Annotated in this window: 52 protein-coding genes and 5 tRNA genes (1 of these 57 cut by a window edge); 34 read left to right on the top strand and 23 right to left on the bottom strand. The window is 66.5% G+C overall.

Annotated features, from left to right (window positions below):
• Nucleotides 1-1,520 carry the 5' portion of a polysaccharide biosynthesis protein gene (locus tag ACI1V7_RS26520; RefSeq protein ID WP_404535316.1) on the bottom strand. It extends 373 nt beyond the left edge of the window, so the window shows 1,520 of its 1,893 coding nt (coding positions 1-1,520); its start codon is at nucleotides 1,518-1,520; the stop codon falls past the left edge of the window.
• 48 nt (nucleotides 1,521-1,568) lie between these two features.
• Between ACI1V7_RS26520 and ACI1V7_RS26515 the strand changes: the two genes are divergently transcribed.
• Entirely contained in the window at nucleotides 1,569-1,745 is a 177-nt protein-coding gene (locus ACI1V7_RS26515) for a hypothetical protein (protein WP_404535314.1), read from the top strand.
• A 264-nt stretch (nucleotides 1,746-2,009) separates the two neighbouring features.
• On the opposite strand, the gene ACI1V7_RS26510 is transcribed toward ACI1V7_RS26515, so the two are convergent.
• Complete coding sequence (locus ACI1V7_RS26510) at nucleotides 2,010-3,002, bottom strand: N-acetylmuramoyl-L-alanine amidase-like domain-containing protein (RefSeq protein WP_404535312.1); 993 nt, start codon at nucleotides 3,000-3,002, stop codon at nucleotides 2,010-2,012.
• Between the two features lie 229 nt (nucleotides 3,003-3,231).
• Between ACI1V7_RS26510 and ACI1V7_RS26505 the strand changes: the two genes are divergently transcribed.
• The 7 genes from ACI1V7_RS26505 to ACI1V7_RS26475 all read left to right on the top strand — a co-directional run bounded on the left by ACI1V7_RS26505 (nucleotide 3,232) and on the right by ACI1V7_RS26475 (nucleotide 10,078).
• The gene (locus ACI1V7_RS26505; protein ID WP_404535310.1) at nucleotides 3,232-6,207 is read left to right on the top strand and encodes a TonB-dependent receptor; all 2,976 of its coding nucleotides are present in this window, start codon (nucleotides 3,232-3,234) and stop codon (nucleotides 6,205-6,207) included.
• 307 nt (nucleotides 6,208-6,514) lie between these two features.
• On the top strand, nucleotides 6,515-6,682 hold the full coding sequence (locus tag ACI1V7_RS26500) for a hypothetical protein (protein WP_404535308.1): 168 nt from the start codon (nucleotides 6,515-6,517) through the stop codon (nucleotides 6,680-6,682).
• Nucleotides 6,683-6,713: 31 nt separating this feature from the next.
• Nucleotides 6,714-6,896 carry a hypothetical protein gene (locus ACI1V7_RS26495; RefSeq protein WP_404535306.1) on the top strand — a complete coding sequence of 61 codons (183 nt, stop codon included), beginning with the start codon at nucleotides 6,714-6,716 and terminating at the stop codon, nucleotides 6,894-6,896.
• 217 nt (nucleotides 6,897-7,113) lie between these two features.
• Nucleotides 7,114-7,479: a LiaF transmembrane domain-containing protein gene (locus ACI1V7_RS26490; RefSeq protein WP_404535304.1), complete on the top strand. Its 366-nt coding sequence runs from the start codon at nucleotides 7,114-7,116 to the stop codon at nucleotides 7,477-7,479.
• Entirely contained in the window at nucleotides 7,472-8,218 is a 747-nt protein-coding gene (locus ACI1V7_RS26485) for a LiaI-LiaF-like domain-containing protein (protein WP_404535302.1), read from the top strand. Before ACI1V7_RS26490 ends, ACI1V7_RS26485 begins: the two co-directional genes overlap by 8 nt.
• Before the next feature lie 24 nt (nucleotides 8,219-8,242).
• Nucleotides 8,243-9,334 (top strand): sensor histidine kinase, encoded by a 1,092-nt coding sequence (locus ACI1V7_RS26480; protein ID WP_404535300.1) that lies wholly within the window; start codon nucleotides 8,243-8,245, stop codon nucleotides 9,332-9,334.
• Complete coding sequence (locus ACI1V7_RS26475; protein ID WP_404535297.1) at nucleotides 9,335-10,078, top strand: LytR/AlgR family response regulator transcription factor; 744 nt, start codon at nucleotides 9,335-9,337, stop codon at nucleotides 10,076-10,078.
• Here ACI1V7_RS26475 and ACI1V7_RS26470 read toward each other — a convergent pair.
• The 3 genes from ACI1V7_RS26470 to ACI1V7_RS26460 form a co-directional block, all read right to left on the bottom strand.
• Nucleotides 10,059-12,371 (bottom strand): ATP-dependent DNA helicase, encoded by a 2,313-nt coding sequence (locus ACI1V7_RS26470; protein ID WP_404535294.1) that lies wholly within the window; start codon nucleotides 12,369-12,371, stop codon nucleotides 10,059-10,061. The two genes, ACI1V7_RS26475 and ACI1V7_RS26470, sit on opposite strands and share 20 nt — an antisense overlap.
• On the bottom strand, nucleotides 12,368-14,032 hold the full coding sequence (locus ACI1V7_RS26465) for a VRR-NUC domain-containing protein (RefSeq protein ID WP_404535292.1): 1,665 nt from the start codon (nucleotides 14,030-14,032) through the stop codon (nucleotides 12,368-12,370). The genes ACI1V7_RS26470 and ACI1V7_RS26465 overlap by 4 nt, the downstream gene beginning before the upstream one ends.
• 175 nt (nucleotides 14,033-14,207) lie before the next feature.
• Nucleotides 14,208-15,074, bottom strand: a complete 867-nt coding sequence (locus tag ACI1V7_RS26460; RefSeq protein ID WP_404535290.1) for a hypothetical protein — start codon at nucleotides 15,072-15,074, stop codon at nucleotides 14,208-14,210.
• A gap of 56 nt (nucleotides 15,075-15,130) precedes the next feature.
• On the opposite strand from ACI1V7_RS26460, the gene ACI1V7_RS26455 reads away from it, so the two are divergent.
• The 4 genes from ACI1V7_RS26455 (at nucleotide 15,131) to ACI1V7_RS26440 (ending at nucleotide 21,631) form a co-directional block, all read left to right on the top strand.
• A complete protein-coding gene (locus ACI1V7_RS26455) occupies nucleotides 15,131-15,970 on the top strand; it encodes a M15 family metallopeptidase (protein ID WP_404535288.1) in 840 nt (279 codons plus the stop codon).
• A 107-nt stretch (nucleotides 15,971-16,077) separates the two neighbouring features.
• On the top strand, nucleotides 16,078-19,878 hold the full coding sequence (tssM, locus tag ACI1V7_RS26450; protein WP_404535286.1) for a type VI secretion system membrane subunit TssM: 3,801 nt from the start codon (nucleotides 16,078-16,080) through the stop codon (nucleotides 19,876-19,878).
• Nucleotides 19,875-20,843, top strand: coding sequence for a type VI secretion system-associated protein TagF (tagF, locus tag ACI1V7_RS26445; protein WP_404535283.1), 969 nt, complete (start codon nucleotides 19,875-19,877; stop codon nucleotides 20,841-20,843). Before tssM ends, tagF begins: the two co-directional genes overlap by 4 nt.
• Before the next feature lie 2 nt (nucleotides 20,844-20,845).
• Entirely contained in the window at nucleotides 20,846-21,631 is a 786-nt protein-coding gene (locus tag ACI1V7_RS26440) for an OmpA family protein (protein ID WP_404535375.1), read from the top strand.
• A 96-nt stretch (nucleotides 21,632-21,727) separates the two neighbouring features.
• Here the strand turns inward: ACI1V7_RS26440 and icmH are convergent, their stop codons facing one another.
• Genes icmH through tssJ form a run of 3 tightly spaced genes read right to left on the bottom strand, consistent with a single transcriptional unit; the run spans nucleotide 21,728 to nucleotide 24,456 of the window.
• Nucleotides 21,728-22,480, bottom strand: coding sequence for a type IVB secretion system protein IcmH/DotU (gene icmH, locus ACI1V7_RS26435; RefSeq protein WP_404535281.1), 753 nt, complete (start codon nucleotides 22,478-22,480; stop codon nucleotides 21,728-21,730).
• Complete coding sequence (gene tssK / locus ACI1V7_RS26430; protein WP_404535279.1) at nucleotides 22,477-23,835, bottom strand: type VI secretion system baseplate subunit TssK; 1,359 nt, start codon at nucleotides 23,833-23,835, stop codon at nucleotides 22,477-22,479. The genes icmH and tssK overlap by 4 nt, the downstream gene beginning before the upstream one ends.
• A 54-nt stretch (nucleotides 23,836-23,889) precedes the next feature.
• Nucleotides 23,890-24,456 carry a type VI secretion system lipoprotein TssJ gene (gene tssJ, locus ACI1V7_RS26425; protein WP_404535277.1) on the bottom strand — a complete coding sequence of 189 codons (567 nt, stop codon included), beginning with the start codon at nucleotides 24,454-24,456 and terminating at the stop codon, nucleotides 23,890-23,892.
• Nucleotides 24,457-24,647: 191 nt separating this feature from the next.
• Between tssJ and ACI1V7_RS26420 the strand changes: the two genes are divergently transcribed.
• The 7 genes from ACI1V7_RS26420 to tssA all read left to right on the top strand — a co-directional run bounded on the left by ACI1V7_RS26420 (nucleotide 24,648) and on the right by tssA (nucleotide 32,070).
• Complete coding sequence (locus ACI1V7_RS26420; RefSeq protein ID WP_404535275.1) at nucleotides 24,648-25,232, top strand: tetratricopeptide repeat protein; 585 nt, start codon at nucleotides 24,648-24,650, stop codon at nucleotides 25,230-25,232.
• 33 nt (nucleotides 25,233-25,265) lie between these two features.
• On the top strand, nucleotides 25,266-25,775 hold the full coding sequence (gene tssB, locus ACI1V7_RS26415; RefSeq protein WP_404535273.1) for a type VI secretion system contractile sheath small subunit: 510 nt from the start codon (nucleotides 25,266-25,268) through the stop codon (nucleotides 25,773-25,775).
• On the top strand, nucleotides 25,775-27,265 hold the full coding sequence (gene tssC, locus ACI1V7_RS26410) for a type VI secretion system contractile sheath large subunit (protein WP_404535272.1): 1,491 nt from the start codon (nucleotides 25,775-25,777) through the stop codon (nucleotides 27,263-27,265). The genes tssB and tssC overlap by 1 nt, the downstream gene beginning before the upstream one ends.
• Nucleotides 27,266-27,292: 27 nt before the next feature.
• Nucleotides 27,293-27,784 carry an Hcp family type VI secretion system effector gene (locus ACI1V7_RS26405; protein ID WP_404535269.1) on the top strand — a complete coding sequence of 164 codons (492 nt, stop codon included), beginning with the start codon at nucleotides 27,293-27,295 and terminating at the stop codon, nucleotides 27,782-27,784.
• 99 nt (nucleotides 27,785-27,883) lie between these two features.
• Nucleotides 27,884-28,363 carry a type VI secretion system baseplate subunit TssE gene (gene tssE, locus ACI1V7_RS26400; protein WP_404535266.1) on the top strand — a complete coding sequence of 160 codons (480 nt, stop codon included), beginning with the start codon at nucleotides 27,884-27,886 and terminating at the stop codon, nucleotides 28,361-28,363.
• A gap of 34 nt (nucleotides 28,364-28,397) precedes the next feature.
• Nucleotides 28,398-31,064: a type VI secretion system ATPase TssH gene (tssH, locus tag ACI1V7_RS26395; RefSeq protein WP_404535263.1), complete on the top strand. Its 2,667-nt coding sequence runs from the start codon at nucleotides 28,398-28,400 to the stop codon at nucleotides 31,062-31,064.
• A gap of 10 nt (nucleotides 31,065-31,074) precedes the next feature.
• Complete coding sequence (tssA, locus tag ACI1V7_RS26390; protein ID WP_404535262.1) at nucleotides 31,075-32,070, top strand: type VI secretion system protein TssA; 996 nt, start codon at nucleotides 31,075-31,077, stop codon at nucleotides 32,068-32,070.
• A gap of 108 nt (nucleotides 32,071-32,178) precedes the next feature.
• On the opposite strand, the gene ACI1V7_RS26385 is transcribed toward tssA, so the two are convergent.
• Together ACI1V7_RS26385 and ACI1V7_RS26380 are read right to left on the bottom strand one after the other, a co-directional pair.
• Entirely contained in the window at nucleotides 32,179-32,733 is a 555-nt protein-coding gene (locus ACI1V7_RS26385; RefSeq protein WP_404535259.1) for a phasin family protein, read from the bottom strand.
• A 100-nt stretch (nucleotides 32,734-32,833) separates the two neighbouring features.
• A complete protein-coding gene (locus ACI1V7_RS26380; protein ID WP_404535257.1) occupies nucleotides 32,834-33,034 on the bottom strand; it encodes a hypothetical protein in 201 nt (66 codons plus the stop codon).
• 99 nt (nucleotides 33,035-33,133) lie between these two features.
• On the opposite strand from ACI1V7_RS26380, the gene cueR reads away from it, so the two are divergent.
• Nucleotides 33,134-33,544 (top strand): Cu(I)-responsive transcriptional regulator, encoded by a 411-nt coding sequence (cueR, locus tag ACI1V7_RS26375; protein ID WP_404535255.1) that lies wholly within the window; start codon nucleotides 33,134-33,136, stop codon nucleotides 33,542-33,544.
• Nucleotides 33,545-33,650: 106 nt separating this feature from the next.
• Here the strand turns inward: cueR and ACI1V7_RS26370 are convergent.
• The 4 genes from ACI1V7_RS26370 to ACI1V7_RS26355 all read right to left on the bottom strand — a co-directional run bounded on the left by ACI1V7_RS26370 (nucleotide 33,651) and on the right by ACI1V7_RS26355 (nucleotide 34,112).
• Nucleotides 33,651-33,735, bottom strand: a tRNA-Leu gene (locus tag ACI1V7_RS26370).
• Between the two features lie 38 nt (nucleotides 33,736-33,773).
• Nucleotides 33,774-33,858: transfer RNA gene (locus ACI1V7_RS26365), tRNA-Leu, on the bottom strand.
• A 40-nt stretch (nucleotides 33,859-33,898) separates the two neighbouring features.
• A tRNA-Leu gene (locus ACI1V7_RS26360) sits at nucleotides 33,899-33,983 on the bottom strand.
• Between the two features lie 44 nt (nucleotides 33,984-34,027).
• Nucleotides 34,028-34,112, bottom strand: a tRNA-Leu gene (locus ACI1V7_RS26355).
• Nucleotides 34,113-34,126: 14 nt separating this feature from the next.
• Between ACI1V7_RS26355 and ACI1V7_RS26350 the strand changes: the two genes are divergently transcribed.
• The 5 genes from ACI1V7_RS26350 to ACI1V7_RS26330 all read left to right on the top strand — a co-directional run bounded on the left by ACI1V7_RS26350 (nucleotide 34,127) and on the right by ACI1V7_RS26330 (nucleotide 39,685).
• Nucleotides 34,127-34,297: a hypothetical protein gene (locus ACI1V7_RS26350; RefSeq protein WP_404535253.1), complete on the top strand. Its 171-nt coding sequence runs from the start codon at nucleotides 34,127-34,129 to the stop codon at nucleotides 34,295-34,297.
• 169 nt (nucleotides 34,298-34,466) lie between these two features.
• Nucleotides 34,467-37,118 carry a ribonuclease R gene (rnr, locus tag ACI1V7_RS26345; RefSeq protein WP_404535251.1) on the top strand — a complete coding sequence of 884 codons (2,652 nt, stop codon included), beginning with the start codon at nucleotides 34,467-34,469 and terminating at the stop codon, nucleotides 37,116-37,118.
• 3 nt (nucleotides 37,119-37,121) lie between these two features.
• Nucleotides 37,122-37,868, top strand: coding sequence for a 23S rRNA (guanosine(2251)-2'-O)-methyltransferase RlmB (gene rlmB, locus ACI1V7_RS26340; RefSeq protein WP_404535248.1), 747 nt, complete (start codon nucleotides 37,122-37,124; stop codon nucleotides 37,866-37,868).
• A 360-nt stretch (nucleotides 37,869-38,228) separates the two neighbouring features.
• The gene (cysE, locus tag ACI1V7_RS26335; RefSeq protein ID WP_404535245.1) at nucleotides 38,229-38,966 is read left to right on the top strand and encodes a serine O-acetyltransferase; all 738 of its coding nucleotides are present in this window, start codon (nucleotides 38,229-38,231) and stop codon (nucleotides 38,964-38,966) included.
• Nucleotides 38,967-38,983: 17 nt separating this feature from the next.
• Entirely contained in the window at nucleotides 38,984-39,685 is a 702-nt protein-coding gene (locus ACI1V7_RS26330) for a YceH family protein (protein ID WP_404535243.1), read from the top strand.
• Between the two features lie 6 nt (nucleotides 39,686-39,691).
• Here the strand turns inward: ACI1V7_RS26330 and ACI1V7_RS26325 are convergent, their stop codons facing one another.
• From ACI1V7_RS26325 to ACI1V7_RS26310, 4 genes are read right to left on the bottom strand one after another with little or no spacing between them, the layout of a single operon-like run.
• Nucleotides 39,692-40,498 (bottom strand): hypothetical protein, encoded by an 807-nt coding sequence (locus tag ACI1V7_RS26325; RefSeq protein ID WP_404535241.1) that lies wholly within the window; start codon nucleotides 40,496-40,498, stop codon nucleotides 39,692-39,694.
• Nucleotides 40,499-40,508: 10 nt separating this feature from the next.
• A complete protein-coding gene (locus ACI1V7_RS26320; protein ID WP_404535239.1) occupies nucleotides 40,509-41,498 on the bottom strand; it encodes a hypothetical protein in 990 nt (329 codons plus the stop codon).
• Nucleotides 41,495-42,376, bottom strand: a complete 882-nt coding sequence (locus ACI1V7_RS26315; RefSeq protein WP_404535237.1) for an ABC transporter ATP-binding protein — start codon at nucleotides 42,374-42,376, stop codon at nucleotides 41,495-41,497. Before ACI1V7_RS26315 ends, ACI1V7_RS26320 begins: the two co-directional genes overlap by 4 nt.
• Complete coding sequence (locus ACI1V7_RS26310) at nucleotides 42,373-42,738, bottom strand: GntR family transcriptional regulator (protein ID WP_404535235.1); 366 nt, start codon at nucleotides 42,736-42,738, stop codon at nucleotides 42,373-42,375. Before ACI1V7_RS26310 ends, ACI1V7_RS26315 begins: the two co-directional genes overlap by 4 nt.
• Before the next feature lie 216 nt (nucleotides 42,739-42,954).
• Here ACI1V7_RS26310 and ACI1V7_RS26305 point away from each other — a divergent pair, with 216 nt between their 5' ends.
• Nucleotides 42,955-43,479 (top strand): hypothetical protein, encoded by a 525-nt coding sequence (locus tag ACI1V7_RS26305; protein WP_404535232.1) that lies wholly within the window; start codon nucleotides 42,955-42,957, stop codon nucleotides 43,477-43,479.
• 74 nt (nucleotides 43,480-43,553) lie between these two features.
• Here the strand turns inward: ACI1V7_RS26305 and ACI1V7_RS26300 are convergent, their stop codons facing one another.
• The 3 genes from ACI1V7_RS26300 to ACI1V7_RS26290 all read right to left on the bottom strand — a co-directional run bounded on the left by ACI1V7_RS26300 (nucleotide 43,554) and on the right by ACI1V7_RS26290 (nucleotide 45,611).
• Nucleotides 43,554-44,339 (bottom strand): UDP-2,3-diacylglucosamine diphosphatase, encoded by a 786-nt coding sequence (locus tag ACI1V7_RS26300; RefSeq protein WP_404535230.1) that lies wholly within the window; start codon nucleotides 44,337-44,339, stop codon nucleotides 43,554-43,556.
• Nucleotides 44,340-44,398: 59 nt separating this feature from the next.
• Nucleotides 44,399-44,893, bottom strand: a complete 495-nt coding sequence (locus ACI1V7_RS26295; RefSeq protein WP_404535228.1) for a peptidylprolyl isomerase — start codon at nucleotides 44,891-44,893, stop codon at nucleotides 44,399-44,401.
• Nucleotides 44,894-45,005: 112 nt separating this feature from the next.
• Complete coding sequence (locus tag ACI1V7_RS26290; RefSeq protein ID WP_404535226.1) at nucleotides 45,006-45,611, bottom strand: peptidylprolyl isomerase; 606 nt, start codon at nucleotides 45,609-45,611, stop codon at nucleotides 45,006-45,008.
• A gap of 269 nt (nucleotides 45,612-45,880) precedes the next feature.
• Here ACI1V7_RS26290 and cysS point away from each other — a divergent pair, with 269 nt between their 5' ends.
• From cysS to ACI1V7_RS26260, 6 genes are all read left to right on the top strand, one after another.
• On the top strand, nucleotides 45,881-47,278 hold the full coding sequence (cysS, locus tag ACI1V7_RS26285; RefSeq protein WP_404535223.1) for a cysteine--tRNA ligase: 1,398 nt from the start codon (nucleotides 45,881-45,883) through the stop codon (nucleotides 47,276-47,278).
• A 27-nt stretch (nucleotides 47,279-47,305) separates the two neighbouring features.
• Nucleotides 47,306-47,974 carry a DNA-3-methyladenine glycosylase family protein gene (locus tag ACI1V7_RS26280; protein ID WP_404535221.1) on the top strand — a complete coding sequence of 223 codons (669 nt, stop codon included), beginning with the start codon at nucleotides 47,306-47,308 and terminating at the stop codon, nucleotides 47,972-47,974.
• 117 nt (nucleotides 47,975-48,091) lie between these two features.
• Nucleotides 48,092-49,069, top strand: a complete 978-nt coding sequence (locus ACI1V7_RS26275) for an acetyl-CoA carboxylase carboxyltransferase subunit alpha (RefSeq protein WP_290414183.1) — start codon at nucleotides 48,092-48,094, stop codon at nucleotides 49,067-49,069.
• Complete coding sequence (gene tilS, locus ACI1V7_RS26270) at nucleotides 49,066-50,487, top strand: tRNA lysidine(34) synthetase TilS (protein WP_404535219.1); 1,422 nt, start codon at nucleotides 49,066-49,068, stop codon at nucleotides 50,485-50,487. Before ACI1V7_RS26275 ends, tilS begins: the two co-directional genes overlap by 4 nt.
• A gap of 153 nt (nucleotides 50,488-50,640) precedes the next feature.
• Nucleotides 50,641-51,888 carry an aspartate kinase gene (locus ACI1V7_RS26265; protein WP_404535217.1) on the top strand — a complete coding sequence of 416 codons (1,248 nt, stop codon included), beginning with the start codon at nucleotides 50,641-50,643 and terminating at the stop codon, nucleotides 51,886-51,888.
• A 99-nt stretch (nucleotides 51,889-51,987) separates the two neighbouring features.
• Nucleotides 51,988-52,081, top strand: a tRNA-Ser gene (locus ACI1V7_RS26260).
• Between the two features lie 248 nt (nucleotides 52,082-52,329).
• Here the strand turns inward: ACI1V7_RS26260 and ACI1V7_RS26255 are convergent.
• The gene (locus tag ACI1V7_RS26255) at nucleotides 52,330-52,812 is read right to left on the bottom strand and encodes a VOC family protein (protein WP_404535215.1); all 483 of its coding nucleotides are present in this window, start codon (nucleotides 52,810-52,812) and stop codon (nucleotides 52,330-52,332) included.
• A 175-nt stretch (nucleotides 52,813-52,987) separates the two neighbouring features.
• On the opposite strand from ACI1V7_RS26255, the gene ACI1V7_RS26250 reads away from it, so the two are divergent.
• Nucleotides 52,988-53,899, top strand: a complete 912-nt coding sequence (locus tag ACI1V7_RS26250) for a LysR family transcriptional regulator (protein ID WP_404535213.1) — start codon at nucleotides 52,988-52,990, stop codon at nucleotides 53,897-53,899.
• A 725-nt stretch (nucleotides 53,900-54,624) separates the two neighbouring features.
• Entirely contained in the window at nucleotides 54,625-55,071 is a 447-nt protein-coding gene (locus tag ACI1V7_RS26245) for a hypothetical protein (protein WP_404535210.1), read from the top strand.
• A 15-nt stretch (nucleotides 55,072-55,086) separates the two neighbouring features.
• On the opposite strand, the gene ACI1V7_RS26240 is transcribed toward ACI1V7_RS26245, so the two are convergent.
• On the bottom strand, nucleotides 55,087-55,195 hold a 109-nt coding region (locus ACI1V7_RS26240), incomplete at its 5' end, for an IS3 family transposase (RefSeq protein ID WP_404535373.1).

Below are 55,195 nucleotides of genomic sequence, written 5' to 3'. Positions count from 1 at the left end.
GCCACCAGCGTGCGCGCCAGGTCGACGATCCTGACGGGCTCGCCCATGTCGAGCACGAACACGTCGCCGCCCTTGGCCATGGCGCCGGCCTGGACCACGAGCTGGACCGCCTCGGGAATCAGCATGAAGTAGCGCGTGACGTCGGGATGGGTGATGGTCAGCGGCCCGCCGCGCGCGATCTGGCGCTGGAACAGGGGGATCACGGAGCCCGACGAGCCCAGCACGTTGCCGAAGCGGACCATGCAGAAGGTGGTGTCGGCACCGCGCGCCGCCGCGGCCTGGAAGATGAGCTCGGCGATGCGCTTGCTGGCGCCCATGATGTTGGTCGGGCGCACCGCCTTGTCGCTGGAGATCAGCACGCAGGTATCCACGCCGTGGCGGGCCGCCTGGCCGGCGATGACCTGGGCGCCCACCACGTTGTTGCGCAGGCCTTCGACGATGTTCGCCTCGACCAGCGGCACGTGCTTGTAGGCGGCGGCATGGTAGATCGTGTCCACGGCGCCGCCGTGCAGGATGCGTTCGACGAGGCCGGCATTGCAGACGGAGCCCAGGTGGGCCTCGACCGGCACGTCGGGAAAGCGCGTGGCCAGTTCCTGGCGCACCGTGTACAGGGCGAATTCGGAGTGGTCCAGCAGGTGCAGGCGCGCCGGGCCGAGGGTGACGATCTGGCGGCAGAGCTCGCTGCCGATGGAGCCGCCGGCGCCCGTCACGAGGACGGTCTTGCCCCGCACGCAGCGCGCGAACAGGTCGAGGCGTGGCGGCACGGGCGCACGGCCCAGCAAGTCCTCGAACTTGATTTCGCGGATGCGCGCGCGGGGCGGTGCCTTGTCGTCGGCGGCGTCCACCAGGCGGCCGAGGATCTTGGCGCCGACGCCGGCATGGGCCAGGCGTTGCATGATGTCGCGCAGGCGCTCGGGCGGCGCAGTGGGCAGGGCGATGACGACGGCGCGGATGCCCATGGCGGCCACCGCCTCGGCCAGCCGGGCGGTGGGGAACACGCGCAGTCCGGCGACGTTGCGTTCGGCCAGGGCCCGCTTGTCGTCGAAGAAGCAGACGGGGCGATATTCATCGCTGCCGCGCATGGCCCGCGCCAGGCGTGCCCCGGCATCCCCGGCGCCATAGATGGCGACGGTTTCGGCCTGGCTGTCGGTGGCATCCTGATGGTTGCGCAGGAAATTGCGCATGCCGATGCGCGAGGCAATGACATAGGAAAAAACGATGAACCAGTAAATGGCCAGGGCACTGCGCGGAAACCGTTCTTCCTTGATGACGAACATGGCGACATAAGCGCACAGGATGGCGATTGCCAATGCGATGCCGGTCACGCTCAATAAACGCTGATCGATGAAACGGATGACGGCGCGGTATAAATCGGAAATGGAAAAGGCGGCAATGGTGACCACGGCCACCAATACATAGGAGCCGGGTCCGAAATTGGCGGCGAGTTTCAGGTCGCCGCCGCGCAATAGCATGGCAATCAGGAAGCAGCAGGGCAGCGCGATTAGGTCCGCCCCGATCATCAGCGCGATTTTCGTCCTGCGATGCAGAGAGACCAGCCTGCGACAGAAATGACCGATAAGCGTCTGATTTGGCATGATTCTGAAACGCTGCGTGGGTTGGCGAATGAAATCGTGACGACGAAATCCATCGGTCGGCAGGCGTCGAAAAGGGCTTTTCTTATTGATGAGAAATTATTTAAATTAGGATGTGATATGGCACTGTTTAGATTGCATATTGCTGAGTAAGTTTATTATCTCGGCGACTATGAATCGTGGGTTTGACTGTGCTCAACCGCATAGGCGGAATTAATCGCGAGTTTTAATTAGATGAAAATAGGAAATTAAATAGCGGAATTTAATTCCGCTAAATAAATGCGTGCGCGAAGCACGGCGCGTCGGCAGAGTCGGGCGCGACGGCGCCCGCCTCTGGCGCGGCATGGCGGGGGCAGGAGAGGAGGGAGGCGCTCCCGGCAGGGCGCCGGGAACGGGGGGCGGATCAGGTGCCGCAGTTCAAGCGCCGCCGGGATGGCCGGGGCGGGGCTGGGGCGCCATCGGCGGCACCACGATGTCGTCGTTCAGGCGCAGGAACTTGAAGCCGGCGAGCTGCGTCCCGTTCTTGCCTTCCTGGCGGATGCGTTCCTCGCGTGCCGTGGCCCGTGCGATGTAGGCGTCGAACGTCTCTTCGCGCACCTGCGGTTCGGACGAATGCAGGAAGTGCGGCTGGCCATCGGCGCCCAGCACCACCAGGCCCACGTGCGAGGCCCAGAACTCGCCGTTGCGGGTCGAGATGACGTTGACGAAATCGCCTTCGCGCAGCCGGCCCGCGACGGCCGCCACCCGCTCTTTCGGCACATAGGCCTGGCGGCTCGATTCGACGGGGATGCTGGCGTCCGTGTGGTGGCGCGTCTTCAAAAAGCGCGCGCGGTCGATCGTCATGGCGTAGACGGGACCATCCGCGCCGGCCAGCTCCGCGCTGACGTCGGTGACGAGCCAGCGGTTGGCCACGTTCCAGTCCATCTCCGTGTAGTGGTTGCGGGTGGCGACGCCGATCACCCCGTCCCGGTAGCGGATGCGCTGCAGCATCCAGAAGAATTCTTCCCAGGACTGCGACAGCGCCATCGCATAGGTGTGCTCGGCGAACACGACGCAGTCGCCGTGGTCGAGGCTGAACATGGGCAGGTCGTCGTGCACCTCGAACGGGAATTCGCCCAGCAAATTCAGCCGGTAGGGCTGGCCGATGTTCTTGCGGCCGATCGCCGCGATGCGCTTGCGCAGGTCCGGCTCCTGCGTGTGCACCCAGGCCACGTAGCGGCCCGCCTCGACGGGCGTCATCTGGTAGATCTGCTTGCGCAGGATGGTGTCGAGCGGGACGTCAGCGCCGGCCAGCGATGGCGGGGAGAACGGCGACGCGGGCGACGCGGGCGACGCGGGCGGCGCGGAGGTGCTGGCGCAGCCGGACAGCAAGGCAGCCGCGAGCAGGGGGCAAGACAGGACGTGGCGCATGGCGGATTCCCGTGACGATGGAGTCCCTACGCTAGCGCGCCGCGACGCTGTTTTCAAAATGAAAATTGTTCGGTCACCCATGACCTGTTGTTATTCCCGCAAGGCAAACATTCCTTAGGGTTATGGATTGTTCAACACTACTCATTATCCAACGTCTTGACAGTCATCAATACTGTATCTGCGACGGGGGTACACCCGTCCGGACAACGATAAAGATCGGGAGAGAACGATGTTGAAACAGAAGCCGCTGGCGGCCGCTGTCTCGCTGGCACTGCTGGGTGCAGCGACCGCGACGACGAGCCTGTCCGCGCTGGCCCAGGAAGGGGCCGGCAGCACGCCGATGCAGACCGTGGAGGTGAGCGGGATCCGCGCCTCGATGGCCAAGTCCCTGAACGTCAAGAAGAACTCGGCCGCGAACGTCGAGGTGATCACGGCGGAAGACGTGGGCAAGATGCCGGACAAGAACCTGGCAGACTCCCTGCAGCGCCTGGCCGGCGTTGCCGTCCGCACGGACTACGACGAGGCGGAAAAGGTGGCGCTGCGCGGCACCAATCCGGACATGACCCTGATCCTGTTCAATGGCCACGCGATCGCCGGTGCCGACTGGTACGTGGGCGACCAGGCCTCGGCCAGCCGCTCGACCAGCCTGTCGCTGCTGCCGTCCTCCGTGCTGAACCAGGCCCAGGTCTACAAGACCTCGTACGCCGACCTCGTCGACGGCGGCCTGGCCGGCACCATCAACGTCACCACCCGCAAGCCCCTTTCCGCCAAGGAGAAGATCTCGGGCGTCGTCAGCGCCGGCGCCTCCTACGTGACGCTGCCCGGCAAGACGGCGCCCGACCTGGACGCCCTCGTCAACTGGAAGAACGACGCCAACACCTTCGGCTTCTTCGTGCAGGGCTTTTCCAACAAGCGCTACATCCGCCGCGATTCCGTCTCGCGCCTCGCCTACGGCACCAGCAGCGGCTGGGACATCATCAACACGGCGACGATGAAAGGCATCACCGACGCCTCGCTGGCCGGCACGGGCCTGAAGGCGGCGGACCTGAACGGCGTGCGCATGCCGGGCTCGATGAGCACGGAGTTCGTCGAGGGCGTGCGCGACCGCAAGGGCGGCATGATCTCGCTGCAGTTCAAGCCGAACCAGGACATCGACGTGAGCCTGACGGGCTTCCATGCGAAGATGGACACCAACAACTACGGCCGCCTGAAGGCCGGCGCCATCTACAGCATGCTGCTCGGGAAAGCCTCGCTGGCGGACGGCGCCACCGGCGCCACGGCGCCCAACACCAGCTCCAACGGCCAGCAGGTGTATGCCTCGATCCGCAATCCCGTCATCGTCAACGAGACGACGATGTACGGCGACACGCTGCGCGTGCTGAAAAGCGCCGACATCGTGTTCCCCGACGGGACCACGCCGCAATACATCGGCAACTCGGAAGGCTTCTACCGCGACGGCGCCAGCGCCACCAGTTCCTTCCTCGACCTGGACGGCAAGTGGCGCGTCAACCAGGACTTCACCATCAAGACGCTGCTGTCGACCACGCGCGGCGTCGGCAAGACCGATGCCGACCAGGGCCTGACCTATGCGCGCTTCGGCACCGGCGTGTCGTATGCGCTGGGCGACGTCCACGATGCGCCCTACGTCCAGTACCTGGGTACCGGCATCAAGCCGGACCAGCTGGTGGTGCGCACCATCTCGGGCCTGAAGTCCGTCGACAAGGAGCACAGCGCGCAGCTCGATGGCGAATACCGCCTGCGCGAAGGGCAGGGCTGGGGCTGGATCCAGTCGGTCGAGAGCGGCGTGCGCTTCGCCGACCACCGCCGCGACAGCGAACGCCGCTATCCGGCCTACCGCAGCGCCGACCTGGGCGCGGGACCGTCGTCCAGCATTCCCTGGCCCGGCGATTTCGGCGCCGACCTGGGCGGCCCGGCCGGCTGGGACAACACGGGCTATACCTTCGCGCCGGAAGACCTGAAAGCCTATTTCGCCGCGAACACCAAGGCCACCAGCGACGACTTCGAACGCCTGATCCGCTCCGAGCTGCACGTGCGCGAGCGCCAGAGTTCGGCCTACGTGCAGGCCAACTACGAGCATGACCGCTGGTCCGGCAACGTCGGCTTGCGCTTCGTGCAGACGCGCGTGAACGCGGACATCCCCACGCCGATCCCGGCCGGCGCCTGCGTGCGCGCGGCCCCCGGCCAGCCGGCAATTCCGTGCGCCGCGTATCCGGGCGCGATCACGAATGCGGGCGACCTGCAGCCCTACTACGACAACCAGGCCGCCACGCCGTTCAATCCGCTGGCCGGCAATACCTATTACTTCACGAAGAGCGACCGCCGCTTCAACAACTGGCTGCCCAGCCTGAACGCGCGCTACGAGATCACGAAGGACATGCTGCTGCGCTTCGGTGCCAGCCGCACCATCGGCCGCCAGAACTACAATATCGTCGGCGCCGGCTTCGGCACCCCGTCGTGCGATGCGCAGGGCTGCAAGGTCACGGGGCCGAACCCGGACCTGAAACCCCTTACCGCGGACAACCTGGACCTGTCGTGGTCGTGGTACTTCGCGACCCGCTCGCTGGTGTCGGCCAACGTGTTCTATTCGCGCATCGACGGCTACGCCAAGACCGGTTCCAGCGGCGGCACCACGATCGAGCTGTACGATTCAGCCTCGCAGTCGCTCAAGACCTATGCGGTGAACACGTCGTCGCAGCAGGGCGCACGCATCGCCGGCCTCGAACTGCAGTACGAGCAGCCGTTCGGCACGACGGGCTTCGGCTTCACCAGCAACGTCAGCCGCGCCCACACCAAGGTCGACGACGGCCGGCCGATGGTCGGCGCCTCCGAGTGGGCCGCCAACCTGGGCGGCTACTACGAGAACGACAAGGTATCGCTGCGCCTAGTGGCGAACTACCGTAGCGAATACGTGAACAGCACCACGGCGCCGGCGCCGACGGCGAACAGCCAGGGCCTGACCAGCATCAACGGCGTGCTGATGCCGGCGGCGCCGACGATGGCCGCGCCCGTGACGACGCTGGCGTTCAACGCGGCCTACAACTTCACGCCGAACCTGACGCTGACGTTCGACGCGACGAACCTCACCAATGTCAAGCGCGCCTATTACCGCTACAGCGAGGAAGAACAGCAGAAGCTGGACGTGAGCGGGCGCCAGTTCTACGTCAACCTGAAGTACCGCTTCTGATGCACCACTTCTGATGCACCGCTTCTGACCGCCGCGAGGCGTCGAACGATGGGGGGCTGCGGCCCCCTTTTTCCGTTTTGCGGAAGCCGCTTGTAGGACGGCATGCCGAGACACAAAAGTGTGTGCGGCAGCTAACGGTCGCGTCGCGGACGCGGCCTTACGATGGAGGCGTCGAGTGAGGCAACAGCGCCACCGCAGTTGCCAACTACCCCGACAGGTCAGCCGGTCGCCTCGAGGATCGGCACCAATTTCGCGTGACGGCGCCGCCTGGAGCGAGCGCCGCACCCATCGGAAGCGGAGGTTGTCCATGTCCATTGCAACGACGAGCCATCCACCGAAGCACCTCGTGCGCGAGTATCTCGAACGCCGTGCCAAGGACCCCACACCGCCACCGACGCCGGAAGAAATCCGGCGCCAGCTTGGTTGGGGGATGCTGATGGATGGCGACGACAAGCTTGGCGCCTCGCGCTCCTGAACACAGCGCTTTCATTACAGAGGAGAACTCCATGACCGCCAAGATCGGCAGCAAGCACGTGGCACAACACCGCGGCAAGAAGGAACGTGCGAAAATCCGCAAGACGAATATCGCACGCGAGGCCGTCAAGCAGGCCGAGGCCCGCGCCAAGTACCGCAACCAGCCGAAAGGCCAGGCCCAGCGCCAGCAGGCCGCGAGCGCACCGGCCGCCTGACCCGCCCCGGTCTTTGCCTGAAAGCCCGCCGCGTCCACGCGGCGGGTTTTTTTTCGTCCCGTTCCACCGTCCTTCCCCTGCCTGCGCCCGTTTTCCCTTCCGTTCACCGGTTCGTCCGCCGTTCACCGGCCCCATCCCGCCATTCGCCGAAAAGCGCTTTGCGCCGTCGCGGCGCTGCCGTATCGTTGCATCCATCGACAATGACGACGAGGTGAACATGAAAAGCGAAGCGTCCTATCACTTGCGGCGCCAGGTGCTGTGGGGCCTGCTGCTGGTCGGCCTGGGCGTGGCCTTCCTGCTCGACCAGCTGGGCAAGCTGGAGATCAGCGAGCTGTGGCATTATGCGCCGCTGCTGCTGGTCGTCGTCGGCATCAACCAGACCATCGGCTACCCGAGCGCGCGCGAATTCTCGAACGGCTTGTGGACCGTGTTCATCGGCCTGTGGCTGTTCGCCGTGTTCGAGGGCCTGTGGGGCCTGACGTTCGGGAACAGCTGGCCGCTGTTCATCATCATCACCGGCATCACGATGGCCGTGCGGCCCATCGCCGAGCGTCGTTTCAGGGGAGGCAAGGGCCATGAATGAGGACACCAAGGGAGCGGCAGGCGCCGCCGGCGCGCCGGCGCACAACGCGTCGAGCCAGGTGATCCTCGGCCTGCTGGTCGTGGGCCTGGGCGTGCTGTTCCTGCTCGATAACCTCGACATCGTCGAATTCCGCCACGCGATCGGATTCTGGCCGCTGGTCTTCATCATCGGCGGTTCGATGATCCTGTTCGGTAACGGACCGCGCAGCGGCAGCTACGTCGGCGCCGTGCTGGTGGCCGTCGGCGTGCTGATGACGGTGAGCCGCATGGGCTTCTTCTATATCAGCTGGGACACGCTGTGGCCATTGGCGCTGATCGCGCTGGGCGGCCTGGTGCTGTACCGCTCCGTGGGGCCGGGCCGCGTCGATCGCGTGTCGCTGGCCAAGGGGCCGGACGGCAGCACAGCGCATGCCGACGACGTCGTCGACATCGTCGCCGTGCTGGGCGGCTTCGAGCGCAGCGTGGGCAGCAAGGATTTCCGCGGCGGCGAGATCACGGCCATCATGGGCGGCTGCATGCTCGACCTGCGCGACGCGGCCATCGTCAAGGAGGCCGTCATCAACGTCTTCACGATCTGGGGCGGCATCAACATCCGGGTTCCGCCCGACTGGACCGTGGTCCTGAACGGCACGCCCGTGATGGGCGGCTTCGCGGAAAAGACGGCGACGCCGCCGGACAACGGCAAGCGCCTCGTGATCCGCGGCTACGCGATCATGGGCGGTGTCGAAGTCCGGAACTAGTCGGGAACCGGGGGCGCGGAACGGATGCAGGGCGTCTTTTCCAGCTGGCGCGCGGCGCGGCTTTACCTACTGGCCTGGCTGCTGCTTGGCCTGCTGTTCGCCGGCATGCTGGCGGCGGGCGGCGCCGGCTGGGGGGCGAGCCTGCCGTTCGTCGTGCCGCTGGTGCTGGCGTACGCGGTGGGCACGGGGTTCTCGGCCTACTACGTGTGCCGCGCCTATCCGCTGGGGCAGAAGCATCCGCTGGCGATCGCCGCCGGCATCGGCGCGACGGCGGCCTGCGCGGCGGCGCTGTGGTGCGCGATCGGCGCCGCCTGGAACGGCGTGCTGGATGCGCTGGGACCGTCCGGCGGGCTGGTCCTGAATGCGCCGCTGATCGTGTCGATGTTCGGGCTGGGCGTGCTGCTGTACGGCCTGTCCGCCGCCGTCAACTACCTGATGATCGAGTCCGAGCGCGTGCGCCTGCTCGAGACCCAGCGCCTGCAGATGATGCTGGCGGCGCGCGACGCCGAACTGCGCATGCTGCGCGCCCGGATCGATCCCCACTTCCTGTTCAACAGCCTCAATTCGATCAGCGCGCTGACGGCGCTGGACCCGGCCGCGGCACGCGCGATGACGCAGCAGCTGGCCGATTTCTTCCGCCACAGCCTGGGCCTGCACGCGGACCGCAAGGTCGCGCTGGACACGGAAATGCAGCTGGTGCGACACTTCCTGGCGATCGAGCAGGTGCGCTTCGGCGCGCGCCTGCGCTTCGAGGCCGCCGTCGACGACGATGCGACCGCCTGCCTGCTGCCCCCGATGCTGCTGCAGCCGCTCGTCGAGAACGCGATCAAGCACGGCATCGGCCAGATGATCGGCCCGGGCCTGATCCGGGTCGAGGCGCGCCGCGCCGGTGCGCTGCTGCGCATCCGCGTCGAGAACGACGTCGACCAGGAAGGTGCCGCCGCCGGAAGCCGCGGGACGGGACTGGGCCTGGACAACGTGCGCCAGCGGCTGGCCGCCAGCTATGGCGACGAGGCCGGTGCGCGCTGGGGCATGGAAGAGGGGCGGTTCGTGGTCGAGCTGGCGCTGCCGGCGCAGACCGCACCGCATGGCGCAACGACGATGGAAGAGGCCTGAATGCGGGTACTGATCGTGGACGACGAACACCTGGCGCGCGCGCTGCTGCGCGAATACCTGGGCGCGCATGCGGACGTGGAAATCGTCGGCGAATGCGAGAACGGCTTCGAGGCCGTCAAGGCGATCGCCGAGCTGGCGCCGGACCTCGTCTTCCTCGACATCCAGATGCCGCGCCTGGACGGCTTCGAGGTGGCCGAGCTGGCGGGCGGCAAGGTGCATTACGTGTTCGTCACCGCCTACGACCAGTTCGCGCTGCGCGCCTTCGAGGTGCATGCGATCGACTACCTGTTGAAGCCGTTCCCGCCCGCGCGCCTGGACGCGGCGCTGACGCATGCGCGCGAACGCCTGCGCGTGCCGCGCGCATCCTCGCAGCAGCCCATCGAGGCGCTCACGGGGCAGGCGCGCATCCGCCACGGCAGCCTCGAACGCATCGTCGTGCGCGACGGCGCGCGCGTGCACGTGATCCCGGCCGGGCAGGTCGACTACATCGAGGCGCAGGACGACTACGTGGCCATCTGCGCCGGCGGGCGGCGCTGGCTCAAGAACCAGCGGCTGGCCGAGCTGGAGGAACAGCTCGATGCCCAGGCTTTCCTGCGCGTGCACCGTTCCTACATCGTCCGCCTAGACGCGATCGTGCGCATCGAGCCGTCCGGCAAGGACGGGCACTGCGCGCTCCTTGCGGGTGACGCGCGCGTCCCCATCAGCCGCAGCGGCTACCAGAAGCTCAGGGAGCTGCTGCGCTAGGCAGACCGGCCCCGCCATTTCCATCGGCACCCATGTGCCACCAGGCCGGCAGCAGCGCCTGCACCTCGGGGCGGGCGAAGCGGTCGTCGATCAGCCACACGGTGCCGCGGTCCTGTTCCGTGCGGATCACGCGGCCGGCCGCCTGCACGACCTTCTGCATGCCCGGATACAGGTACGTGTAGTCGTAGCCGGCGCCGAACAGTTCGTCCATGCGCAGCTTGACCTGTTCGTTGACGGGATTCACTTGCGGCAGGCCGAGCGTGGCGACGAAGGCGCCGATCAGGCGGTCCCCCGGCAGGTCGACGCCTTCGCCGAATGACCCGCCCAGCACGGCGAAGCCGATGCCGCGGCCGCCGGGGACGAAGCGCGCCAGGAAGTCGGCCCGTTCCGGTTCGCTCATGCGGCGCGCCTGCGTCCACGTGGGGATGTCCGGATGCTCGCGTTCGAAGCGCGCCAGCGCCTGCTGCAGGTAGTCGAAGCTGGAAAAGAAGGCGAGGTAGTTGCCGGGTGCCTGCGCGTACTGGCGGCCCATCAGGTCCGCGATCGGTCCCAGCGAGGCGGCGCGCTGCTGGTAGCGCGTGGAGATGCCGCGCGCCACGTGCACGTCCAGCTGGCTCGCGCGGAACGGCGAGTCGACGTCGATCCAGGCCGTCGTCTCCGGCATGCCCAGCAGGTCGGCGAAATAATTCCACGGGCTGAGCGTGGCCGAGAACAGCGTCGTCGCGTGGGCGAACGCGAAGCGCGGGCCGAGGAAGGGGGCGGGGATCACGTTGCGGATGCACAGCACCGTATCGCGTTCGTCCGCGCGCGTCAGGTCGAACAGCGAGTGCGGCCCGAACGACTCCGCCAGGCGCGCGAACTGCAGCGCGTCGAAATAGAACTCCTGCAGCGCCGGGTCGAGCGGCACCGCCTGCTCGGCCAGGTGTTCCGTGATGGCGCTGACGGCCGTGGCCAGGATGTCCGTGAACTTGGGCGGGATCTTGTCCAGCACTTGGTAGGGCAGCGGCGCCTCCTTGCTCACGCCGGTCCAGGCCCGCCCCAGCTTTTCCAGCACTTTCGCGACGACGGGCGGCGCCACCGCGCGCGCGGCCCGCAGCGATGCCCGCTCCAGGCTGGCGCTGTACATGCCGCGCGCGCGCGACACCAGGTTGTGCGCCTCGTCGGCCAGCACGCTGACGCGCCAGCCGTTGGCCTGCGCCAGGTTGTACAGCATGGCGCCGCCGTCGAACCAGTAATTGTAGTCGCCGACGATGGCGTCGCTCCAGCGCGTCATCTCGCTGCCCAGGTAGTAGGGGCAGACGTCGCGCGCCAGGCCGATCTCGCGCAGCGTGGCGCGGTCGAGCAGGGGCGCGTCCAGCGCTGCCGCGCGGGCGGCGGGCAGGCGGTCATAGAAACCCTTGGCCAGCGGGCAGGCGTCGCCATGGCAGGCCTTGTCCGGATGCTCGCAGGCCTTGTCGCGCGCGGACAGTTCCAGCACCCGCAGCGGCAGCGCGGCGCCCCGCTTCAGCGTGGCGGCGGCGTCCAGCGCCAGCTGGCGGCCCGGGGTCTTGGCGGCCAGGAAGAACAGTTTATCCAGTTCCTGCTTCGGCGCCGCCTTCAGCACGGGGAACAGCGTGCCGATGGTCTTGCCGATGCCGGTCGGCGCCTGCGCCAGCAGGCAGCGCTTGCCGGCATTGGCGCGGAACACGGCTTCGGCGAGCTGGCGCTGGCCGGGGCGGAAGTCCGCGTGGGGAAAGCGCATCGCGTCCAGCGCCGCGTCGCGCGTCGCGCGGTGCGCCAGTTCCTGTTCGGCCCACGCGGTGAAGCGCTCGCACTGGTCAGCGAACAGGGCGGCCAGTTCCTCGCGCGTGCGCATTTCGCTGAACGACGTCTCTTGCTGGCTGCCGATGTCGAAGTACACGAGGGCCAGGTTGACGGCGGGGAGGTTGAGCTGTTCGCACAGCAGGTGGCCGTAGACGCGCAGCTGGGCCCAGTGCAGGTGGCGGTGGTTGGCGGGGATGCTGGAGAGCTGGCCGCGGTAGGTTTTCACTTCCTCGACCAGGTTCTTGTCCGGGTCGTAGCCGTCGGCGCGGCCGCGCACGTGCAGCGGACCGTAGCTGCCTTCGAGGGCGACCTCGCTGCGGTAGTTGTCGTCGCGCCGGGCGGCCACGATCGCATGGCCCTGGATGCCTTCCTGAGCCGTCGGCGAGGGCGTGAAGCGCAGGTCGAGGTCGCCCTGCTTGGCGGTGAATTCGCACAGCGCGCGTACCGCCACGCTGTATCGGCGCTGTTGCTGCATGAGGGTGTCGCTCATGCCGCCGCGCGCTCCCACTGCAGGTAGCAGACGGTGACGGGCATGCCGTGGGCGGCGCAATAGTCGATCCAGCGCAACTGGTTGTCCTGCAGGCGGTCGCCCGGGCCCTTCACTTCGATCATGCAGTAGCGTCGTTCCCCGGGCCAGAACTGGATCAGGTCGGGAAAGCCCGTGCGGTTGTCGCGCACGTCATCGAGGATGCGGCGGAACCACAGCTTCAGGTGCGCGGCCGGGATGCAGTCCAGCGCCAGCTCGATGACGTCGCGCCCGAGCCATTCCCAGGACACGAACGGCGACTGCAGCCCCGCCTTTTCGGCATGCGTGGCGAGGATCGCGGCGCGGTGGCTGCCATCGTCCAGCATGGCCAGGCAGGCGTCGAACTCGGCCTGGCGGCGGCGCTGGAAGTCGGCGCTGAACAGGTCCGCCGGGCCGCGGTGGAACGGATGGAAGAAGGCGCCGGGAATCGCGGCGAACACGGCCTTCCAGCACAGCAGGCCGAACAGCGTGTTCGCGAGCGCGTTCTCGACGTAGAACACGGGCGCCTCGTCGCGCCACAGGTGTTCCAGCACGACGCCTTCGACGCGCATGTCGTTGGAGGGCGGCAGCACCAGGTCGAGCCGCTCGACGGGCGTCGCGCGCCGCGCCGGGCTTTTCGGGTGGCCCAGCTTGCGCGCCAGGCGCGGGCCGATGCGCAGCAGGTGCTGGCGCTCGGCGTCGCTTTCCGGCGCGGACCGGGCCACTTCGAACAGGGCATAGGCGGCGTCGAACTTCTCGTGCTTTTCCAGCACGCGGATCGCCCGGCCGCGCGCGCCCGGATAGCGGCAGTCGGCATACACGGCGTGCGCCCGCTCCCAGTCCTTTTCCTTCTCGAACAGCTGGCCGAGCTGGAACATCAGGCGCTCGCGCCGGCTGTCCAGCCAGGGGTTGTCGAAGCCGCCGGCGGGCAGCGCGGCCACCAGGTCCGGCAGGATCTCGGCGGCCGGCTCGCCCGCGTAATAGCGCTCCTTGCAGGCGTGCAGGCGCAGGTAGTGCTCGATGTCGCTGCGCGTGCGGAAACCCCGCGACGCGGGCGAGAACTCGACTTTCTCGTAGCGGAACAGGCCCAGGTCGGACAGCACGAACTCGGTCCAGTCCTGGCTCAGGTTGCCGAAGAAGAGCAGGCGCAGGCGGTCGCACAGGGGCTGCACGAGCAGGCGCAGCGCCAGGTCGGAACTGGCGGCGAACCAGCGCGAGAACGGCCGCGCCTCGGCGTGGCGCGGATCGAGGCGCAGCGCTTCGAGCTGGTCGGCCTTGCGCGCGTTCTTGATCGCACCGTCCAGCGCAAACGCCGCCGCAAGTTCCGGCTTGACCAGCAGGTCGAACAGTTCGTCGATGTCGACCGTCGGATCGCATTCGATCCAGCCGGTGGGCAGCAGCGCGTGCGCCGCCTCGACGGGGCAGCCGATCTCGGCGTAGTTGAGTTTGCTGGCACGGAACAGCGTGCCCTTGCGCATCACGAGGCGCACGAAGAGCGCGCGCGCCGCCTGGGGCAGGGTGGGGAAGGCGGCGATGAACGCGTGCTCCTCGTCGACCAGCAGGTCGGCATAACGCTCGGCAATCCAGTCCAGCACGCGCTGGAAGTTGTCCAGGTAATAAAACTCGTTTTCCAGAACCCTGATCATGCCTCGCCGCCGCCTAAATCTTCGTCAAATCCGTGCCAACTGTATCTTTGTACAGTATAGCCGTGGCAGGCGGGTCGCGCCCAGCGGTTTTGGCGCCGGACGTCGTTTTTGGCGCGCGGCTGGCCGCACGCCTTATCGGAACGTCAATGCCGACGAGCGCGGATGCGTCGGCCGTTCACGGTTGTTCCGGCATCCGCGGGCCGCAAGGCTTGCCGGCGCAGGTCGCGTCGGCATGCTCGGCGCCGGTCGCGTCGAGCGGTCGGCCGGCGTGCTGGATGATGGCCGTGATCAGGGCGACGTCCATGTCGACGGCGGGGGCTGCCAGCTTGGTCGGCGCCGCGTTGCGTTTGGGTTTAAGCGGCGTGCCGGTGCGCACGGGCGCCTGGACGGGCCGGACGACGGCGAGGGGGCGAACGGCGGCGCCCTTCGGACCATGGCTGCGTGTCGGTGGCGTTGCCGCCATTGCTCCCGCTTTGCCGGTGTCGGCGCCCGCGGCCAAGGCAGACGGCGATGCGGGCACGCTGGCCACCGTCGGCAGCGGTCGTGCGGCTGGTGCGGCTGGTGCCGGCAGGGCATCGGCTGCCGTAGGCGTGTCCGGTGGGGGCATGTCGGTATTCAGCGCATCGACGATGGCGGCGGTTCCGGTTGGGAGGGGGGCATCGACGTCGGCTGTGGCGGGCGCCGGCGCGCGTGAAAGGGCTTCGTCGGGAGCGGCCGCTTGCGTCGCCGCCTCCGCGTCCGTGCTTGCCGGCGTGGACGGGGCTTGCGCGACGGTCATCGTGTTGCCGTCGGTGTCCTTGCCTGCGGACCGGTCCATGCCGTCGTGCGCCAGCCAGGCCAGCACGCCGACCAGCGTGCATGCGGCCGTGCCGGCGGCCGCATAGGCCAGCAGCGCGGGCATGCGGGGGAAGCGCCGCGCCAGCGAACGGCGCGACTGGCCGTCGAGCATGGCCAGGATGCTGATTTCGCCATTGGCGCGGCGCGACGAGGACATCAGGTTGGGACGCCTGGAGCCGGGTTGATTTTCATCTGTAGGGCGCACCGCGTTACTCCTAAGATTGGAAATTAATTCCAATTAGAAACAATGCGGAGAAAGCGATGCTGATCTTCCTCGTGTTCCTCTACTTTTGCCTGGCCTGCAGCGTCATCGGCCTGGTCGTGTTCCCGGCCGGGCGGGCGTCGCTGCTGCAATTCCTCGGGGCGCTGCAGCGGCGGCTGCTGTGGCGCGCGGGGGGCTGGGGCCGGGCCGGCGGCAGCACCGTGCGGGCGGGCTGGTCCGGCGCGGGCATCGCCTGGCGCGACGTGCGGGCGTTGTTAAGACGCAACCGGGTATCGTGTGCGATCGGCTTGCCCGTGATCGTGGTGCCATCGTTGCTGGCGCTGTTGATGCGTAATCCGGACATGCTGCCCGGCTACGAGCCGGTCGAGACCGTCGTCGATCCGCAGGTAGCCGCCCTGCTGAAGGGAGAGCAGCTGGTGCCGCCGGCCGCCTTGCCGCCGCTGGCGTTCACGACGCGCGAGGTGGAACTGGTGCGGCCGATGCTCGTCGATGCCAGCCGCAACTGGGGCTTGCTGCACCCCGACTTCAACCAGCGCCTGCTGCTGGCCTTCAAGATCATGAAGGAAAAGCACGGCTACGAGATGGCCTTGCTGGAGGGCTATCGCAGTCCCGCGCGCCAGGACATGCTGGCGCGCATGGGCACGCAGGTGACGAACGCACGCGCCTTCCAGAGCTGGCACCAGTACGGCCTGGCCGCCGACTGCGCGTTCTGGCGCGACGGCAAGCTGGTGATCTCGGAAAAGGATCCGTGGGCGATGCGCGGCTACCAACTGTACGGCGAGGTAGCGGAATCGCTGGGCCTGACCTGGGGCGGACGCTGGGCCATGATGGATTTCGGCCACACCGAACTGCGCCTGCGCGGGGTAATGCGCAAGTGATCCCGGCCGCCGGGACGACGCTGGAGGCCGCTTGTCTCATCTCAAATTTTCAGGCAGGAAATAGTGCCAGACTTGCCGGTGGTATTCATTACTTCCGAGCGAACGATATGGCCCGACTCTGGCAGTTTCTCACCGACAGACGTGTATTGGCCGTGATCGGCATCGGCGTGGCGGCGGCACTGGCCGTCGTCATCGTGCCCGAACTCGAATCGCCCGAAGAGGCGGTGTTGTGGGCGCTGCTGCTGGGTCTCGTGCTGCTGGCCGCATGGGGCGTGTGGCGCCTCGTGCTGGCGTGGCGGCGCAAGCGCGAGGCCGCGAGCCTGGGCGACGCCCTGGTCGCCAGCATGGGCAAGGAGGGCAAGGACGGCGATGGCGATGCCAAGGCGCATGGCAGGAGCGACGCCGCCGTGCTGCGCAAGGGCATGCTGGAAGCGATCCACACGATCAAGACGTCCAAGCTGGGCCTGACCCGCGGCGCGGCGGCCTTGTACGAGCTGCCCTGGTACATGATCATCGGGAACCCGGCGGCAGGGAAAAGCAGCGCGATCAAGCACTCCGGATTGACCTTTCCGATCCCCGGCAGCAAGGCCGTACAGGGCGTGGGCGGCACCCGCAACTGCGACTGGTTCTTCACCACCGACGGCATCCTGCTCGACACGGCCGGCCGCTATTCCGTGTTCGAGGCCGACCGCAGCGAGTGGTTCGGTTTCCTCGACCTGCTGCGGCGGCACCGTCCGCGCGCGCCGATCAACGGTATCCTGATCGCCGTGAGCGTGGCCGAACTGGCCGGCGGCAATCCGGAAGCCGCGATTGAACTGGCCAAGAGCCTGCGCACCCGGGTACAGGAGTTGACGGAACGCCTCGGCGTGCATGCGCCCGTCTACGTGATCTTCACGAAGGCCGACCTGATCGCCGGCTTTGGCGACTTCTTCCACGACAGCGAACGCAGCGAGCGCGAACGCGTGTGGGGCGCCACGCTGCGCTATAACCGGCGCAGCACGCCGGTCGACGTGCTCGGCTTCTTCGACCGCCATTTCGACGAGCTGCACGACGGGCTGAAGGAAATGAGCCTGGCCAGCATGGCCGGCAACCGCAGCGCCACGCCGCGTCCCGGGGTGTTCACGTTCCCGCTCGAATTCGCAGCCCTGAAGCCCCAGTTGCGCGGCTTCCTGGCCACGCTGTTCGAGGAAAACACCTGGCAGTTCAAGCCCGTGTTCCGCGGCTTCTATTTCACCAGCGCCCTGCAGGAAGGCGCCGTCGAGAACCTGTCCTCGCGCCGCGTGGCCACCCGCTTCGACCTGGCGCTGCGCCCGTCGGCGTCCGCGGCCGACGACAAGCCCGCGCCGTCGGAAGAGCACAGCGGCTACTTCCTGCTGCAGCTGTTCCGCAAGGTGATCTTTGCCGACCGCGACCTCGTCAAGCGCTACACCAGTCCGGGCGCGGCGCGCCTGCGCATCGGCGTGTTCTTCGCCGCCACCGTGCTGCTGGGCGCGGCGCTGGGCGGCTGGAGCTGGTCCTATATGGGCAACCGCCAGCTGGTGGCGAACGTGCAGTCGGACCTCGACAAGGTGGTCAAGCTGCAGGCGCGCCGCGCCGACCTGCAGTCGCGTCTGGAAGCGCTGGACATCCTGCAGGACCGCATCGAGCAGCTCGAGCGCTACCGCAACGAGCGGCCGCTGGCGCTGTCCTTCGGCCTGTACCAGGGCGAGGCGCTGGAACGCAAGCTGCGCGACGAGTACTTTGCCGGTGTGCGCGAGGTGATGGTGCTGCCCGTCGCCGGCGCGCTCGAAAGCCTGCTGGCCGAGATGAACGCGAACGCCGCCCAGCTGGACCCGAACGCACGGGCCACGCCGGCGGCCAGGCCGGGCCAGGATTACCAGAGCGTCTCGGCCACCAACGTCGGCGATGCCTACAACGCCCTCAAGACTTACCTGATGTTGGCCGACAAGAGCCATGCCGAGCCGGGTCACCTGAACGACCAGCTCACGCGCTACTGGCGCGGCTGGCTCGATGCGAACCGCGGCGCCATGCCGAAGGAGCAGATGATCCGCAGCGCCGAGCGCCTGCTGACCTTCGTGCTCGCGCACGTCGACGACCAGGCCTGGCCGCAGATCACGCCGAAACTGAGCCTGCTCGACAGCGCGCGCGAGAACCTGCGCCGCGTGGTGCGCGGCACGCCGGCCCGCGAACGCGTGTATGCCGACATCCGCACCCGCGCCGCGACGCGCTTCCCGGCCGTGACGGTGGCGCGCATCGTCGGCGAGCAGGACCAGGCGCTGGTGGTCGGCAGCTACGCCGTCAGCGGCGCTTTCACGCGCGACGCCTGGGACAAGTATGTGCAGGGCGCGATCCGCGACGCGTCCAGCCGCGAGCTGCAGAGCAGCGACTGGGTTCTCAAGAGCGTGGCCAAGGACGACCTGACGCTGGAAGGCAGCCCGGAACAGATCCAGAAGGCGCTGGTCGACCTGTACAAGGCCGATTACGCGCGCGAATGGACCAAGTTCGTGCAGGGCGTGACGATCGCCGACCTGAACGGCTTCGACGCCAGCGTGCAGGCGATGAACCGCCTGGGCGATCCGCAGGCCTCGCCGCTGGCCAGGGTGCTCAGGACCGTGCATGAGCAGACCATGTGGGACGATCCGGCCCAGGCCCGGGTCGATACGGCGAAGCTCAAGCGCGGCCTGGCCGGCTGGTTCCGCGAAGTCGTGCTGCGCCAGGCGCCGTCCGGCGCGCGCCAGGCCGCCGACGCGATCGGGCCGCTGCCCGTGGGCGGCGTGCAGGCGGCGGGACCGGTGGGCCGCGAGTTCGCCGGCGTCGCGCGCCTGGTCGGCGCCAAGGAGCGCGACGCCTCCCTGATGACGGGCTACCTCGACGCCCTGTCGAAGCTGCGCAGCCGCCTGAACACGCTCAAGAACCAGGGCGACCCCGGCCCCGGCGCCAAGCAGCTGATGCAGCAGACGCTGGAAGGCAGCGGCTCGGAACTGGCCGACGCGCTGAAATACGTCGACGAGCAGATGTTGACCGGCATGACGGACGGCCAGAAGCAGATGCTGCGCCCCTTGCTCGTGCGCCCACTCGTGCAGACCTTCGCGATGATCGTGCTGCCGTCCGAATCGGAGATCAACAAGACCTGGCAGGCGCAGGTGCTGGAACCGTTCCGCACCACGCTCGCGGCCAAGTACCCGTTCGCGCCGGGCGCCCAGATCCAGGCCACGCCGGCCGAGATCGGCCAGGTGTTCGGGCCGGAAGGGGCGGTGGCGAAATTCGTCGGCACGACCATGGGCCCGCTGGTGGTGCGGCGCGGCGACGTGCTGTCCAGCCGCACCTGGGCCGATATCGGCATCACGCTGGCACCCCAGGCGGTGAGCGGCTTCCCGGGCTGGATCGCGCCGCTCTCAAGCAACGGCGTGGCCGCCAACAATGGCGCCCAGGCCGGGCCGCAGACCGTGTTCCAGCTGCTGCCGCTGGCCGCGCCCGGGGTGACCGAGTACACGATCGAGATCGACGGCCAGCAGCTGCGCTACCGGAACACGCCGCCGGCCTGGGTGAACATGGTGCATCCGGGACCGCAGGGCGCCAGCGGGGCGAAGATCAGCGCCGTCACCTTCGATGGCCGCACCGTCGAACTGTTCAACGTGCCGGGCCAGTTCGGCCTGCAGAAGATGATCGAGGCGGCCGTCAACAAGCGCGTCGATGCCGGCACCCACGAACTGCGCTGGAGCGCCGGCAACGTCGCCGTGGCCGTCAACCTGAAGCGTGTCGCCAGCCAGGAGGCGTCCGGCGACGCCCAGGCCAGCCGCGGTTTCAACAGCCTGCGCCTGCCGGATGCCATCGTCGGGCGCCAGGCCGCCGGTGGTTCCGGTACTTCGCTGGCCGCGGCAGGGGCCGCGCCGGGAGCTCCGCAATGAGCCGCCCGCAGGCGCGCGCGGGCCGCATCGGCTACTTCGGTAAGCTGCCCGCGCACGGCGACTTCGTCAAGCAGGCCGACGACCGCGCCGTGCTGGGCATGCTGGACGACTGGCTGGCCCAGGTCATGTCGCGCCTGCCGCTCGATGCGCGCTGGAAGCTGAACTACGATGCGATGGCGCCCGTCAGCTTCGCCTTCGTCGGCCCGGACCGGCGCCATGCCGTTGCCGGCCACCTGGTCGCCAGCCACGACCGGTCGGGCCGCCGCTTTCCCTTCCTGATGATGCGTACCGTCGACCTGCCCGATCCGGCCGGCTTCGCATCGCGCTGTCCCCTGGCCTTCGCGCCGCTGTGGCGCTACCTGGAGGAGATGGCGCCGCGCGTGCTCGCGGGCAGCGATCCGGCGCCGGACCTGCAGGCGCTCGCCGATGCCCAGGTCGAGCTGGACGACTACGATACGCCCCTGGCCGACTTCCTGGCCGCGTCCACCGTCGGTACCCTGTCATCCCAGCTGGCGCTGGCGGCCGACCGCATGATCCTGGGCCTGGGCCTGCTGCTGCAGCCGGTCATGCACAGCCGTCCGGCGGCGCTGCAGAAAAGCCTGGTGCTGCCGCTGCCGGCACAGGCCGCGTCGCGCCACGCGGTGGCCGCATTCTGGCTCGAACTGGTGACGCCCTTCATCCGCCGCAGCGGCTTCGATCTCGCGCTGTTCCTGACCGCCGTGCGCGACCGGCCGGCGCTGGTGGTCGGCTTCGGCGGCGAAGCGGCCGGTACGCTGCACGCGCTGGTCGACCCGCTCGTCGCGCTCGAGCACCAGGTGCACCTGGACGACAATGCCTGGATCGACGAGCAGCTGGGCCTCGACATCGACGTGCGCGCCCTGGCCAGCTACCTGGAGCAGCCCATGCTGCCACTGCGCACGGCGCGCGAACTGTTCCTGAAAACCTTTATCGGAGCCGCCGCGTGAATATTAAGATCCTGATCCTGTGCGCTGCCGTCGCCGGCAATGCCTGTGCCCAGAACGCGGTGTCGGCCGCCGCACCCGCCGCACCCGCTGCGCCCGCTGCACCGATCGTCGTCTCCGGTACCGTCGGCGACGACGCCGCGAAGACCGCGTTGCTGGCACGCCTGCGCACCGTGTACGGCGCCGACCGCGTGGTCGACCAGCTGGCAGTGGGCAGGGTGACGACGCCGCCGAACTGGAACGAGCACGTGGCCAGGCTGGTCGGCCCCAACCTGAAGCTGGTCAGCCGCGGCCAGCTGCAGGTCGACGGCACCAGCGTCAGCTTGCGCGGCGACGTCGCCAGCGAGGCCCAGCGCCAGCAGATCGCGGGCGAACTGGCGCTGGCGCTGGATACCTCGTACACAGTCAACAACGGCTTGCGCGTGGCCGCGTCGGAGCAGGGCATGCTGGATGCGGCGCTGGCCAACCGCATCATCGAGTTCGAATCCGGCAAGGCGACGCTGGCTGATTCCGGCAAGGCCATCCTCGACCAGATGAGCGCCGTGTTGCTGCGCCTGAAGGACAAGCGCGTCGAAGTGATCGGGCACACGGACAATGCCGGCTCGCGGGCGGGCAACCTGTCGCTGAGCCAGGCGCGCGCCGAGGCCGTGAAGGCCTACGTGGCGGCGCACGGCGTCAATCCCGACATGATTGCCGTCTCCGGCGAGGGCCCTGACCGCCCCGTGGCCGACAACCGCACGCCGGAAGGGCGCGCGCGCAACCGGCGCATCGAGTTCAAGGTGGTGCAATAAGCGCCGTCGCCCCTGCGCAGGCAGGGGCCCAATTAGGCTGGCGCAGCCGATACGCGTACAAAAAATTGGACCCCTGCCTGCGCAGGGGCGACGTAGCTACGGCAGCGTAATGGTCACATTCGCCGAGCGCGGTGGCAGCTTGACCAGGTCGTTGTAGGCGGCCAGCTTGTCGTCCGCCTCGCGTGCCAGCGCCGTGTTGAAGCCGAGCCAGGCACCCAGGCCGACCAGCACGAACACGCCACTCAACACCCACAGGGACAGATCGCTGCCCAGCTTGTGCGCGACCTGGTCGGGACGCTCCGCATGCGGAGCGAAGCCGCGGGTTTTTCCGCGCATGCGCGCGATCTCGTCGCCCAGGCGCGCGGTCAGGTAGTTCAGCTTGTCGCGCCCATCCAGGGCGAAGCGCCCCTCGAAGCCCAGCAGCAGGCACATATGGTAGACCTCGAGCGCCTGCAGGTGCACGCTGCCCTTGGCGCGTAAGTCTTCCAGGCGCTGGAAGAAGTGTTCGCCGGCGAGCTGGTCGCCGAACAGGCGCAGCTGCAGGGGACGGGTCTCCCAGGCGTCGCGGATGGCGAAGTCGGAGCGCAGGATGATCTCGTCGACGGCCGCGCAGAATGCGTACTTGGCCGCCGTGACGTCCTCGGCGGGGATGCCGTGCGCCTTGGCGTTGCGGTCGACTTCGCCGAGAAACGCCGTCATGTGCTCGGCGAAGGCGTTCCTATCCTGGGGGCCGGACCCGGTCTTCAACAGGAACAGCGCATAGAAGCCGTCGACCATGATGTCGACGAGGGAGGCCGGTGCGGCCTGGGCGCTGGCTGGCGCAGCGCGCCGTTCGACGTGTGGAGTCATGCTGCGATCGCTATCAGTTCGAGTTGGAGGTCGCGGATCCCGTTCGGCACGTAGATCGAGATGGCCTGGGCTTTCAACATGCTGTCGTACAGGATGCCTCGGTTCTCCAGTACGAAGTAGTACGTGTCGGGGCGCACCGGCAATGCTGCGGGCAACTGGGGCGCATGGGTCAAGCGCACGCCGGGCATGGCCGACAGCACCAGCTTGTCGACATCCTCGGGCGCGCCGATCTTGAAGCGCAGCGGCACGATCTCGACCAGCTGCAGCGCCGGCAGGTCGGCCGCGACGCCCAGGTACAGCGTCGTGTGCGCGTCGATCTTGCCCGAGTCGAGCGTGCCGAGGTGGTAGGACGGCCGGTCGTTCGACAGCGCGATGGCGAAGTACTTGGACGAGATCACCGTGTCCAGCAGCTCGCGCAGGATGCCGTCCAGGCGCGCGAACGCGGGGCCCGGATCCTGGTGCGCGTATGCGGGCAGGTCTTCCAGCTTGGGGCCGCGCGAAAAGGTCATCAGGGAGCCGGCCAGCGCCAGCATGTCGTGGAACAGGCGCTCCGGGTGCAGCTCGCGGTGCACCAGGTAGTGGCTCAGCGTGGCGTAGCCGGTGCTGACCGTGTGCAGCAGCCAGAACGAGGCAACGTCGCCGCCGCGCAGCTCGACGACGCTCTTGCCCGGCTCGCGATAGTGGCCGTACAGTGCGTGGACCTTGGCCAGCAGCTTTTCCATCAGCCGCTGCAGGCGGGCGTGCAGGCCGGGCGCGCCGTCGATCGACAGGCTCGGCGGCGTGAACGACGTGTCGATCTCGAAGCCGCCGATGGCCAGGCGATGCAGGCGCACGAGCGGGAAGCTGTCGTAGGCATCCAGCGCTTCCAGGTCCGGCACGAGGCGCACGGTCTTGGTCAGGTAGGCGACGGGCGCCGGCGCCGCTTCGCTGTACAGGTCCTCGGTGTCGCGCTCGCGCTGGCCGTAGCGCATGGACGCGGGCACCTCGAGCGCGGACGTCCCGCGCGGTGCGCAGTTCTCGCCATGCAGCTTCAGCACGGGCAGGGCGGCGTGGAAGGTGATCGTCTGCACGGACGGCGGCAGGTCGGCCAGGCGCGCCTGCAGCGGCAGCGCATCCGGTCCCGGCGCGCGCACGATTTCCCCGTCCGGGAAGATCAGCGACAGGTCGACGATGCGCAGGATGTCGGCCTTGAGCGCATCGGTGTCGACCACGAGCCGGCGCACGCCCCAGCAATACGGGTGCAGGGCGGCCGCCGTCTCGCCCAGGCGCGCTTCGTGGTAGCGGTCCTGCTGCTGGAAATGCTGGGGGCGCAGGAACAAGCCTTCGCCCCACAAGACCTTCGCCGGGATGTTCACGGTTCCCCTCCTTGCTGTACACAATTCACTAGCTTGCGGGAAACTCCATCGCCTTCATTGACAGCGCACAAGCGACAGCGGCTTGGCGCCGGTGCCGCTCGCGGGTGCACCGGCGCCGACGGTCATCGCGCAGGCGTGCATGCCGACGGTGACGCCGGCCCGCTCGGCGTCGGTCGCCGCGAACGCCAGGCGCCAGCCCTGCGCCGCCGGGGCATGGAACAGGGCGACCACGCCGAGCTGGCCTGCGTCGCGCGGCATGGTTTCGACGAGGTCGAGGCGCTGGCCCGGCACCAGCGTCAGCTCGCGCACGGCCACCAGGTCGGCGCCCAACGCCGCGCGCTCCGCTTCCGGCGACAGGAAGGCGGCCTGCGGCAGGCGCTCGAAGGCATCGCGCTGGCGCAGCTGGTAGACGCGCACCAGCAGCGCCAGCGGCTGCCCGCGCGCGTCGACGTTCAGACGCGGCGCCGCGTGCAGGTGCAGCGCCACCTTGCGCGGAGGTTGCTGGGCTTCCGGCAGCGGCGCCGGCTTGCGCAGGCCGGTCGCCTGGAGCGCGCCGTCCAAAGGAAAACCGGCACAGCCGGCGAGCAGGCACACGCACATCAGGAGCAAACAGGACGTCATCGGCATCACCTTGCACATAGGAATGAAAGCAAGGCACAGATTTAACGGCAATCCGCTTGACGCCACCTGCGCAGGCGCAACGACACCTTCGACCGCGCGCAATGTGATGGCCCAGATAAGTTGACCACACGCAACTCTTCTGTGAAATCGCCCGCCAATAATGGCGTCTGATTTCAACCCGGGAGAGCCAGATGAGATTCCAACGCTTGATGCCGCCGGCCGTGGTCGCCTGTGCGGTAGTGCTGTCCGCCTGCACCAGTACCGGCCCGACGGTCGCCGGCACGAAGCCGGCCGGCAACGTCAACGCCGCGATGGCCGAAGCCGATGCCGCCGTGATGGCGGGCCAGAACGACAAGGCCTATGCGGTCCTGCAGAAGGCCAGCGCCAGCTTCCCCACCGAGAAGACGCCGTGGGTGCGCATGGCCCAGATGCGCTTCGACAGCGCCAACTACGGCGAGGCGATCGTCAATGCGCTGGAAGCGCTGGAACGCGATCCGGACGACACGCTGGCCAACAGCATCGTCGCCGTCAGCGGCCTGCGCGTGACGAGCCGCGCGCTGGCGGACCTGAGCCAGAAGAACAACCTGACCGGCAACGTGCGCACGGAAGCGCAGGAGCTGGCCAAGCTGTTACGCGCGAACCTGAACGAGAACGAGCTGCTGCCGGGTGCCAGCCGTTCGGCGTCCTCGCGCGCCAAGGATACGCAGGTGAAGAAGGCGATCGCGGCGCCGGCGCCCCGTCCCGCCAGCAGCGACCCGTTCGGCGCGCTCAAGTGAGCCGCGCCTGTTCCGACGACCCGAGGAGCCCTCATGGCCAAGAATGAAAGCGTGCAGAAGCGCCTGCAGAAAGTGCGCGCCCCGCGCGTGCAGATGACGTATGACGTCGAGATCGGCGATGCGATCGAGAACAAGGAGCTGCCCTTCGTGGTCGGCGTGCTGGGCGATTTCGGCAGCGATCCGGACGCCGCCAGGAAGCGCCTGAAGGACCGCAAGTTCGTCAGCATCGACGCCGACAACTTCGACGAGGTGCTGGACGGCGTGGCCCCGGTGGCCAGCTTCCGCGTGCAGAACCACCTGTCGGAAGAGGGCGGCGAGTTCGCCGTGCGGCTGCAGTTCCGCGCGATGGACGACTTCCGGCCCGAAGCCGTGGTGCAGCAGGTGGCGCCGCTCAAGGGCCTGCTGGAGGCGCGCGGCAAGCTCGCCGACCTGCGCAACAAGCTGGCCGGCAACGACAAGCTGGAAGACATCCTCAACGATGTGCTGACCAATACCGAGAAGCTGGACAGCCTGCGCAAGAGCGCCGCGGCGAAGGAGGAATGATGAGCGCGATCCTCGAAGCGGCACCCGCCGCGACCCAGACCGTGGAACTCGATGCGGGCCTGCTGGACCAGATCGTCGAAGAGAGCCGCGTCGCCAAGTCGAGCAGCGAGCATGCGCGTGCGCGCGACATCATCTCCGAGCTGGTGAGCCAGGTGATGGAAGGGACCATGGTGATGTCGACCAACCTGTCGGCCACCATCGATGCGCGCCTGGCGGAGCTAGATCGCATGATCTCGAGCCAGCTGTCCGAGATCATGCACGCCCCCGAATTCCAGAAGCTCGAGCGCAGCTGGACGGGCCTGCACTACCTGGTGAAGAACAGCTCGACGAGCCAAAACCTGCAGATCCGCATGCTCAACGCCGGCAAGCGCGAACTGGTGAAGGACTTCCAGTCTGCGCTGGAATTCGACCAGAGCACGCTGTTCAAGAAAGTGTACGAGGAAGAATTCGGCAGCTTCGGCGGCGCGCCCTATGGGGCCCTGATCGGCGACTTCGAACTCTCGCGCCAGCCCGAGGACGTGTACTTCCTGGAACAGATGTCGCACGTGGCCGCGGCCAGCCACGCCCCGTTCATCGCGGCGGCGGCGCCGGAACTGTTCGGCGTGGAGAGCTTCGGCGACCTGGGCCGCCCGCGCGACCTCGCCAAAGTGTTCGACACGGTCGAATACGCGAAGTGGAAGGCCTTCCGCGAATCGGAAGATTCCCGCTACGTCGGCCTGACGCTGCCGCGCTTCCTGGGCCGGTTGCCGTACAACCCCGTCGACGGCACGGCCACCGAGGGTTTCAACTTCGTCGAGGACGTCGATGGCACCGACCACCACAAATACCTGTGGTGCAACGCCGCCTATGCGTTCGCCACCAAGCTGACGCGCGCGTTCGAGGACTACGGCTGGTGCGCGGCGATCCGCGGCGTCGAGGGCGGCGGCCTGGTCGAGAACCTGCCCACCCACACGTTCAAGACGGACGAAGGCGAGGTCGCGCTGAAGTGCCCGACCGAGCTGGCCATCACCGACCGCCGCGAGAAGGAATTGTCGGACCTGGGCTTCATCTCGCTGGTGCATTGCAAGAACACCTCGTATGCGGCGTTCTTCGGCGCCCAGTCGGCCCAGAAGGCGCGCAAGTACGCCAACGAGGCTGCCAACGCGAACGCGCTGCTGTCCTCGCAGCTGCAGTACATCTTCGCCGTCTCGCGCATCGCACACTACATGAAGGCGATGATGCGCGACAAGATCGGCAGCTTTGCCGCCGCCGCCAACGTCGAGGAATACCTGAACCGCTGGCTGACGCAGTACGTCCTGCTGGACGACAACGCCAGCCAGGAGCAGAAGGCGCAGTTTCCGCTGCGCGAAGCGAGCGTGCAGGTGGCCGAGGTGCCGGGGCGGCCCGGCGTGTACCGCGCCGTGTCCTTCCTGCGCCCGCACTTCCAGCTCGACGAGCTGTCCGTTTCGCTCCGATTGGTCGCGGAGCTGCCGCAGTCGACCAAGTCGTAATTCAACCACCAACCACTGGAGTAAGACATGGCAATAGACGTGTACCTGCAAATCGACGGCATCAAGGGCGAATCGGCCGACGACAAGCACAAGGACTGGATCGAGTGCAAATCCGTGAACTGGAAGGTGCTGCAGCCGAAATCGGCCACCTCCTCGACGGGCGGTGGCCACACGGCCGAACGCTGCGAGCATTCCGAAGTCACGTTCACCAAGCTGGCCGACCTGTCCTCGCCCGTGCTGCTGCAGACCTGCTCGTCCGGCAAGACGATCCCGAAAGCCAAGCTGGAATTCATGCGCGCCGACGGCCAGGGCGAACGCGTCAAGTACTTCGAAATCGAGCTGGAAAACGTGCTGATCGGCTCCGTGCAGCCCGCCGTCGAGGAAGGCGACTTCCTGACCGAGAACGTCGGCCTGAAATTCTCCAAGGTCAAGTGGAAGTACACCCAGCAGAAGATCGGCGGTGGCGCCGGCGGCAATACGTCCGGCGGCTGGGACCTGGCCACCAACAAGATCGTCTGACGTGGGCGTGCGCACGACGCATCCTGCCAACCTTCCCCTGCGCTCGTTGCCGGCGCTTTGCCGCGGCCTTGTGCCGCGGTCTTTTTTGGGCGTGCCGCCATGACGGCCTGGCAGCGCGGCCTGCTGGAGCGCCTGATGGGGGAACGCGCGCAGGGCCATGGTCTCGAAGGACTGAAGGACAGCATCGTGCGCGAACTCGAAGCGCTGCTGAATACGCGCGCCGGCCTGCCTCCCGGGCGGCTGGCCGCCTGGCCGCATGCGCGCGCCTCCGTGCTGGACTACGGCCTGGCCGACTTCGCTGCCTTCAGCCTGGCCAGCAGCGAGGACCGGGCCGCGATCTGCGCCAGCCTGAAGGCGGCGATCGAACGCCACGAACCGCGCCTCGTCAACGTCAGCGCCACGCTGGAAACGGCGACCAGCGGCGTCAACCGCCTGCACTTCACGATCGAGGCAACGCTGCGCATGGCCGATGAAGATCGCAACGGCACGGGCCTGGAAACCGTGCATTTCAACGCCGTGCTGCAGCCCTCATCCCTCCATTACACGATCGGCAAGGCCGGCCGGCCCCCGCGCGGCTAGCGTGCCGCGGCCGCTCATCGAAAGGATATCGACGATGGACATCAACCTGAAGACCCTGATCGGCAAGCTGAACGACACCACGCGTGCCGCCGCCACGCGCGCGGCCGGCATCTGCGTGGGCCTCGGCCAGTACGAGGTGGATCTCGAACACCTGTTCCTGGCCCTGCTGGAACAGCCGGGCAGCGACGTCGCCGCCGCCGCGCGCCAGGGCGGCGTCAGCCTGACGGGGCTCGAGACCGACCTGCGCCGCGAAGTCGAGCGCCTGCCGTCGGGCAGCACGCGCACGCCCGTGTTCTCGCGCCACCTGCCGCTGCTGTTCGAGCATGCGTGGCTGATCGCCTCGCTGGGCGCGCAGCTGGACGGCACGCAGCCGAACCGCATCCGCAGCGGCCACCTGCTGCTGGCCCTGTTGACGGAGCCGGGCCTGGCGCAGCTGGCCCAGCGCGCGTCGCGCCATTTCGCCGCGTTCCCGCTCGAGCGCCTGAAGCACGATTTCGACAAGCTCACGCACGGTTCCGACGAAGCACCCGCGCGCTCCGCGCCCGCGGACGCGGCCGCGCTGCCGTCGTGCGACCCCGTCGGCGAGCTGCAAGCGCATGCGCCCGGCAAGACGCCGGCGCTGGACCAGTACACGACCTGCCTCACGGCGCGTGCGCGCGAAGGCAAGGTCGATCCCGTGATCGGGCGCGACGCCGAGATCCGCCAGGTGATCGACATCCTGATGCGGCGGCGCCAGAACAACCCGATCCTGACCGGCGAGGCCGGGGTCGGCAAGACGGCCGTCGTCGAAGGGCTGGCGCTGCGCATCGCCGAGGGCGACGTGCCGGAGGTGCTGCGCGGCGTCGAGATCCACGTGCTGGACATGGGCCTGCTGCAGGCCGGCGCCAGCGTCAAGGGAGAATTCGAGAACCGCCTCAAGAACGTCATCGACGAGGTGGGGAAGAGCCTGCACCCGATCATCCTGTTCATCGACGAGGCGCACACGATGATCGGCGCCGGCGGCATGGCGGGCCAGAACGATGCCGCCAACCTGCTGAAACCGGCACTGGCGCGCGGCGAGCTGCGCACGGTGGCGGCCACCACCTGGAGCGAATACAAGAAGTATTTCGAAAAGGATGCGGCGCTGGCGCGCAGGTTCCAGGTCGTCAAGGTGGAGGAGCCCGACGAGGACACCGCCTGCGCCATGCTGCGCGCGATGGCGCCGCTGATGGAGAAGCATTTCGGCGTGCGCATCTACGACGACGCCATCGTCGACGCCGTGCGCCTGTCGCACCGCTATATCAGCGGCCGCCAGCTGCCGGACAAGGCGATCAGCGTGCTCGACACGGCCTGCGCCAAGGTGGCGCTGGGCCAGAAGGCGACACCTGCCGTGCTGGAAGACTGCGTGCGCCGCCTGGAACGGCTCGATGCCCGCATCGCCACGCTGGCGCGCGAGGAAAGCGGGGGCGCCGACCATGGCGCGGCACTGGACGCGCTGCACGGCGAGCGCGGCGCCGTGCAGGCCGAGCGCGAGGCCTTGCAGGCGCGCTGGGAACGCGAACAGGCGCTGTGCGCCGAGATGCAGGCCGTGCGCGCGCGCCTGGAAGGGCAGGGCAAGGGGAGCGCCGATGCCGCCGCGCTGCCGCCCCTGCTGGCCGAGCTGCATGCGCTGCAGGGCGAGGTGCCGCTCGTGCCGGTGCAGGTCGACGGCCATACGGTCGCGGGCATCGTCGCCGCCTGGACCGGCATCCCGCTGGGCCGCATGGTCAAGGACGAGTTGCGCACCGTGATGAACCTGCAGCGCCTGCTCGACGAGCGCATCCTCGGCCAGCGGCATGCGAGCGCCATCGTCGCCCAGCGCGTGCGCACGGCGCGCGCCAACCTGGAAGACCCGAACAAGCCGAAGGGCGTGTTCCTGTTCGTCGGCACTTCCGGCGTCGGCAAGACGGAGACGGCGCTGGCGCTGGCCGACCTGCTGTACGGCGGCGAGAGGAAGCTCGTCACCATCAATATGAGCGAGTACCAGGAAGCGCACAGCGTGTCCGGCCTGAAGGGTTCGCCGCCGGGCTACGTCGGCTACGGCGAAGGCGGCGTGCTGACGGAAGCCGTGCGCCGCAATCCCTACAGCGTGGTGCTGCTCGACGAAGTCGAAAAGGCCCATGCGGACGTGCTCGAACTGTTCTTCCAGGTGTTCGACAAGGGTGTGCTGGACGATGCCGAAGGCCGCACGATCGACTTCCGCAACACGATCATCATCCTGACGTCGAACGCGGCCTCCAGCCAGATCATGGGCGCCTGCCTGAACAAGCCGGCGGCGGAGCGCCCTGCGCCGGAACAGCTGGCCGACCTGATCCGGCCAGCGCTGGCGAAGCATTTCAAGCCCGCCTTCCTGGGCCGCCTGGCGGTCGTGCCGTTCTACCCGATCGACGACGCCGTGCTGGCCGATATCATCCGCCTGAAGCTGGAGCGCATCCGCCGCCGCGTGCTGGAGAACCACCAGGCCACCTTCGAGTACGACGCTGCGCTGGTCGATGCGGTGCTGGCGCGCTGCACGGAGGTCGACTCGGGGGCGCGCAACGTCGACACCATCCTGAACGGCACGCTGCTGCCCGAGATCGCCGATGCCGTGCTGGCCCGGATGGCGGCGGGCGGCGCCGTCAGGCGCATCAAGGTCGGCGCGACCAAGGCCGGCAAGATCAAGTACGCGGTCGACGCGGCTTAGGGAGGACACCATGCTGAACCTGGAACAGCTGCTGGCACCCATCGATGCGGGCCGTCCCTGCGGCGAGGACCTGGCTTTCTCCAGCGAGATCGATGCGATCGTGCGCGCCCGCCAAGCCGACGATCCGTCGCTCGAGCAGGGCGCCTGGGTCACGGAGCTGAAGGAAGCGGACTGGAAGTTCGTCGCGAAGCAGTGCGCGCAGTTGATCGAGACGCGCAGCAAGGACTTGCAGCTGGCCGTCTGGCTGGCCGAGGCGGGCGCGAAGACGGCCGGGCTGCGCGGCCTGGGCGACAGCCTCCAGCTGATCGCGCAGCTGTGCGAGCGCTGGTGGGAATCGATGTATCCGCTGCCGGAGGACGGCGGCTTCGAGCAGCGCATCGGCAACCTGGCGTGGGTGGCGGCGCGCATCGGCGCCTGGCTGCGCGAGATTCCGCTGACGGAGGGCGCCGACGCCTATGCGCTGCGCGACGTCGAGGCGGCGCGCGTGCAGGGCGGCGATGCGCTGGCGCGGCTGGAGACGGCGCGCCAGCGCGGCTCGGCCGGCTTCTACGTGGGGCTGATGCGCGATTGCGAACATTGCGGGGAAGCGCTGGCGCGCCTGGAGCGCAGCGTCGACGCACGGCTGGAGGCGGACGGGCCCAGCTTCGGCGCGGCCCGCTCGGCGCTGGAAGACCTGCACGTGTTCCTCAAGCCGCTGGCGGCGCCGCCCGCTGCCGCCGCCTCCGTGGCCGTGCCGGCGACGGGCGGCGCGCAACCCGTGCCGACGCACGCGGCCGTGGCCGCGGGACCGCTGCAGACGCGCGCCCAGGCGCTGGCCCAGCTGCGCGCCGTGGCCGAGTTCTTCCGCCGCACGGAGCCGCACAGCCCCGTCGCCTACATGGCCGACAAGGCCGCGCACTGGGGGGAGCAGCCGCTGCACGTGTGGCTGCGCGCGCTGGTAAAGGATGAGACGGCGGTGGCCCACATCGAGGAGATGCTGGGGGTAGCGGAAAGACCGGCGCCCTGAACCGACGTCGCCCCTGCGCAGGCAGGGGCCTAATTTAGCCGGCGTTACCACGACGCGAGCAAAATTGGGTCCCGGCCCGCGCCGGGACGACGTTTCGGCGTAGTTGACTTACTGCGGCGCCGCCGCCTGTCCCGCCTTCTGCAACTGCGACGTCGCCTGCGCCACCTGTTCCTCCACGCGGCGCATCGCCTCGCGGGTCGACTGCGTCACCTGCTCATAGCCGCGGAAGGCATTTTCGATGGCCGCCTTGATGATCTCGACGGCGTTTTCCTGGCCCGGCTTGACGTTCTGGGTGACGTCGTAGATCAGCGCCGACAGCGTGTTCTTGGCTTCCACGAGATGCGTGTCGGCCGCCTGCTGGAACTCCTTCTGGATGTCGGCGATGATCTGGCGCAGCTGCTCGCCGTAGGCGCTCGCTTCCGAGACGCCCGGCTGCATGCGCGCGGAAATGGCGTCGATGGCCGCCTTCGGGTCGGGCGCCTGGCTGAACTGGCGGCTCGCGGCCAGCGTGTTCTCCATCGATTGCTTGGCGGTCGCCATGTTCAGTGCGACGACCTGCTCGACGCCTTGCACGGCCTTGCTGGCCAGCGCGTTGAAGGTCTGCATCTGCAGGTCGAACAGCGTCTTGGTCGCGGATGCGAATTGCTCGGGGTTGGTGAACATCGGTGTCTCCTCGCGAATTGTCTTCGTTATACGGCTACTGCGGAGGTGCTGCGGCCGGGTACTACTCCTTCTGTTCTTGATTGGCGTTCAATCTTGCCGATTATTTAGCAGGTATGCGGAATTCGCAACGGGCGTCACGATAGGGACCGCTGAATTTCACCCAACCGGACCCGAGCGACGTCTGCGAACAGGCCATCTGCCCGTCTGCCTTGCTGCGCCATTGGTACCACGGGGCCGGGCCCGCTTGCGCCAGCGACGCGGCCAGCACGCCGGCGATGAGGAGGAGGGAAGTCTTGTGCATGGTCCGCCGAGCTTAACCGCTTGCGGCCACAAGTCAAGGAGCACGGCCTTGACCTTGCCATCGTGGGAAGGTGTATGCTGGACCGCATGGAGGACAACGATGGATAAGGAAGCAATGAATATCGGCCAGGTAGCCAAGGCGTCCGGCGTGACGGCCAAGATGATCCGCCACTACGAATCGATCGGCCTGCTGCCGCCGGCGCGCCGCACCGAGGCCGGCTACCGGCTGTACGGCAGCCAGGACATCCGCGTGCTGCAATTCATCCACCGCGGCCGCGCGCTGGGCTTTTCGCTGGACCAGATCGCCGACCTGCTGGCACTGTGGCAGGACAAGGGCCGCGCCAGCGCCGACGTGCGCCGGCTGGCGCGCAGCCATATCGGGGAACTCGACCGCAAGATCGGCGAGCTGGAAGCGATGAAGCGCACGCTGGAAACGCTGGCGGCATCCTGCCATGGCGACCAGCGCTCGGATTGCCCGATCCTGGACGACCTGGCCGCCCCGTGTCACTGAGGAAAAGGGCAGGCCACGGCGGAAACGCAAAACGCCGCAATCCTTTTGCAAAGATTGCGGCGTTTTGCGCCGAAGAATTCAATGGTCTCGAAGACCGGGTAGCTTTTGGTGCCCACGGAGGGACTCGAACCCCCACACCTCGCGGCACATGGACCTGAACCATGCGCGTCTACCAATTCCGCCACGTGGGCATGCAAACAACGGTACAGCTTTACAACAAGGTAGCATTTGGTGCCCACGGAGGGACTCGAACCCCCACACCTCGCGGCACATGGACCTGAACCATGCGCGTCTACCAATTCCGCCACGTGGGCAATCAAAACAACCGGACAGCATTTACAACAGGGTAGCATTTGGTGCCCACGGAGGGACTCGAACCCCCACACCTCGCGGCACATGGACCTGAACCATGCGCGTCTACCAATTCCGCCACGTGGGCAATACAACACTGCATGCTACCTGCAACATTCGACAAGCCGGCGCTGGTGCCCACGGAGGGACTCGAACCCCCACACCTCGCGGCACATGGACCTGAACCATGCGCGTCTACCAATTCCGCCACGTGGGCGCTGGACTTGCTTCTTGCTGCATTTGCTCGACGTTGCCGCCGAATTCCGCTACGATATCAGGCTTTGCCGTTTTGCGCTAGACCAACTTTCGTTTGTCGCGCAGCGTGCTTCACCGAATCTCGCGGCTTTCTTCGTCTGCGGCTGGGCCGTATCCGAAGAGACCGAAAGTATAGCGGATGAATGAAAAATGTCAAAGGGGCACGCTACGCCACGAAGTTAGGCGAATCACCCGGTACTCCGGTACACTACGCCCGTCACTGTGTCAATCCAACACTCTTGCGCTCGATTAATCGGACTCGAATATTAATGGGACCAGATTCATCCAGCGCGAACACACCGAACAAGAAAACGATTTGAAGCACCCAACTCATACCATTCCAAGCCGCGAGGAAATCCTCGGCGTATTCCGCCAGGCCAAGGGACCGCTCGATAGCGGTGCCGTGGCCCGAGCCCTGCAAGTCAACCCGGAAGCGGAAGGCGTGCTGGCGCGCCGCTTGAATGCGATGGAGCGGGATGGACAGATCCGCGCCAATCCCGCCGGCCAGTTTGCCCTGACTGACCACTCCAGCTTCATTTCCGGCCGTGTCAGCGCCCACCGCGACGGCTTCGGCTTCGTGATCCCGGACGAGGGCGGCGACGACCTGTTCTTGAACGACAAGGAAATGCAGAAGGTGCTGCATGGCGACCGCGTGATGGCACGCGTCGTCGGCACCGACCGCCGCGGCCGTGCCGAGGGCACGATCGTCGAAGTGGTCGAGCGCGCCAACACGCACATCATCGGACGCCTGCTGAACGAGAACGGTGTCTGGGTCGTCGCGCCGGAAGACAAGCGCATCGGCCAGGACATCCTCGTGGCCGGTTCGCCCGGCAAGGCCAAGAGCGGCCAGGTCGTCAGCGTCGAACTGGTCGAGCAGCCTTCGCGCTTCCGCCAGCCGACCGGCAAGATCGTCGAAGTGCTGGGCGAGCTGGACGACCCGGGCATGGAGATCGAGATCGCCGTGCGCAAGTTCGGCGTGCCGCACATCTTCTCGCAAGCGGCCGTCAAGCAGGCGAACAAGCTGCCGAACGAGGTACGCGACAGCGACCTGGGCGAACGCGTCGACCTGCGCGACGTGCCGCTGGTGACGATCGACGGCGAGGATGCGCGCGACTTCGACGATGCCGTCTACTGCGAACCCGTCAAGATCGGCCGCGCCAAGGGATACCGCCTGCTGGTGGCGATCGCCGACGTCAGCCACTACGTCAAGCCGGGCGATCCGCTCGACGACGACGCGATCGAACGCTCGACGTCCGTCTACTTCCCGCGCCGTGTGATCCCGATGCTGCCCGAGAAGCTGTCCAACGGCCTGTGCTCGCTGAACCCGGCCGTCGACCGCCTGACCCTGGTGTGCGACATGGTCGTGAGCAGCGAAGGCGAAGTGAAGGCCTACCAGTTCTACCCGGCCGTGATGCACTCGGCTGCGCGCATGACCTATAACGAGGTCGCCGCCATCCTCGGCAACACGAAAGGCCCGGAAGCGGCGCGCCGCCCGGCCATCGTGCCGCACCTGCTCAACCTGAACGAGGCGTTCCGCGCCCTGCTCAAGGCGCGCCAGCAGCGCGGCGCGATCGACTTCGAGACGACCGAGACCTACATCGTCTGCAACGCGATGGGCAAGATCGAGAAGATCATCCCGCGCACCCGCAACGACGCCCACCGCCTGATCGAGGAATGCATGCTCGCCGCGAACGTGTGCGCGGCCGACTTCCTGATCCGCCACAACCAGCCGAGCACCTTCCGCATCCACGCGGTGCCGACCGAGGAAAAGCTGAACCAGCTGCGCCAGTTCCTCAAGCTGGCCGGCCTGAACCTGGGCGGCGGCACCACGCCGCAAGCGCGCGACTACGCCGAGCTGATGCAGAAGATCAAGGAGCGCCCGGACGCGACGCTGCTGCAGACCATGCTGCTGCGCTCGATGCAGCAGGCCGTCTACAGCCCGGACAACGTCGGCCACTTCGGCCTCGCCTACGAGCACTACGCCCACTTCACCAGCCCGATCCGCCGCTATCCGGACCTGCTGACGCACCGCGCCATCAAGGCCGTCCTGAAGGGCAAGAAGTACGAGCCGACCGACATCGACCTGTCCAAGCTGAACACGACGATTTCGAACGCGGCGCGCAAGCAGGCCGCCAAGGACCGCGCCAACGGCAAGCAGAAGGATCCGAAGGACCTGACGATCTGGGACGCGCTCGGCGTGCACTGCTCGGCCAACGAGCGCCGTGCCGACGAAGCCTCGCGCGACGTCGAGAACTGGCTCAAGTGCTTCTACATGAAGGACCGCCTGGGTGAATCGTTCACCGGCGTGATCTCGGGAGTGACCCCGTTCGGCATCTTCGTCCAGCTCGACGAGCTGTACGTCGAGGGCCTCGTGCACGTCACCGGCCTGGGCCAGGATTACTTCCAGTACGACGAGACGCGCCACGAACTGCGCGGCGAGCGCACCGGCCAGGTGTATGCCCTGACCGGCCGCGTGACCGTGCAGGTGGCCCGCGTCGACCTCGAGTCGCGCAAGATCGACCTCGTGCTGGCCGAACAGGCGACGGCCGAGCCGGCGCCGCTGGAGCGCGCCCGCCAGGCCGCGCTGGAAGCGCGCGAATCGAAGCCGCCGCGCCGCCGCAAGGCCAAGGGCAAGAACGGCAACGGCGGCGTGCCCGCCAGCGCCCAGGAAGTGCACGTGACGCCGGCCGAGCCGGCCGCCGTGCTGCCCGAACTCCACGGCGACGACGACGACGACGTCGTGTTCGTGCCGCCGACCTCGCGCAAGCGCCGCGGCAAGCCGGCCGCCGCGCCGGCGCCGGCGGCTGCTCCCGTCGTCGCCCCCGCCACCGCTCCGGTGGTGGAGAAAGAACAGGCCGCGCCAAAGAAGCGCGCGGCGAAGAAACCCGCGGCCCCCGAGGCCGTGGACACAACGAGCGCTTCCGCAAAAGCGCCGAAAGCAGCATCCAAAACCAGGAAAAAGAAGTAATCGATGAAAAATAAAATGATTTTCGGCTTCCACGCCGTGACCTCGCGCTTGCGCCACGAGGCCCAGTCCGTGGAAGAGATCTTCGTCGACGCGACGCGCCAGGACCGCCGCATGACGGACCTGATCGCGAACGCGAAATCGGCCGGCGTGCGCGTGATGCCCGTCGACGCCGAGCGCCTCGACAAGATCGTCGGCACCCGCCGCCACCAGGGCGTGATCGCGTTCGCCAGCCAGCTGACGCTGGCGCGCAACCTGGACGAGCTGCTCGACGCCGTCGACGGCCCGCCGCTGCTGCTGATCCTGGACGGCATCACCGACCCGCACAACCTGGGCGCCTGCCTGCGCGTGGCCGACGGCGTCGGTGCGCATGCCGTGATCGCGCCGAAGGACCGCTCCGTCGGCCTGAACGCGACGGCCGCCAAGGTCGCCAGCGGCGCCGCCGAGACCGTCCCCTACATCACCGTGACGAACCTGGCGCGCACCATGCGCGACCTGAAGGAACGCGGCATCTGGCTGATCGGCACCTCCGACGACGCCGACAAGGGCCTGTACCAGGGCGACTTCACGGGCCCGACGGCGCTGGTGATGGGGTCGGAAGGCGAGGGCATGCGCCGCCTGACCCGCGAGACCTGCGACATGCTGGTGTCCATTCCCATGTTCGGCTCCGTCGAGAGCCTGAACGTCTCGGTCGCGTCGGGCGTCTGCCTGTACGAGGCGCGCCGCCAGCGCCTGGCCAAAGACCCGCAATAATCGACATGCGGCCGCTGCGCGGCCGCACGTCGTCCCTGCGAAGGCAGGGACCCAATGTACGCATGAGCCGCGTCGCGACCACACGTCGTCCCTGCGAAGGCAGGGACCCAATGTACGCATGAGGCGCGACGCGGCCGCACGTCGTCCCTGCGAAGGCAGGGACCCAATATACGCATGAGCCGCGTCGCGGCCACACGTCGTCCCTGCGAAGGCAGGGACCCAATGTCGCACGAGTTGCGTCAGCGCACACAGAAATTGGACCCCCGCCTTCGCGGGGGCGACGGGCATGTTTTATTTCCCTCATAAGCAAATGCGCCGCGGATCGGCTACCATCTGCCTGTCCCGCTTTCGTTTCTACCCATGTTTTCCAAGCTGCGCGAAGATATCCAGAGCATCATCCAACGCGACCCCGCCGCGCGCAACGGCTGGGAGGTGCTCACCTGCTATCCCGGCCTGCATGCCGTCGTCATGCACCGCTGGGCGCACGCGTGCTGGCGCGCCGGCTTCAAGTGGCCGGGACGCTTCATTTCCTACCTGGCCCGCATCGTCACGGGCATCGAGATCCATCCGGGCGCGACCATCGGCCGGCGCGTATTCATCGACCACGGCTTCGGCGTCGTGATCGGCGAGACGGCCGTGGTCGGCGACGACTGCACGATCTACCAGGGTGTCACGCTGGGCGGCACCACGCTGGTGGCCGGCACCAAGCGCCATCCGACGCTGGAGCGGGGCGTGATCGTCGGCGCCGGGGCCCAGGTGCTGGGTGCGTTCACGGTGGGCGAGTACGCGAAGATCGGCTCGAACGCCGTCGTCGTCAAGCCGGTGCCGGCGGGCGCCACGGCGGTCGGCAACCCGGCCCACATCGTGCGCAAGGAAGAGCAGTCGCGCAGTGCCCAGATGTTCGCCGCCTACGGCGTCACGCCCAACGGCGACGATCCGCTGTCGAAGGCGCTGCGCAACCTGATCAACCACGTCGCCCAGCAGGACGAGCAGATCGAGCGCCTGTGCGCCACGCTGAAGGGCGCCGGCATTTCCTGCCAGGGCATCGACGAGAGTGATAAACTCGACCAGGTCCAGCTCAACCGCCTGGTCGAATGATTCCATAGAGGACCGCAATGCAAGACAACATCCCGGGCGCCTTCGACCCGGCCTCCGACCTCGACCCCTTCGAAATCCGCGTGCTCGGCGTGCTCGCCGAAAAAGAGGCGCTCACGCCCGACAACTATCCGATGTCGCTGAACGCGATCATGAACGGCTGCAACCAGCTGTCCAGCCGCGATCCCGTGATGCAGCTGTCGGAAGACGTCGTGCACGACACGCTGCAGCGCCTCATGCAGCGCAAGCTCGTCAACGGCATGTCGCAGGCCGGCGCCCGCGTCGTCAAGTACGAGCACCGCATGCGCATCAAGTGGACGCTCGAGCAGGACAAGGTCGCCGTGCTGACGGTGCTGATGCTGCGCGGCCTGCAGACCGCCGGCGAGATCCGCGCCCGCACGGGCCGCCTGCACGAATTCAAGTCGGTCGCCGACGTGGAAGCGGCGCTGCAGTTCCTGGTCGACAAATACCCGCCGCTCGTGGCGCGCCTGGAACGCGCGCCGGGCACCAAGGAGCCGCGCTACGGCCAGCTGCTGGGCGGCGAAATCGACGTGGCGCGCGCCGACTCCGCATTCGGCGCCGCCAGCGCCCCCACGGTGCCGTCCTCATTGTCGTCGTCCGGCAGCCGCACGGCCCAGCTGGAGCAGGAAGTGGCCGCGCTGCGCAGCGAGGTCGACGAGCTCAAGGCGCAGTTCGCGGCGTTCCGCCAGCAGTTCGAGTAAGCCCGGCTATTCCTTGGCCGCGGCCACGGCCTCCGGCACCTCCGGCGGCGCATACTCCAGCTCCACGATGGCGTCGTTGCTCCAGCTGGTGTCGCCGATCGGCGCGCTGAACGACTTGCCGCGCACCTTCAGCGCCAGGCTGCGCTCCCCGTCGCGCAGCGTGGCTGCGGCCAGTTTCGCGTCGACGTGGTGCGGCCAGCTGCGGTCGCCGCCTTTCGGCGTGAACCCCTTGAACCACGAGCACCAGTCCGTGGTGAGCAGCACGCCATTCACCAGCCCGACCGCCCAGAACGGCGCCTCTTCCTTCCCCATGGCGATCATCACCCTGCAGTCGAGGCGGATGTCGCCGAGCCGGCGCTGGTTGTCGGGCAGGCCCGGCGTGCGCACCCAGGGCATCACCCGGGCGTCGCGCTTCTTGCGGTTGAGGACCAGTTCCGCCTTCGCGTCATACGCTGCCTGGCTGCGCGCCACGGCAAAGCGGCGCTCCCCGTCGAGCGTGAGCGGAATCGAGAAGTCGTCGGCGGCGATGCGGGCCAGCGGTGCCTCTCCGCTCCAGGCCTTGTCGCCGCGCGTATCGACCTTGAACAGCAGCTGCGGGACGTTCGGCGCCAGGGCGTGCTGCGCGTCGAACATGTCGAGCCCCGCGGCGATGGCGCGGTAGGTCCAGCGCTCCGGATTCTTGATGGCGTTGATGTGGACGGTGCCGGGATCCTTGCCTGCGTCCTTGCCCTCGTCCTCCGTGTCCTGCGCACCCGCGATGCCGCAGCAGCACGCGAGGCCCAGCACGGCGGCCACGGAAAGACGCTTCATCATGGCGTCCATCTCAACCCTCGTCGCGCCAGCGGCGCAGGCGGGTCGCGCCGAACAGCATCAGGGCACCGGCGGCCGCGCCGATCCAGGCGTCGATGCCGGCCAGCGAGGCGTAGGCGCTCGTCACGATACTGTTGCCGTCGACGCCGAACTGGGTCGGCTGCAGCGGCTGCGGCATGCCGGGATAGGTGTACCAGATGCCGGGGACGACGCCGCTCAGCAGGCGCGCCACGACGTCCTGGGCGACCGGCATCAGCGGCAGTTCCTGGCCCGAGAAGTTGAGCAGGGCGGTGCTGATCCACTTCATGAGGATCAGGCCGACGACGGGAATGCCCACGGCCCACAGGAAGGGTTTCGTGCGCGCCCAGCTCGATACCAGCAGCAGCCAGCCGACGGTCGGCAGCGCCCACACGACGTAGACGGGCAGCAGGGCGACGAGGCGCAAGGGTCCCAGGTACAGGTCGGGCGAGGCCAGCACGGGCCCGAACATGTTCATGCCCTGCAGGCCCACGGCGGCGCAGACGATGAACAGCAGCGCCAGCGAGGCGACGGTGGCGATGGCGATGGCGATCAGCGGCGCGACGATCATCGCGGTGGCGGCCTTCGACACCACCGTCATCGGGTCCGAGACGGGCAGCGATTTCCAGAACAGGATGCTGCGGTCGCGGCGCTCGTCGTACAGCGCGCCCAGGCAGTAGAAGAACACCACGGCCGACAGCACCAGCAGCAGCGGCGTGGCGGTGGCCAGGTAGGAGCTGCTGGCGATGCGCGCGATCATGATCCTCAGGTCCGCGGAGACCAGCACGTGCATGCTGTCGCCGCCGAAGGTGCGTCCGTTGACGGTCACATGGCCCGGCATGCCGTAGTTGAAGATGCCGTAGCCGATGGTCCCGCCCACCAGCACCACCAGGAGCGCACCGACGATCGCGGGCGCCCAGAACATGGCGCCCTTGTGTTCCCAGAACTCGCGCTGCAGCAGCCATTTCATCGTGGTCGTGTTCATGCGTAGCTTCCTTTCATGGTCGCGACGAACAGGTCGGCGACGCTGGGATTGCGGGTTTCGCCGAGGGCGGCCAGCTGCTGGCGCAGGCCGGCGCCGGCGCCGTCCGCGTTGCCGGCATCGAACAGCATGACGGCCTTGCCGAACACGGTGCGGCGGTCGATCGGCTGCAGCGCATTGGCGGCGCTGATCTTGTCGTGCGAGACCATCACCTCGATGTAGCGCTCGCCGATTTCCTCCATCGACGCGGCCAGCACGATGCGGCCGTCGCGGATGAACATAAGGTCGGTGAGGATGTGCTCCACTTCCTCGACCTGGTGGGTCGTGATGACGATGGTCTTGTGCTCGTCAAAATAGTCTTCCAGCAGGTTCTGGTAGAACTGCTTGCGGTACATGATGTCCAGGCCCAGCGTCGGCTCGTCCAGCACGAGCAGCTTGGCGTCGATGGCCATGACGAGCGCCAGGTGCAGCTGGACGATCATCCCCTTCGACATCTCCTTGACCTTCATCGCCGGCTGCAGCTTGGTGTTGGCGATGTAGCGCTCGGCCTTGGCGCGGTCGAAGCGCGGATGCACGCCGGCCACGAAGTCGATCGCATCCTTCACGCGCAGCCAGCGCGGCAGGATGGCGACGTCGGCGATGAAGCACACGTCCTGCATCAGGTCGTCGCGCTGGGTGCGCGGGTCGAAGCCCAGCACGGACAATTCGCCCTCGAACGGGATCAGGCCCAGCGCCGCCTTCAGCGTCGTGGTCTTGCCCGAGCCGTTGGGGCCGATCAGGCCGACGATGCGGCCGGCGGGAATGGTGAAGTCGATGCCGTCGACGGCGGTGCGCTTGCCGTAGCGCTTGGTGAGGCCCTTGGCGGAGAGGACGGTGTTCATGACTGGCTCCCATGCTGGTCGCGCAGCAGCACATCGACGTTCAGGCCGAGCTGGCGGATGCGCTCCAGCATGGCCGGCCATTCCTCGCGCAGGAAGCGCTCGCGTTCGCTGGCGAGCAGTTTTTCGCTCGCTCCTTCCGTGACGTACATGCCGATCCCCCTTCGTTTTTCTACTAAGTTGTCGTCGACCAGTTCCTGGTAGGCCTTGGAGACCGTGATCGGATTGAGCTGGTATTCCGCCGCGATCTGGCGCACGGAGGGCAGGGCGTCGCCGGCCTTGAGCGCGCCGTCGAGCATCATGCCGATCACCTTGTCCTTCAGCTGCCGGTAGATGGGTGTGTTGTCATTCCAGCCGATGGTCATCGATGGCCTCCTGTCGTGATGCTGCCTGTCGTGTCATGCCTGCCTCCACGGCGGTGATGTAATGAGATGGTGTGGTAGTAAGGTACAACACCATCTCACTGGAGGTCAACACGGGATCGGTATGGCTATCAGAACTGATAGGGGCGAAGCCTGGTAGACATGCCGGCAAGGCCGGCGTAGACTTCGATAGTTTCTTTTTTGCAACTAACGATCGCTATGCCACGTCACGCCATGAAGCCGGTCCTCGTCGCCTCCTTGCTCGCGCTCCTGGCCGGCTGCGCTTCGAACACCGCTTCGCGCATGGGCACGGCCGCCGCCACGCCCTTGAGCGACCTGGGAATCAAGAAGGTCGATATCCCCGCCGTGCTGGTCAGCGCGAGGGAACATCCCTATCTGCTTCCCGCCGCGCACGGTTGCGCCGTCATCGCGCTGGAAATCCGCAAGCTGGACGAGGCGCTCGGCCCCGACCTCGACGTGCCCGATCCGGAAGAGGAGGCGAGCAGGATGGAAAAGGCGAACAAGCTGGCGAACGACCAGGTGGTGGGCGCCGTGCAGCGAACGGCGGAAGGCCTGGTGCCGTTCCGCGGCTGGGTGCGCAAGCTGAGCGGCGCCGAGCGCTACTCGAGCCAGGTGTCGGAGTCCGTGATGGCCGGCTCCGTGCGGCGCGCCTTCCTGAAGGGCGTGGCCGTGGCGCAGGGGTGCAGGCTGCCGGCTGCGGCGCAGGAAACGAAAAAGATCTAGTAGGGTGGGCACCACGTGCCCACCGGCAGTTGAGGGTGCGACGGCGCTAGTGGGCATGTGGTGCCCACCCTGCGTTACACCACCGGGATGACTGCGCCGTCGAGGGCGTGCCGCGTAATGACGCCGGCACCATCGATGGCGATCCAGCCGCCCCGCATCGGTTGCTGGTCCAGCTCCCAGTCGGGCAGCACGTAGCGCCGGCGCTGCGTGGACGCATCCGTGTGCAGGGCGGGGCGGTGCGTATGGCCGTGGATGATGACGTCGGCGCCGCTGTCCGCATGCAGGTCGGCGATGGCGGACGGGGTGACGTCCATGATCTCGTAGGACTTGTCGCCCTGAGCGGCACGGCTGCCTTCGCGCAGGCCCGCGATGATCGCCTTGCGCTGCGCCAGCGGCATCGCCAGGAACTGGCTTTGCCAGGCCGGATCGCGCACCTGGGCGCGGAAGGCCATGTATTTGTCGTCGTCGGTGCACTGGGCGTCGCCGTGCACGAGCACGATGCGGGTGCCGGCGAAGTCTTCCACGTGCGGCTCGTCCAGCAGCGTGAGCCCGGCCGCGTCGGCGAACCCGGAGCTCACAAGGAAGTCGCGGTTGCCGTCCATCCAGTAGACGCGCGTGCCGGCATCGGCCACGCGCCGGATGGCAGCGGCGATGGAACGGTTGAACCGGTCGGCGAGGTCGTCGTCGCCGGCCCAGTATTCGAAGATGTCGCCGAGCAGGTAGAGCCGCTCGGCGTGGACCGCGCGCTCGGCCAGGAACGCCAGGAAGGCGTCGGCCGTGCGCGGATGGGCCGCCTGCAGGTGCAGGTCGGAGATGAAGAGCGCAAGCGTGCGCGCGGCTGCTGCCGTCGATACGGTCATCGTGTTTCCAGGATGACCGCAGAGGCAGCGCGCCTCCGCGTCACGCCTGCCATCGTTGATTACTGGACGACTTCGACTTTCTCGATGACGACTGCCTCGCTCGGCACGTCCGAGTGCATGCCCGAGCGACCGGTCTTGACGGTGTTGATCTCGTCGACGATGTCCTGGCCTTCGACGACCTTGCCGAACACGGCATAGCCCCAGCCGTCCTGGCCCGGGTAGTTCAGGAAGTCATTGTTCTTGGTGTTGATGAAGAACTGGGCCGAGGCCGAGTGCGGGGCCATGGTGCGGGCCATCGCGATGGTGTACTTGTCGTTCTTCAGGCCGTTCTTGGCTTCGTTCTCGACGGTCTGCTCGGTCGGCTTCTGCGACATGTCCGGCGCGAAGCCGCCACCCTGGATCATGAAGTCCTTGATGACGCGGTGGAAGATGGTGTTCGAGAAGTGACCCTTGTTCACGTAGTCGAGGAAGTTGGCAACGGTCTTCGGCGCTTTTTCGGCGTCCAGTTCGATCTTGATGTTGCCCTTGTTGGTGGTCATCAGCAGCGTGGTCATCTGTATTGTCCTGTTCTGTTGGTTGATGGAAGCCCGCAAAGCCGTCGCGAGCATCGCAGGCCGAACCTGCAATGCGCAGCAGGTTCGGCGCGCTTCCAAGGTTATCGGACCGTTATTTTACCCGCTTGTCGGCTTTCACGACGGTCGCGGACTGGATCACGATCGGCGTCACCGGCACGTTTTCCATGCCGCGCACGTCGTCGACGACGACGCCCTTGATCTTGTCGACCACGTCCTCGCCCTTCACGACCTTGCCGAACACGGTATAGCCGCCGTTCATTTCCGGATAGTCGAGGCCGGGGTTGTCGACCACGTTGATGAAGAACTGCGAGGTGGCCGTGTCCGGATTCGCCTCGCGCGCCATCGCGACGCTGTACTTCACGTTCGACAGGCCGTTATTCGCTTCGCTCTTGATCGGCTTCTTGGTGGCGCGGCCGGCCAGCTTGGCATCCATGCCGCCGGCCTGGATCATGAAGCCGTCGATCACGCGGTGGAAAATGGTGCCCTTGTAGAACCCTGATTTCACGTATTGCAGGAAGTTGGCCACGGTGACGGGCGCCTTTTCCTGGTTCAGCTCCAGCACGATCTCGCCCATCGACGTCTTCAGCGAGACCTGCGGATCGTCGGCCGCGAAGGCGGCGGCGGACAGGGTCAGGGCCGCCAGGGCAGTGGCGCAGCGGGTGGCCAGGCGCGTGCCCGGGGATTTCATCGTGAACATTCGTGGGTTCTCCTCTGTGGACAGAGCGCAAAGCGGTGTCAAGGGTTTTGTCGAAAAATAAACCTGTGGCATATGCGGCCAGTCAGGATTTTATCAATGCTATACTTTGCGACGGACTGCCGATTCTATCAAAAGCGAAAAACCGGCAGGCTCGTACGCGTTCAAGCGCGGTGCGGGCCTGGTGGCGGCATTCCCGACGTCCGGCGCCGGCCCCCATCCCCGGCAATGCGCGCGTGCACGTCGTGCTCCAACCCTCTAGCCAACATCCGATGAGCCAACTTAAGATCTACAACACGCTCGCGCGTGACAAGCAGTCATTCGTTCCCCTCCAACCCGGCAAGGTCAATATGTACGTGTGCGGGATGACGGTCTACGATTACTGCCACGTGGGTCACGCCCGGATGATGATGGCGTTCGACGTCATCTACCGCTGGTTCAAGGCGTCGGGCTACGAGGTCAAGTACGTGCGCAACATCACCGACATCGACGACAAGATCATCAAGCGCGCCGTGGACAACGGCGAAACCATGTCGGCGCTGACCACGCGCTTCATCAAGGCCATGGACGAGGACACGTCCGCGCTGGGCATCCTGGCGCCGGACTTCCAGCCGCGTGCCACCGACTACGTGCCGCAGATGCTGTCCATCATCGATCGCCTGGAAACGAAGGAACTCGCGTACCAGGGCGAGGATGGCGACGTCAACTACGCCGTGCGCAACTTCCCCGGTTACGGCAAGCTGTCCGGCAAGTCGCTGGACGACCTGCGCGCGGGCGAACGCGTCGACGTCAATACAGGCAAGCGCGACCCGCTCGACTTCGTGCTGTGGAAGGCCGCCAAGGCATCCGAGCCGGCGGAAGCGAAGTGGGACTCGAAGTGGGGCATCGGCCGTCCGGGCTGGCACATCGAGTGCTCCGCGATGTCCTGCGCCATGCTGGGCGAACACTTCGACATCCACGGCGGCGGCGCCGACCTGCAGTTCCCGCACCACGAGAACGAGATCGCCCAATCGGAAGGCGCGTTCGGCGCGCCGATGGCCAACTACTGGATCCACAACGGTTTCGTCCGCGTCGACAACGAGAAGATGTCCAAGTCCCTGGGCAATTTCTTCACGATCCGCGACGTGCTCAAGAAATACGATGCCGAAGTCATCCGCTTCTTCATCCTGCGCGCCCACTACCGCAGCCCGCTGAACTATTCGGACGTGCACATCGACGACGCCAAGGGCGGCTTGACGCGCCTGTACACGGCGCTGAATGGCATCGACCTCGGCAGCGATTCCGTCGCCGTCGACTGGAACGAGGCCCATGCCCAGCGTTTCCGCGACGCGATGGACGACGACTTCAATACGCCGCTCGCCGTGGCCGAACTGTTCGACCTGGCCTCCGAGGTGAACCGCAGCAAGTCGCTGGCCGATGCCCGCCAATTGAAGGCGCTGGCCGGCGTGCTGGGCCTGCTGGAACGCAGCCCGCAAGCCTTCCTGCAAGCCGGCAATCCGGGCGAGGGGGCCCTCGACGAAGCCGCCATCCTGGACGCCATCGCGCGCCGCGCCGCCGCCAAGAAGGCGCGCAGCTTCGCCGAGGCCGACGCCATCCGCGCCGAACTGACGGCGGCCGGGGTCGTGCTGGAAGACAAGCCGGACGGCAGCACCAACTGGCGCCGCGCCTGACCTCCGCTTTCCGGACGACAGCAGAGCATGGCACTTTCCAAGGACCTCGCGGGCGCCGATCAGGCGCTGCCTGAAGCGCCGCCCTACGTTCCGGCGTACTGGGCGGAGGCGAAGGCCGAGCTCATGGGCCGCGACCGCATCATGAACAAGCTGATCCCCCAGTTCGGGGACCTGCAGCTGCGCGGCCATCCCGACCCGTTCACCACGCTGGCACGTTCCATCGTCGGCCAGCAGGTGACGGTGAAGGCGGCGGAAGCGGCCTGGACGCGCCTGCGCACGCTGAGCCCGAAGATGACGCCGGCCCAGATCCTGAAGGTGGGCGCCGCCGAACTGGCCGCTTGTGGCCTGTCGAAACGCAAGACCGAATACATCCTCGACCTGGCCGACCACTTCAAGGCGAAGCGCGTGCACGCCGACCAGTGGTCGCAGATGGAGGACGAGGCCGTGATCGCGGAACTGGTCCAGATCCGCGGCATCACGCGCTGGACAGCAGAGATGTTTTTGATATTTAATCTGCTCAGGCCAAACGTGCTGCCGCTGGACGACCCCGGCCTGATCCAGGGCATCAGCCAGAATTATTTCTCGGGCGAGCCCGTCTCGCGCAGCGATGCGCGCGAGGTGGCGGCGAACTGGGAGCCATGGCGGACCGTTGCCACATGGTATTTATGGCGTAGCCTGGACCCGATTCCAGTATAAAATAGCCCCCTTTTTTGGGACTCTCGAAAAACTTGTCGTTCATATACGCTGGTTTCTCAAGGCTCCTTGATGCCGCGCGGACGATCTTCCGCGGCCAGAAACAACCCCGGAGGTACAATGACCAAAACCACTTTCCTCAGTTTTGAACAACCGATCGCCGAGCTCGATTCCAAAATTGAAGAGCTTCGTTTCGTGCAGGACGATTCGGCCGTCGACATCTCGGAAGAGATCGACCGCCTGGCCAAGAAAAGCCAGCAGCTGACGAAAGACATCTATGCCAAGCTGACCCCGTGGCAGGTCTCGCAGATCGCGCGCCACCCGCAGCGTCCGTACACGATGGACTACGTGAACGCGATCTTCACCGACTTCCACGAACTGCACGGCGACCGTACCTTCGCGGACGACCAGTCGATCATCGGCGGCCTGGCCCGCTTCAACGGCCAGTCCTGCATGGTCATCGGCCACCAGAAGGGCCGCGACACGAAGGAGCGCGCGATGCGCAACTTCGGCATGCCCCGTCCGGAAGGCTACCGCAAGGCCATGCGTCTGATGAAGCTGGCCGAGAAATTCAACCTGCCGATCTTTACCTTCGTCGACACCCCGGGCGCGTTCCCCGGCATCGACGCCGAAGAGCGCGGCCAGTCCGAAGCCATCGGCCACAACCTGTACGTGATGGCCGAACTGAAGGTGCCCCTGATCGCCACCATCATCGGCGAAGGCGGCTCCGGCGGCGCGCTGGCGATCGCCGTGGGCGACGCCGTGCTGATGCTGCAGTACTCCACGTACTCCGTCATCTCGCCGGAAGGCTGCGCCTCGATCCTGTGGAAGACCTCGGAGCGCGCCGCCGAAGCGGCCGACGCGCTGGGCCTGACCGCGCACCGCCTGAAGGCCATCGGCCTCATCGACAAGATCGTCAACGAACCGCTGGGCGGCGCCCACCGCGATCCGAAGGCGATGGCCCAGCTGCTCAAGCGCGCGCTGGCCGACACGCTGCGCCAGTTCCAGGGCATGAAGACCAAGGACCTGCTGGACGCCCGCCACGCCAAGCTGATGGCCTACGGGAAGTTCAAGGAAACGCTGCCGCGCGAAGAGTGAGTTCCCATCCTGCTGCAAGCGTCGCGCAGGCGCTGACCCGGTTCATCGAGGGCCTGCGCGAACCGTACTTCCCCGACGCCTCCCCCCGCATTGCCGTCGCCTTGAGCGGCGGCCTCGACTCGATGGTCCTGCTGGACCTCGCCGCCGACCACGTGCGCGCGCACGGCGGCGTCTTGTTCGCCTTCCACGTCCACCACGGCCTGAGTCCCAACGCCGATGCCTGGCGCGACCATTGCGCCGCCAGCGCGGCCGCGCTGGACATCCCCTTCGACACGCGCGCCGTCGCCGTCGACAAGGGCAGGAGCGGCATCGAGGCGGCCGCGCGCAAGGCCCGCTACGCGGCGCTGGGCGCCATGTGCCGCGCGCACGGTGTCGATTTGCTGCTCACCGCCCACCACCAGGACGACCAGGCCGAGACCGTACTGCTGCAACTGCTGCGCGGTTCCGGCGCGTCCGGCCTGTCGGGCATGGACGGCGCCAACCGCGCGCCGGCCCTGCTGGGCGACGAACGCCTCGTGATGGGGCGTCCGCTGCTGGCCCATGCCCGCGCCGAACTCGAAGCCCATGCGCGGCAGCGCGGCATCGCCTGGGTCGAGGACGAATCGAATGCCGACCCGCGCTATACCCGCAATGCGCTGCGCCACCAGGTGATGCCCGTGCTGGACCAGCTGTTCCCGGGCTTCCAGGGGCGCATCGCCCGGTCCAGCCTGCACGTGCAGTCGGCCCGCCGTTTGCTGGACGAGCTGGCGGCGCAGGACCTGGCCGCCTGCCTCGACGGCGACGGCCTCGATCTCGCCCGGCTGCGCTCCCTCAGCATCGACCGCATCAACAACCTGCTGCGCCACTGGTTCGCCGTGCGCCGCCTGGCAATGCCGTCGACGGCCTTGCTGGCGCAGATGGTCGCGCAGACGCTGTCGGCGCGCGAAGACGCGCAACTGCTGGTGGCGCATCCCGAATGCGAGGTGCGCCGCCACCGTGACCGCCTGTACCTCGTGCCCAGGCTGCCCGACCTGGCCGGCATGCGCGACCCGTACGACGCCGGCATCATCGAGAAATATGCCCAGGCATTCCGTTGGGAAGGGCAGGGCAGCATCGCCTTCCCGGACTACGGCGGGGTGCTGTATTTCGACGGCGCGGAGCACGGCTTCGATGCCGCCTGGCTGCGTGCCCAGCCGCTCGAGATCGACTTCCGCAAGGGCGGCGAGAAACTCAAGCTCGCCGCGAACCGGCCCACGCGCAGCCTCAAGCAATTGTTCCAGGCGAGCGGCGTCCCGGCCTGGGAACGCACCCGCCTGCCCATCGTGGGCAATGGCGCCGACCTGCTGTTCGCGGCCGGGCTCGGCATGGATTGCCGCCATCTGGGCGCCGGTCCGGGCCGCATCGCGCTGCGCTGGGAATCGACCGTCGCGCCTGTCTAGACAGGTATCGACAGGCGGTAAGGCCTCATGCCGTTACCGCATGTCGATATTCCAATTCCATATAGTTTTCCGCCGATGACAGCTTGTTATTCTGCATAGCAGCATGTAGAGTAAAAGGCTCTTTTGATTTTTTACAAGCGGAAATCCCCCAGCATGGCCTTTATAGTCCACAAATATGGCGGTACGTCGATGGGCTCGACGGACCGCATCAAGAACGTCGCAGCCCGCGTCGCAAAATGGCATGATGCCGGCCACCGTATCGTCGTCGTCCCGTCGGCAATGTCGGGCGAAACCAACCGCCTGATCGCGCTGGCCAAGGAACTGATGCCGCAGCCGGACCCGCGCGAACTGGACATGATCGCCTCGACCGGCGAACAGGTGTCGGTGGGCCTGCTGGCGATGGCGCTGCAGGCGCGCGGCAAGGACGCGGTGTCGTACACCGGCTGGCAAGTGGGGATCAAGACCGACTCGGCATTCACCAAGGCGCGCATCCAGTCGATCGACGACAAGCGCGTGCAGGCCGACCTGGACGCCGGCAAGATCGTGATCATCACGGGCTTCCAGGGCGTCGACGACCACGGCAACATCACCACGCTGGGCCGCGGCGGCTCGGACACGTCGGCGGTGGCCATCGCGGCCGCGCTGAAGGCCGACGAATGCCTGATCTACACGGACGTCGACGGCATCTACACGACCGACCCGCGCGTGGTCGACGAGGCGCGCCGCCTGTCCAAGATCACGTTCGAGGAAATGCTGGAACTGGCCTCGCTGGGCTCGAAGGTCCTGCAGACCCGCTCCGTCGAATTCGCCGGCAACTACCGCGTGCCGACGCGCGTGCTGTCGTCGCTGACCGACCCCATGATGCCGCTCGACGAGGAAGCCAAGTCGGGCACCCTGATTTCGTTTGAGGAAGAAAGTAATATGGAACAAGCCGTCATCTCGGGCATCGCCTTCCAGCGCGATGAAGCCAAAATCACCGTGCTGGGCGTGCCGGACAAGCCGGGCGTCGCCTTCCACATCCTGGGCCCGATCGCCGATGCCAACATCGAGGTCGACATGATCATACAGAACGTGTCGGTCGACGGTAAAACCGACTTCACGTTCACCGTGTCGCGCAACGAGTACCAGCGCGCCATGGCCGTGCTGGAAGCGAACAAGGACGTCCTGGGCTTCGCCCGCCTGGTCGGCGACGGCAAGGTCTCGAAGGTCTCGGCCGTGGGCGTGGGCATGCGCAGCCACGTCGGCGTCGCCTCCCAGATGTTCCGCACGCTGTCGGAAGAGGGCATCAACATCATGATGATCTCGACCTCCGAGATCAAGATTTCGGTGCTGATCGACGAGAAATACATGGAGCTGGCCGTACGCGCGCTGCATAAGGCCTTTGCGCTGGAGCAAGCTTAACGTTTTCTAAAAAAAATGGCCGTGCTTCCTTGACCAAATGAAGTGTGGCCATTAATATGCGTGCACTCAGCGACAACGAGCAACACTGTGAAGCTGATTGGAGGCGTGGCCGAGTGGCCGAAGGCACTTCCCTGCTAAGGAAGCATACGGGCTTAAACCTGTATCGTGGGTTCGAATCCCACCGCCTCCGCCAAAGATTCAAAGAAAAAAGCGACCGCAAGGTCGCTTTTTTCTTTTCCGCGGCCAGGGACGCAGCCCCCAGCCCCCAGGCCCAGGCTTGCGGGTTGTTTGCTTCTAAAGTCTCTTCATTGTTTCGCGGATGGAAATCGCGGGTGGCTGACAAGTAAAACCTGCTCGGCGTGACAACTGCTAAGCACCAGGCATCGACCTCACGCCGTTGTCCTTGAAGACCATCGGCGCCACGTGGATCGACATCGGTTACTAGTGGTCGCCGAGAGTTGCCGACCCAGCGATTGGTTGCATGAGTTCGATCAGGTTGCCCCAAGGATCGCTGAAAAAAGCAAAACGCAGGCCCAGGCCCGGAGCATCCCGCGCTTCGCTGACGATCCTGACGTCACGCCGCTTGAGCTCGGCTATCGCAGCGTCGACATCATCCACGCGCAGGCATAGATGGTGCCAACCGCCATCGGCGTGGGTGTCGCCGAGTTGCTCGTAGCTGGGGCGGACCCCGCACCCCGGCCCGGCAATGAATTCGATGCGGAAGTCGTCGTCCGCCGGCGGTGACAGGAACGCCAGCATTTTTTCGCCCAACGGCATGGTGTGCGTGATGCGGAAATCGAGTTTTCCGGTGTACCAGGTCGCCGCGGCGTCGAAGTCCGGTACTCGAATACCGACGTGGTCGCCTTTCCAGGAGGCGAATGGACTGGATGAGGCAGCGGGTGCTGCGGTATTCAAAGAAACCATGACATCTCCTGACAAATCTGGATCGTGATCGGCCGCGTTGGACGCGTTTTCGTGTTCGCGTTGGCGACCAGTTAGTACGGGCAGGTGGCGGCCATGATCTGCGCCACCACGGCATCAATCGTATCCGGAGTCATCTCGATTGATAATCGGGTTGCGGCCGAATAGACTGTTCGCCATGAAGAACAATCACGAACCGTCGCTGGATGATTTGTCAGTCTTTGTCATGGTGTGCGAAGCCAGGGGATTCCGTGCCGCAGCCAAACGGCTCCATTTGTCGCCGTCCAATGTCAGCGAGATCATCTCGCGTTTGGAAGCGCAGTTGGGTGTGCCGCTATTGACCCGTAATACGCGCAGCATCATGCCGACGCAAGCGGGAAGGGAGCTCCAGGCACGCCTGGCGCCGCTGCTGGCCGAGGCCCGTGCTGCTTTGCGTGACGTGAACGATGCAGGAACGGACGTGCGAGGCGTTCTGAAGTTGAACGTCGCCGGATCGGTCATGGTCGATATCCTGCCGCCGTTGATCGACCGCTTCCTCGTACGTCATCCGCAAGTGCGGGTCGAGCTGGTCGTGGATGATCGGCTCATCGATACCATCGCCCACGGCTGTGATGCCGGTATCCGCTACGGGGAGCACCTATCCCAGGGCATGGTCGCGATACGGATTGGGCCGCGTTACCAGCAGCTCGCCCTTGCGGCGGCCCCATCGTACCTAGAAGCGCGCGGTCGTCCAATGCATCCGACTGAAGTCATGCAACATGCCTGCGTGCGCCTCCGTTTTTCCAGTGGTGCACTGACGGCCTGGGATTTCGAACGGAGCGGGGAAACCGTCACGGTAGATCCTCCAGGTCGTCTGATCATCGGCGTCGATGCGGCTGTCGCAGGTATCGAGCTCGCGTGCGCTGGACACGGCCTGATCTGTACGTTCAGGAATTGGCTTACCCCGTATTTTGAACGAGGCGCGCTTGAACCCGTGCTAGAGGAATGGTGGCAAACCTTTGAAGGCCCGTGGCTGTACTTTTCGGGCCGGCGTATGCCTGCGCCGTTGCGGGCATTCGTGGACCTGATCACTGCCGAATCGCTGAACTAGCGCTTACACCGCAAAGTTTCCGTTAGTCCGAGTAGATGCAACCAGCGGTTTTCAATCGTCCACATCCGATTGGCTGCCAAAAGGTCTTCGGTGGAGTGGAAGGCATGGAAAAACATATCGATTAGCCCAATGACGCTGTAATTTGCTCGACATTGAACCTGTTTCCCTTTGGCAAGATAACGTTTAGTCGGCGGTGGACATTAGGCTGCTAGTTTTGCCGCTGTACGTTGCCGCCAAAAATTGATGCTTCAGTAAAATTTGGCCAAGTCGTTGAGCATGGTAGCGGTTACACAGGAATGGCAAAGGCAAGTCTGGATCGGACTTAGAAAGCAATGGGGAGGGCATAGATGTTGACGGGACCAAAAATCCGCCAGCCGAAGCTGGCGGTAAAAGTCGATTCATGCAAATCAACTAGATGAAGCTCGGCACCATACCGCACCATGGTTGCAATTTGATGACATGACGTATTTTATTAATGCGGAAGGGATATCTTTTTCGCAACCGACGACAGTCGCGAGCGCAAGTCTCAGCTTCTTGAGGGCTGACCTTAAAGCACGGTACGAACAGACCGTTTGAAAAGTCCGCTTTAGCTCCACAGCGGCTTGGAGTGACAGTTCGAGACTTTTTCAGCTCGGCAACCTGCTATGCTGAGCCGAACGGCCGGGTTCGGCCAGGAGCGGACCTTTTACTCAGGCAGCAGGTGAAGTCAAATACACTCTCAGCTAATGATCAAGCTTACAGATTTACAAGATTCTCGCGCAGTTATTGACGACCTCGCACAGGCCTATGATTTCGATATCGATCGCGCTTCAGGGAACTATTCGTGGATCAGGATCTCCCCGGAACATAGGTTCCTTGTGATCGCAGGCGAAAGCACCGGCGGCGCATTTCTTGCGTATGGCAACGGCGACTTCGACGGAATGCCAATCCTTTACGTAACGTCAGAAGGCCAGGCAGGTAAGGTCGGTTCCAATCTCAGTGAGTTTCTCGCCATTGTTGTAGCAGTACCTTACTGGCAAGACCTGCTCAAATTTTCGGGCGGTGGCGACCTAGCAGAGATGCGAAGAGCGGCTGCACTCGTACATGAAAATTATGCCGAGGACGAAATAGTCACTAGAGCGAAGACGCATATGATGAAAGTCCTGGCGATACAAGAGATTTCCGATCCCTGAATCGCCACCATTTTCCTAGATACTCTGCAGCCGTAAAAAATGCCGCTTTTCAAACTCGACTGGCGACAGCCGTTTATTGAAGCTGTGGCGCCGCTTCGGATTGTAGAACATCTCGATGTAGTCG

Source organism: Massilia paldalensis (assembly GCF_044901715.1).
Lineage (GTDB): Bacteria > Pseudomonadota > Gammaproteobacteria > Burkholderiales > Burkholderiaceae_D > Telluria > Telluria paldalensis.
Note: the sequence above shows the minus strand (reverse complement) of the source record. Positions and strands in the feature narration are given on the sequence as shown.

Excerpts from the sequence above, each read along its gene's own strand:
- ACI1V7_RS26515 (WP_404535314.1), top strand. The coding sequence starts at position 1,569 with ATGACCGATAAGCGTCTGATTTGGCATGATTCTGAAACGCTGCGTGGG.
- ACI1V7_RS26510 (WP_404535312.1), bottom strand. The coding sequence starts at position 3,002 with ATGCGCCACGTCCTGTCTTGCCCCCTGCTCGCGGCTGCCTTGCTGTCC.
- ACI1V7_RS26505 (WP_404535310.1), top strand. The coding sequence starts at position 3,232 with ATGTTGAAACAGAAGCCGCTGGCGGCCGCTGTCTCGCTGGCACTGCTG.
- ACI1V7_RS26500 (WP_404535308.1), top strand. The coding sequence starts at position 6,515 with ATGTCCATTGCAACGACGAGCCATCCACCGAAGCACCTCGTGCGCGAG.
- ACI1V7_RS26495 (WP_404535306.1), top strand. The coding sequence starts at position 6,714 with ATGACCGCCAAGATCGGCAGCAAGCACGTGGCACAACACCGCGGCAAG.
- ACI1V7_RS26490 (WP_404535304.1), top strand. The coding sequence starts at position 7,114 with ATGAAAAGCGAAGCGTCCTATCACTTGCGGCGCCAGGTGCTGTGGGGC.
- ACI1V7_RS26485 (WP_404535302.1), top strand. The coding sequence starts at position 7,472 with ATGAATGAGGACACCAAGGGAGCGGCAGGCGCCGCCGGCGCGCCGGCG.
- ACI1V7_RS26480 (WP_404535300.1), top strand. The coding sequence starts at position 8,243 with ATGCAGGGCGTCTTTTCCAGCTGGCGCGCGGCGCGGCTTTACCTACTG.
- ACI1V7_RS26475 (WP_404535297.1), top strand. The coding sequence starts at position 9,335 with ATGCGGGTACTGATCGTGGACGACGAACACCTGGCGCGCGCGCTGCTG.
- ACI1V7_RS26470 (WP_404535294.1), bottom strand. The coding sequence starts at position 12,371 with ATGAGCGACACCCTCATGCAGCAACAGCGCCGATACAGCGTGGCGGTA.
- ACI1V7_RS26465 (WP_404535292.1), bottom strand. The coding sequence starts at position 14,032 with ATGATCAGGGTTCTGGAAAACGAGTTTTATTACCTGGACAACTTCCAG.
- ACI1V7_RS26455 (WP_404535288.1), top strand. The coding sequence starts at position 15,131 with ATGCTGATCTTCCTCGTGTTCCTCTACTTTTGCCTGGCCTGCAGCGTC.
- tssM (WP_404535286.1), top strand. The coding sequence starts at position 16,078 with ATGGCCCGACTCTGGCAGTTTCTCACCGACAGACGTGTATTGGCCGTG.
- tagF (WP_404535283.1), top strand. The coding sequence starts at position 19,875 with ATGAGCCGCCCGCAGGCGCGCGCGGGCCGCATCGGCTACTTCGGTAAG.
- icmH (WP_404535281.1), bottom strand. The coding sequence starts at position 22,480 with ATGACTCCACACGTCGAACGGCGCGCTGCGCCAGCCAGCGCCCAGGCC.
- tssJ (WP_404535277.1), bottom strand. The coding sequence starts at position 24,456 with ATGACGTCCTGTTTGCTCCTGATGTGCGTGTGCCTGCTCGCCGGCTGT.
- ACI1V7_RS26420 (WP_404535275.1), top strand. The coding sequence starts at position 24,648 with ATGAGATTCCAACGCTTGATGCCGCCGGCCGTGGTCGCCTGTGCGGTA.
- tssB (WP_404535273.1), top strand. The coding sequence starts at position 25,266 with ATGGCCAAGAATGAAAGCGTGCAGAAGCGCCTGCAGAAAGTGCGCGCC.
- tssC (WP_404535272.1), top strand. The coding sequence starts at position 25,775 with ATGAGCGCGATCCTCGAAGCGGCACCCGCCGCGACCCAGACCGTGGAA.
- ACI1V7_RS26405 (WP_404535269.1), top strand. The coding sequence starts at position 27,293 with ATGGCAATAGACGTGTACCTGCAAATCGACGGCATCAAGGGCGAATCG.
- tssE (WP_404535266.1), top strand. The coding sequence starts at position 27,884 with ATGACGGCCTGGCAGCGCGGCCTGCTGGAGCGCCTGATGGGGGAACGC.
- tssH (WP_404535263.1), top strand. The coding sequence starts at position 28,398 with ATGGACATCAACCTGAAGACCCTGATCGGCAAGCTGAACGACACCACG.
- tssA (WP_404535262.1), top strand. The coding sequence starts at position 31,075 with ATGCTGAACCTGGAACAGCTGCTGGCACCCATCGATGCGGGCCGTCCC.
- ACI1V7_RS26385 (WP_404535259.1), bottom strand. The coding sequence starts at position 32,733 with ATGTTCACCAACCCCGAGCAATTCGCATCCGCGACCAAGACGCTGTTC.
- ACI1V7_RS26380 (WP_404535257.1), bottom strand. The coding sequence starts at position 33,034 with ATGCACAAGACTTCCCTCCTCCTCATCGCCGGCGTGCTGGCCGCGTCG.
- cueR (WP_404535255.1), top strand. The coding sequence starts at position 33,134 with ATGGATAAGGAAGCAATGAATATCGGCCAGGTAGCCAAGGCGTCCGGC.
- rlmB (WP_404535248.1), top strand. The coding sequence starts at position 37,122 with ATGAAAAATAAAATGATTTTCGGCTTCCACGCCGTGACCTCGCGCTTG.
- cysE (WP_404535245.1), top strand. The coding sequence starts at position 38,229 with ATGTTTTCCAAGCTGCGCGAAGATATCCAGAGCATCATCCAACGCGAC.
- ACI1V7_RS26330 (WP_404535243.1), top strand. The coding sequence starts at position 38,984 with ATGCAAGACAACATCCCGGGCGCCTTCGACCCGGCCTCCGACCTCGAC.
- ACI1V7_RS26325 (WP_404535241.1), bottom strand. The coding sequence starts at position 40,498 with ATGATGAAGCGTCTTTCCGTGGCCGCCGTGCTGGGCCTCGCGTGCTGC.
- ACI1V7_RS26320 (WP_404535239.1), bottom strand. The coding sequence starts at position 41,498 with ATGAACACGACCACGATGAAATGGCTGCTGCAGCGCGAGTTCTGGGAA.
- ACI1V7_RS26315 (WP_404535237.1), bottom strand. The coding sequence starts at position 42,376 with ATGAACACCGTCCTCTCCGCCAAGGGCCTCACCAAGCGCTACGGCAAG.
- ACI1V7_RS26310 (WP_404535235.1), bottom strand. The coding sequence starts at position 42,738 with ATGACCATCGGCTGGAATGACAACACACCCATCTACCGGCAGCTGAAG.
- ACI1V7_RS26305 (WP_404535232.1), top strand. The coding sequence starts at position 42,955 with ATGCCACGTCACGCCATGAAGCCGGTCCTCGTCGCCTCCTTGCTCGCG.
- ACI1V7_RS26300 (WP_404535230.1), bottom strand. The coding sequence starts at position 44,339 with ATGACCGTATCGACGGCAGCAGCCGCGCGCACGCTTGCGCTCTTCATC.
- ACI1V7_RS26295 (WP_404535228.1), bottom strand. The coding sequence starts at position 44,893 with ATGACCACGCTGCTGATGACCACCAACAAGGGCAACATCAAGATCGAA.
- ACI1V7_RS26290 (WP_404535226.1), bottom strand. The coding sequence starts at position 45,611 with ATGTTCACGATGAAATCCCCGGGCACGCGCCTGGCCACCCGCTGCGCC.
- cysS (WP_404535223.1), top strand. The coding sequence starts at position 45,881 with ATGAGCCAACTTAAGATCTACAACACGCTCGCGCGTGACAAGCAGTCA.
- ACI1V7_RS26280 (WP_404535221.1), top strand. The coding sequence starts at position 47,306 with ATGGCACTTTCCAAGGACCTCGCGGGCGCCGATCAGGCGCTGCCTGAA.
- ACI1V7_RS26275 (WP_290414183.1), top strand. The coding sequence starts at position 48,092 with ATGACCAAAACCACTTTCCTCAGTTTTGAACAACCGATCGCCGAGCTC.
- ACI1V7_RS26265 (WP_404535217.1), top strand. The coding sequence starts at position 50,641 with ATGGCCTTTATAGTCCACAAATATGGCGGTACGTCGATGGGCTCGACG.
- ACI1V7_RS26255 (WP_404535215.1), bottom strand. The coding sequence starts at position 52,812 with ATGGTTTCTTTGAATACCGCAGCACCCGCTGCCTCATCCAGTCCATTC.
- ACI1V7_RS26250 (WP_404535213.1), top strand. The coding sequence starts at position 52,988 with ATGAAGAACAATCACGAACCGTCGCTGGATGATTTGTCAGTCTTTGTC.
- ACI1V7_RS26245 (WP_404535210.1), top strand. The coding sequence starts at position 54,625 with ATGATCAAGCTTACAGATTTACAAGATTCTCGCGCAGTTATTGACGAC.